Here is a 57,671-nt window from a genome sequence, read left to right on the forward strand (position 1 = left end):
GCGCGTCCAGCGCGCCCTGGAGCGAGCCGACCGGCACCAGCCGCAGCCCCGAGGGCAGTTGCGCGCCGGCGTCGTCGCACTGCTCCTCGGGAACGAGGAACCAGGTCGCCCCGTCCCGCCGGGCCGCCTGCGTCTTGAGCGGGACGCCGCCGACGGGACCCACCTTCCCGTCCGCGTCGATGGTGCCGGTACCGGCCACGGTCCGGCCGCCGGTCAGCCCGGAGCCGGCGCCGTCCCCGTCCAGCTTGTCGATGATGCCGAGCGCGAAGAACAACCCCGCGCTCGGGCCGCCGACATCTCCCAGCCGCAGCTTCACGTGCACCTTCTCCGGGGAGCGGTGCAGTTGGCGCAGCGCAGCGGTGACCGCCTTGTGCTGCGAGTCCTTCATCTCCGCCGAGATGCGCTTCTCCGCGTCCTCGGTGTCCCCGCCACCCGGGTAGACGGCGTCGCGGGGCATCACGGCCCGGTCGTCGCGAAACCAGGCCCGCAGCACGCCGGGCAGCCGCACGGTGGCCTCGGGCCGGGTCGCGGCGATGGTGACCGACAGCAGCCGCCCCTGGTCGCTCCCGTGCGTCTCGGCACCCTCGACGGTGATCACGGGCTTGCCGTCGCTGCGGCCGAGCACGTTCGCGGTCTCGCCGGGCTGCGCCAGCGAGAACGGCAGCGGAGCGGACAGCGCCACGACGAACAGCAGGACGACGGGCAGCGCGCACAGCGCGAGCGTGCGGCGGCGGGTACGGCGCGGGCCTTCGGTCCCCGGGGCGCGGGTGCTGGATGCGGACACCCCCGCAATCTACCGACCGGGGCGCGGGCCGGTACGCAGACCCCGTGCGGGATCCCCGTACCGGTCCGCGCCCGGACCCGCTCAGCGCAGCGCGGCGGCCGCCTCGTCGGCGGCCCGCACCACCCGGTGACCGACCTGCTCGGGCACCGACTCCGACAGCATCACCACGCCCACGCTGCCCTCGATCCCGTTCACGCCCAGCACCGGTGCCGCGGCGCCGCTGGCCCCCGCCTCCAGCTCCCCGTGGGTGAGCACGAAGCCAGGTCCGCGCTCGCTGTCGGCACCGCGCCCGGCGAGTATCGCGCGGCCCGCGGCACCCCGGTCGAGGGGATGGCGGAACCCCGTGCGGTATGCGACGTGGTAGTCCGTCCAGCTCGGTTCGACCACCGCGACGGCCAGGGCCTCGGTGCCGTCGACGAGGGTGAGGTGCGCGGTGGCGCCCACGTCCTCGGCCAACGAGCGCAGCGCCGGCAGCGCCGCCTCCCGGACCAGCGGATGGACCTGCCGCCCCAGGCGCAGCACCCCGAGCCCGACCCGCGCCCGGCCACCGAGGTCGCGGCGGACGAGGGCGTGCTGCTCCAGAGTGGCCAGCAGCCGGTAGACCACGGTCCGGTTGACGCCGAGCTTGTTGGACAGCTCGGTGACGGTGAGGCCGTGATCGGTGTCGGCCAGTAATTTGAGGACACGCAGACCTCGGTCGAGCGTCTGAGAGGTTTCCGCTGTCACGACGCCCCCTCCCTCGGGTGAGTGACGGCAGCCGCGAGGGCGGACGCGTTCGAGAGCCACCTACCCCGGCCCCCGGCCTGGGTCGGCACCCCGAGCGCAGCGCTGGAGGCCGCCGGTCGCGGTGGCACTGGAAAATGCTGTTGCCCGACGAGCTGGGCAAACTGAGTGTCAACGGGATAACCGGCCGCCCGTGGCACCTCGCCACGGGCTGTGTGTCCGGGAAATTTAGCGAGCAGCACCGCTCACCGGAAGAGTCTGTCCAGAATCCGGGCGCCGCCTGACCGCCTTCGCCGCAAACGTCCCGAAGGTACGGACTCGTATTCCTTTCGGAACGCCTTCTACCGCCCGGAGCGCCTTCCGGGCGAATTTCCGGGGAGTTTCCGGACGGTTGCCGAATGAATTCCTGCTTTCCGGCCGGATCACCGGACGGTCGACCGGCCGAACGGATTCTGCGGGGGCTCCGAAAACGGCGCACGCCGGCGCGCGACCGGAGGCCCCGGGCGCCGACATCCGGCATCGGGGTGTCCGAGCCCGGGCCGTCCGGACCGCCGGCCGCCCACACCCGGGGGCGCGCGGTGCCCTCCGCACCCGGCGGGCCGTCCGGGCCCGGTCAGCTCATCCGGGTGGCCCACTCCCGCACCTTGGCGATGCGGGCCTCGATCTGGTTCGCGGTCGCCTCCGCGCTGGGCGGCCCGCCGCACACCCGCCGCAGTTCGGTGTGGACGACCCCGTGCGGCTTCCCGCTCTGGTGCACGTAGGCGCCCACCAGGTTGTTCAGCGTGCGGCGCTTCTCCAGCAGTTCCTTGTGCGTGACCACGGGCCGCTTGTCGGCGGGCGTCTCCAGCAGGTCGGCCTCACTGTCCGGCCGCTTCCTGCTGTGCGCGATCTGCCGGGCCTGCCGCTTCTGCAGCAGCATCTGCACCTGGTCGGGCTCCAGCAGCCCCGGGATGCCGAGGTAGTCCTGCTCCTCCTCGCTGCCCGGATGGGCCTGCATGCCGAACTCGGCGCCGTCGTACATGACCCGGTCGAAGACCGCGTCCGACTCCAGCGCCTCGAAGGGCAACTGGTCCCCGTCGGCGCCCTCCTCGTCCTGCTCCCGCTCCGCCTCCTTGAGCAGGTCGGCCTCCTCGGCGTACGGATCGTCCTCGCCGCCCTTCTTCGGCTTGTCGAGGACGTGGTCCCGCTCGACCTCCATCTCGTTGGCGAAGGTCAGCAGGGTGGGGATCGTCGGCAGGAAGACCGACGCCGTCTCACCGCGCCGCCGCGAGCGGACGAAGCGGCCGACGGCCTGCGCGAAGAAGAGCGGAGTGGAGACGGTGGTCGCGTACACCCCGACGGCCAGCCTGGGCACGTCCACGCCCTCGGAGACCATCCGCACGGCGACCATCCAGCGGTCGGCAGGATTCTCCGAGGTCCGAAATTCCTCGATGCGCTGCGAGGCGCCGGTGTCGTCGGAGAGCACCACGGTCGGACCGGTACCGGTGATCTCGCGGAGCAGCTTGGCGTAGGCGCGGGCCGAGTCCTGGTCGGAGGCGATGACCAGGCCGCCCGCGTCGGGCACCGCCTTGCGCACCTCCGTCAGCCGATGGTCGGCCGCGCGCAGCACGGCGGGCATCCACTCGCCGCGCGGCGCCAGCGCCGTACGCCACGCCTGGGAGATGGCGTCCTTGGTCATCGGCTCGCCGAGCCGGGCCTCGATCTCGTCCCCGGCCTTGGTCCGCCAGCGCATGTTGCCGCTGTAGGAGAGGAAGATGACGGGCCGCACGACGCCGTTGGCGAGCGCATCGCCGTACCCGTAGGTGTAGTCCGCGACCGACCTGCGGATGCCCTCGCCGTCCTCGGCGTACTCCACGAACGGGATCGGGTTGGTGTCCGAGCGGAACGGCGTGCCGGTCAGCGCGAGCCGCCGGGTGGCGGGCTCGAACGCCTCCTGGCACGCCTCGCCCCAGGAGCGGCTGTCCCCGGCGTGGTGGATCTCGTCGAGGATGACGAGGGTCTTGCGCTGCTCGACACGGTTGCGGTGCAGCATCGGCCGCACTCCCACGCCCGCGTAGGTGATCGCGACCCCCTGATATTCCTTGCTCAGCGGGCCGGCGCTGTAGTCCGGATCCAGCTTGATTCCCACCCGTGCCGCCGCCTCGGCCCACTGCTTCTTCAGATGCTCGGTCGGCGCGACGACGGTCACCTGCTGCACGACGTGATGGTGCAGCAGCCACGAGGCCAGGGTGAGCGCGAACGTCGTCTTGCCGGCGCCCGGCGTCGCGACGGCCAGGAAGTCGCGCGGCTGCCGCTCCAGGTACGCGTCCATCGCCGCCTGCTGCCAGGCCCGCAACTTGCTGGCCGTGCCCCAGGGGGCGCGGCCGGGGAAGGCGGGCGACAGATGGTGGTTGTTGCTGGGGGTGGTGGGGGTGGTAGTCACGGTCTCCGGGGCGACGGGGATGACGGCGGGATCGGGCACGGCGGCGGCCTGCGCGGCGTAGCCGCGCCAACCCTACCGGGGCTGCCGGGCGTCCGGAGCGGCGCCGGGTGGCTGCGCCCGACGGCCCGCCGGATCACCGGGGCCGGGCCCGGGAGAAGTGGTCCGGCCTGCCGTTGTCCCAGTCGAGCGTGAGGCTGTGGCCCCCGTCGCCGAGCATCGCCCGGCCGGTCATCGCCCTGCCCCGGCAGCTGCCGCCCAGCCGCAGGCTGCGGCTGACGGTCCCGGAGCAGCGTGCCCCGACGCCCTGCACCGTGTAGGAGCCGCCGGTCACGGTGAAGGTGACGGCCCGGCCGCTGACGCGGTACGGGAAGTACCAGGTCCCCTGTACCGCGTCGATCCCCGCGCCGGATGCGGTACCGCGCTCCCGCGGGGTGCCGCTGCCGCCGGGCCGGGCGCCGCCGGTGGCGGTGGCGCCGGCGGGGGATGCGGGAGGGGACGCCGGGTCCGCCGGACGGCCGGACCCCGCCGCGGAGTCCTCGATTCCGGGGGACGCCCGGCCCGCGGAGGCCGTCCGGTCCGCGGGGGCGGCCGAGGCCGCGGCTGAGTGCGCGGAGGAGGCGGCCGGGCCCGAGGGGCCGGGCCGGGCGCCGGACGGGCCGGCACTCCTGTCGGCGCCGCCGGTCGGCCGGGCCCGGTCGGTGGCGCCGGGATTCTTCGCGTCCTCTCCGCCGGCGCAGCCGGACAGCGCGAACGCCAGGACCGCGGCCGCACCGGTGACGCGTGGGATTCTTCCCCGCACGAGCATTCCTGCATCCTCTCTGCTGGTCATCCGCGAACAAGGGCTTCCGCCCGGAACGGAATCCTTCCCGTGGAGAGCGCCGGGCCGGCCCTGACAGTGCCGTCGCATCCGGGCGGAATTCCGCGGAGTGCTCCGGATGGACGGCACGGCGGCGGCCGACCGGTGCTTGGTCCCGCTTGGCAGCCGACCGGGCCGCAGGGTGGTCTCCCGGTAGCCGCGAGGTGGCCGTCCGGTGCGACTTTCGACAACGAACCGGCTGTCGCGGGGCAACCCTTCACGCACCTCGCAGGTCTCACGGACGACTGACCAAAGCCCCGGTCCCGGTCCGCCCCCGCAGGCTCAACTCCATTTGCTCTCCCTGCCGCTGGAGTCCGGAGCACAACGACTCAGGAGGACGAGTGCGTCACCACGACCGTGCCACCCCCCGCACCACACCCGGTCGCGCAGCGACAGCGAGCGCCACCGCCGTGGCCGCCCGCGCCGTCGGCGTGACGGCGGCGCTGGCCGCCGGTCTCGTCTGCGCCACACCGTCGGTGGCGGCACCGGCGAAGAGCGCCGCGGCGCCCGCCGCCACCACGGCGGCCGACAGCGCCGCCGCGCCGAAGGCCGACTTCGACGGCGACGGGTACACGGAGACCGTCGCGGCGGCCCCCGCGGCAACCGTCTCCGGCAAGTCGTACGCGGGGTTCCTCACCGTGACCTACGGCTCGGCGAAGGGCGCGGACGTCTCGCGCCGCCAGCTCTTCAGCGCCAACTCCGCGGGCGTGCCCGGGAGCGCGGAGACCTACGGGGCCTTCGGCCGCAACACCGCGGCCCGCGACTTCGACGGGGACGGCGTCGCCGACCTGGCCGTCAGCGGCAACGAGGGCGTCGTCATCCTGTGGGGCGAGAAGGGCAAGGGCCTCACGAGCGCCACACAGGTCTCGGGGGTGAAGAGCGTCACCAGGCTCGTCGCGGGCGACTTCGACGGCGACGAGAAGCCCGACCTCGCCGTGGGCACCGGCGACTTCGACCAGGGGCTGACGGTGCTGTACGGCGGCTTCGGCCGGGACGGCGAGGCGGCCAGGAGCGACACCCGCGAGACCGGCCACCTGTTCGGGCCGACGTCGCTGACCGCGGGCGACGTCACCGGCGACGGCGTCGACGACCTGGTCACCACGCACGCCTTCGAGGAGATGTCCGAGAGCAGCGAGTTCTTCCAGGGCTCGGGCGACGGGCTGGCCACCTCCTCCGAGCACGTCACCGACGCCGAGACCGGCGTCATCGCCGACGTGGACAAGGACGGCTTCGGCGACCTGGTGATCCGCACCGTTCCGGGCGGCGTCGTGGAGGACCTGCCCCACGACCACGGCACGCTGAAGGTGCTCTACGGTTCGGCCGACGGTCCGGGCGCGCACCGCACGAGCACGCTGACCCAGAACAGCGCGGGGGTGCCGGGCGTCAACGAGGAGGGCGACGAGTTCGGCAAGGCCCTCGCGGCGGGCGACGTCAACGGCGACGGCTACGCCGACATCGCGGTCGGTGTGCCGGGCGAGGACATCGGCAGCGGCGCCTCGGGCAAGGATGCCGGGGCCGTCGTCCAGCTCCTCGGCGGCAGGGACGGGCTGACCGGTACGGGCGCGAAGAACTGGGACCAGGGCAGCGCGGGTGTGCCCGGCGTGGTCGAGGCCGGGGACCGCTTCGGCGCGGCCCTGACGATGACCGACACCGACCGGGACGGCCGGGACGACCTGGCCGTCGGCGCGCCCACCGAGGACGGCGGCAGCGACGCCGTGGACGCGGGCGCGGTGTGGGTGCTGCGAGGCACCACGGGCGGGCTCACGGCCGACGGCGTCGTCTCCTACGGGCCCAAGACCCTGGGTGCTCCGGAGGCGGGCTCCCGGCTGGGCGGCAGCTTCGCCCGCTGATCCGGCGGAGGGGCCGGCGGACCCGCCGGCCCCATGCGGGCGGCGCCGGTGCGGCGGTGGGGACCGCGGCACCGGCGCCGTCGCGTCGGGTGGCTCAACTCGCGTGTGGTGGTGGCGGGTTGGGCCCGGGACATCGGAGGCAAGGGCGCCACCGACGTCGTTGTCATGCATGAGTCACATGAGTACTGTGACGCCCCAGGCGCCTGAGCTCCATCCCCCCACAACAGGAGCACGTCATGCCCGCATACCCGCATGCCCGCAGGACGCGCACGCGCGTCACCGTCGCCCTCGGCACCGCCCTGGGCTGCGCCGCGCTGCTGTCCGGCGTCCAGCCCGCCACAGCCGGACCCAGCGGCCCCACCCCCTCGATGAACGCCTCCTTCACCTCGGCCGCCGAACAGTACGGGATACCCCGCGACGTACTGGCCGCCGTCGGCTACGGCGAGACCCACTTCGACGGCCACGACGGCACCCCCAGCCAGGCGCACGGCTTCGGTGTGATGCACCTGGTCAGCAACCCCGACCGGCACACACTCGAACGCGCGGCCGAGCTCACCGGGAAGTCGACCGCACGGCTGCGCACCGACACCGACGCCAACATCCGCGGCGGAGCGGCCGTGCTGCGCGGCTACGCCGACGCCCTCGGGCTCGACGCGGCGGAACGCGCCGACGCGGACGCCTGGTATCCGGTCGTCGCCCGCTACAGCGGCGCCCGCGGCACCGCCGCGCGGCTGTACGCCGACAACGTCTACCGGATCCTGCGACAGGGCGTCCGGGGCCGCACCCCGGACGGCGAGCGGGTGACCGTCGCGGCCCGCGACGTCCACCCCGCCAAGGGCGCCACCGGGTCGGGGCCCGCCACCCGGAGCGCCGACTACCCGGACGCCGCGTGGGTGCCGGCCGATCCGGCCAACTACGCCAAGGGGCGCAGCGCGGCGCTCGACACGATCATCATCCATGTGACCCAGGGCTCCTACGCGGGCACCATAAGCTGGTTCCAGAACCCCGAGGCCAAGGTCAGCGCCCACTACGTGGTGCGCTCCTCGGACGGCGCGGTCACCCAGACGGTGCGCGACGCGGACACCGCGTACCACGCCAGAAGCGCCAACTCCGCCGCGCTGGGCATCGAGCACGAGGGGTACGTCGACGACCCGTCCTGGTTCACCGACGCGATGTACCGCTCCTCCGCAGCGCTGACCCGCCATCTCGCGGACGCGCACGGCATCCCGCTCGACCGCGAGCACATCATCGGCCACAGCGAGGCCCCCGGCAACGACCACACCGACCCCGGGAAGCACTGGGACTGGGACCGGTACATGAAGCTGGTCAAGGGCTGACCCGACGACCGCGCGCAGACCGGCACCGGGGGCGGCCACCGGCCGACACCCGGCCGGTCACGTGCCGGGAACGTGACCGGCCACACGCAGGCCCACGGCCCGGGACCAGGACCGGCGACCGAGCCGCAGCTCCCACCACGGTAGGTGTCCTCCACCACGGGCGGCGCTTACCGTGGTGGGCATGTCAGCGACCGAGCCCGGCCCCGCGGCCGTACCGCCGGACGATCCCGCCACCCGGCCGCGGGAATCCGTGCTCAGCAGCGCCCACCGGCCGCTGACCTTCGGCATCGTCTCCGTCGTCCTCCTCATCGCCTTCGAGGCGACCGCCGTCGGTACCGCCATGCCGCTGGCGGCCGACGAACTGGACGGCATCCCGCTCTACGCGTACGCCTTCTCCGCCTTCTTCACCACATCCGTGGTGGGCATGGTCGCCTCCGGCCAGTGGTGCGACCACAGAGGCCCGCTGCCCCCGCTGACCACCGGCATCGCGCTCTTCGCCGGCGGGCTCCTGCTGTCCGGAACCGCCGGCAGCATGTGGCTGTTCATCCTCGGCCGCGCCGTGCAGGGCGTGGGCGGCGGACTGGTGATCGTGGCGCTGTACGTCACCGTCAGCCGCGCCTTCCCCGAGCATCTGCGGCCCACCGTGATGGCCGCGTTCGCCGCCTCCTGGGTGGTGCCCTCCGTGGTGGGGCCGCTGATCTCCGGCACGGTCGCCGAGCAACTGGGCTGGCGCTGGGTCTTCCTGGGCATCCCGGTGCTGGTGGCACTGCCGCTGCTGGTGATGCTGCCGCCGCTCAAGCGCCGGGCCTCCGGACCGCCCCCGGCCTCCGGTCCGTCCGGGGACGCGGGCGGCGACCGGCGCGAGGGCGGACGGCGGATCCGGCTGTCGGTCGCCGCCGCGCTCGGCGCCGGACTGCTGCAGTACGCCGGTCAGGACCTGCGCTGGAGCGCGCTGCCGCCCGCCGCGGCGGGGCTCGCCCTGCTGGCCCGGTCGCTGCGGGTGCTGCTCCCCCGCGGGACCCTGCGCGCGGCCCGCGGGCTGCCCTCCGTCGTACTGCTGCGCGGCATGGCGGCCGGTTCCTTCATCGTCGCGGAGAGCTTCGTGCCGCTGATGCTGGTGACCCAGCGCGGGCTGTCGGTCACCCTCGCCGGACTCACCCTCGCCGCCGGGGGCGCACTGTGGGCGCTGGGCTCCTTCGCCCAGTCACGGCCCCGGCTGGAGCCGCACCGCGAACGGCTCGTCGTCCTCGGCATGTCCCTGGTCACCTTCGCCGTCGGCTGCACACCACTGGTGCTGGTGAAGTCGGTACCCGTCTGGTGCCTCGCACTGGCCATGGGCATCGGCTGCTTCGGCATGGGGCTGACCATCTCCTCCCTCAGCGTCCTGCTGCTGCGGCTCTCGGCCCCGCAGGCGGCCGGACGCAACTCCGCCGCACTCCAGCTGAGCGACGGGCTCTCCAACGTGCTGCTGCTCGCGCTGACCGGCGCCCTGTTCGCCGCGCTGGGCGGCGGTTCGGTCACCGTCACCGGTGGTGCGGACGCCGCGGGTGCGGGCGCGGACTCCGCACAGCCGGCGGCGTTCGCGGCCGTGTACGCCGTCTCGGCCGTCGTCGCCCTCACGGGCGTCGCGGTGGCCCGACGGCTGCGGCCCGAACAGCGCGCCGGCCCGGACCCGGCAGAGCACCGTACGCCCGTTACGGAAGGGGCGCAGAAGTCCACCGAGGCGGCAGTGCCGACAGAGTGATCCAGAAGCCGAGAACCCCACCTGACACACCGACCCAAAATCCGCTTATGGTTCTGCCATGTTCGACTCGCGGCACATCAAGACCTTCCACGAAGTGGTGCGCGCGGGTTCCTACTCCGCTGCGGCCCGCGCACTGGGCTACACCCAGCCCGCGATCACCCAGCAGATGAAGGCACTGGAACGGTCCGTGGGCACCCCGCTGTTCGTGCGCGTCGGCCGCCGGATGCGGCTCACCGAAGCGGGAGAGGCACTGGCCCGGCACTCCGAGGTGATCCTGGAGACCATCAGCACCGCCCGGCAGCAGATGGAGTCCCTCACCCGGCTGCGGGCCGGCAAAGTCACCGTCTGCGCCTTCCCCAGCGCGGGCGCCACCCTGGTACCCGAGGCCCTCGCCGAACTCGCCGCCGCACACCCCGGCATACGCGTCGAGCTCCAGGAGGACGAACCGCCCGAATCGCTCCGCCGCGTCGTGCGCGGCGAATGCGACATCACCCTCGCCTTCACCTACCCCGGACTGCGCGAACAGGTACCCGAGGAACTGGTGGAGATCCCGCTGCTGGAGGACCAGCTCACCGTCCTGCTGCCCACCGGCCACCCCATGGCCCGGCGCCGCGCCGTGCAGTTGCGCGAGCTGGCCGACGAACGCTGGATCGCCGGCTGCCTGCGCTGCCGGGCCAACTTCCTGCACGAATGCGCCGAGCTGGGCTTCGCACCCGAGATCGCCTTCACCACCGACGACAACCTCGTGGTGCAGAGCCTGGTCGCCGAAGGACTCGGCGTCGCCATGGTGCCCGGACTGGTCCTCTCCTTCCTCGTCCACCGGAAGGTCACGGGCCGCGCCCTCGACCCCGCCTCGCGCCGCCAGGTCTCCGCCTACGTGCTGCGCGAGCACCTGGAGATACCCGCCACAGCACGGGTGCTGGCGGCGCTGCGCACGGTCGCGGAACGCCGCGTCGGCTGCTGACCGCCGCCACGCGGAGCCGCCGCGCGCCATGGCCGCGGCGCCTCCCCCCGCGAGGCCCGGCTGCCGGGAGCCGACCGGGCAGCCCTCCCCTCAGCGCAGCCGCCCTCCCATAAGCAGATACGAGGGAGGGGCCAAAGAACCGTCGTTGGACGTGATACGTGCCCGCCGCGACGCTGCCCGTATGACTGCGACGACGACCACCCCATCCGCCGCCCGGACCGCCGGGCGGCTGCACGCCCTCGTCGAGGACGTGCGCGAGGCCGTCGGCCGAGGGCTGCCGCCGGACGTGACCGCGTACCTGGTCGGCGAGAAGCTGGCACCGCACCTGGGCGCCGACGAGCTGCTGACCGACGCCCAGTGCGCACCCGACCCCGAGCGCTACCGCCAGCACATACTGCACGCGGAGAGCGACGGCAGCTTCTCCGTCGTCGCCCTGGTGTGGCTGCCCGGACAGGGCACCTCCATCCACGACCACGTCTCCTGGTGCGTGACCGGCGTACACCAGGGCGAGGAACACGAGCGCCGCTACCGGCTGCTGCCCGCCGAGGCCGCGGGCGGCAGCGCGCGCCTCGTCGCCACCGAGGACGTCGTCAACCCGCAAGGAGCCGTCTGCGGCTTCGCCCCGCCCGGCGACATCCACCGGGTGTGGAACGGCTGTGAGGGCCTGGCCGTCTCCCTGCACATCTACGGAGCGGACATCTCCCGGCTGGGCAGCAGCGTCCGCCGGGTGTACGACCTTCCGGCCGACGCCTGATGGCCCTCCTCGGCAGCCGCGCGCGGGAGACCCCACGCGCCGCGGACCGGCCCGCGGCAGCCGCCGCCACCGCGCCCGCACCGAAGCCGAGCCCCCTGCCCGGGCTCGCGCTCGCCGCGCTCGGCGTGGCTGCGGCATCCGCCGTGCACCTCCTGGTGCCCGCCGTTCCAATGCTGACGGCGGCGGTCGTGCTCGGCATCGCGGCCGCACACCTGCCGGGGCCGCGCACCCTGGTCCGCGGCGCCGCCCGCCCCGGACTGACCCTGGCCGGCAAGCGGCTGATGCGGCTGGGCATCGTGCTGCTCGGCCTCAGACTCGCGCTCGGCGACGTACTCGAACTGGGCTGGGCCACCGTGGCGATGGTCGCCTGCGTCGTCGTCGCCACCTTCTTCGGCACCGTGTGGCTCGGGCGCAGGCTCGAACTCCCCGGCGACCAGCCCGTACTCGTCGCGACCGGCTACTCGATCTGCGGAGCCTCCGCGATCGGCGCCGTCAGCGAGGTGCGGGGCAGCGAGGAGGAGGACGTCGCCACCTCGGTCGCACTGGTGACCCTGTGCGGCACCCTCGCCATCCTCGTACTGCCCCTCCTCCGCGGGTCCCTGGGGCTGGACGCCTCCCAGTTCGGACGCTGGGTCGGCGCCGGGGTCCACGACGTCGGCCAGGTCGTCGCCACCGCCCAGACCGGCGGCCCGCAAGCCCTGAACGAGGCCGTCCTCGTCAAACTCCTCCGCGTGCTGATGCTGGCCCCGCTCGTCGCGGCGATGGTCCTCGCCGTACGGGAACGCCACGGAGCTCGCCGGACGCCGGGGGGGACGCGCCCTCCGCAGGGCCGACGCCCACCCCTCGTGCCGCTCTTCGTGCTGGGCTTTCTCGGCATGGTGGCCCTGCGGACCACTGCGTGGCTGCCCGGCGCCGCACTCGAGTGCGCCGCCACCGCGCAGGAGATCCTGCTGGCCGCCGCGCTGTTCGGGCTCGGCAGTGCGGTGCATCTGCCGTCGCTGACCCGCACCGGAGCACGGGTCGCCGGGCTCGGACTCTGCGCCTGGATCGTCGTCGCGGGCGCGTCCTACGGCGGCGTCCTCCTCACCACCTGACCCCGTCGCGGGGGCGACTCCCTGCGCGGGGGCGTCTTCGCGAGGCACGTATCGGCGGGTCGACGATCCGATGACACGCTGTGCGGCCGCCTGGTGCAGCCGACCACCTGTCAGCTGAGCCGGTTCGTGGCGGACCACGCGTGCAGCTCCGACCACGAGGACGCACACGGGCAGGCTCGGCCACCGGCTCCTGGGGGGCGGAGCCCGCCGACAACGGCGCCGCACCAAGAAGGCAACCGACGGGGGCGCCCCCCGCGAGGGGGCGCCCGGGTCAGGAGGAGCTGACCGCGGCCTGCGGGCGGATCGGCATGCGGTTGACGGGCCGCCCCGTCGCGGCCCGCACCGCCGCGGCAACCGCGGAGGGCGTCGTCACGACCGGCGCGGACGACGCGGCCTTCGCCCCGAACGGCGCCACCACGTCCCGTTCCTCGATGAGCTTGACGATGCGGATGTCCGGCGCGTCCAGCGCCGTCGGCAGGGCGTAGGCGGTGAAGTCGGCGTGCCGGACGACGCCCTTGGCGACCCGCAGGTGCTCGGTGAGGGCGGTGCCGATGCCCTGGGTGATGCCGGCTTCGAGGCGGGCCCGTAGCTGGCGGGGGTTGAGGACGGCGCCGACGTCCTGGGCGAGGGCGATTTCGACGACGCGTACGGAGCCGAGTTCGATGTCGACGTCGACGACGGCGCGCACGGCGGCGAAGGCCATTCCGACGAAGGCGTCGCCCTGGCCCCATTCGTCGAGCGGCTCGGTGGGGTGGGGGCGGCACTGCGCGGTGGCCCAGAGTTCCTTGCCCTCCAGGGCTTCGGCGACTGTCGTGGAGAGCACGCCGTCGTAGGAGGTGATCTTGCCCTCCGAGATGGTGAGCAGTTCGGTGGACATGCCGAACTTCGCGGCGAGGGGCTGCAGGAGTTGGGTGCGGACCATTTTCGCGGCCCGTTCCACCGCGCCGCCGGATACCCAGGTGTGCCGGCCGCGGCCGCTGGCGCCGGAGGGCGGCTGGTCGGTGTCGACGGAGGCGACGTGCACCTCTTCGATGCCGAGGGTTTCCTGGACGATCTGCCGGGCGAGGGTGTCGAAGCCTTGGCCTGATTCGACGGCGGCGCACATCACGGTGGCGACGGGGCCGCTGACTTTGACGGTGGCGGTGGAGACCTCGTCGGTGCCCTCGGCGCCGAGCATGTGGACCATGCCGAGCGCGTAGCCCACGCCGCGCCGGACAGCCGAGGGGTCGCCGGCGCCTTCGGGGCCGCCGGGCAGCAGCCAGTCCGCTTCGGGCGCGTCCTTGGGCAGGGGGGGCAGCGGCGCCTCGTGGACGGCGGTGAGGAGTTCGGCGACGGGCGCCGGGCAGGTGACGGTCTGGCCGGTGGGCAGCAGGTCGCCGGTGGCCATGGCGTTGCGCCTGCGCACCTCGACGGGGTCGAGGCCGAGCCGTTCGGCGAGTTTGTCCATCTGGCCCTCGTATGCGGCGCACACCTGGAGTGCGCCTTCGCCGCGCACGTGACCGGAGGGCGGGTTGTTGGTGCGGACGACCCAGCCGTCGATCACCGCGTGCGGGACGACGTAGGGCCCGCAGGCGAAGGAGACGGCGGCGGCGAGCGCGTCGGAGGAGGTGTCCGCGTAGGCGCCGCCGTCCAGCAGGATCTGCGCCTCGACCTTGATCAGGTTGCCCGCGCTGTCCGCGTGGTGGCGGTAGCGCAGCAGGGTGGGGTGACGGTGGGCGTGCCCGAGGAAGGACTCCTCGCGGGTCAGCGCGATCTTGACGGGGCAGCCGGTACGCATCGCCAGTAGTCCCAGCGGGATCTGGAGCGCCGCGTCCTCGCGGTCGCCCATGGATCCGGGCACCCCGGTGACGACGATCTTGACTTGTTCGGGCGGGAGCCCGAAGCAGGCGGCTGCCAGGTCGCGATCGGTGTGCGGGTCGGTGGAGGCGGTGTAGATCTCCACACCGCCGTCCGGGCGCGGTACGGCGAGCGCGGCCTCGGCCCCGATCGGAGCCGGGTCCTGGCGGCCGATCCGGTAGAGGCCCTCGACGATGACGTCGCCGGTGGCCTCGGGGTCGCCGTAGCGCAGCGGGATGTGCCGCAGCAGATTGCCGTCCGGGTGCAGCGGTTCGGCCTCGAACGCCTTCTCCGGGTCGGTGACGGCTTCCTGCACCTCGTATTCGACGGCGATGGCCGCGGCGGCCAGCCGCGCCGTGTCCGGGTGGTCGGCGGCGACGGCGGCGATCGGCTCGCCGAAGTAGCGCACCACGTCCCGGGCGAAGGCGGGCTGGTCGGCGATCCTGCGGCCGTGCGCCGAGTCGCCGGGGACGTCCTCGTGGGTGATGACCGCCAGCACGCCCGGCATCTTGGCGGCTTCTTCGGTGTCGATGGAGACGATCCGCGCGTGCGGGTGCGGCGAGCGGTGCACCGCGGCCCACAGCAGCCCCTCGGCCCACAGGTCCGCGGCATAGGGGAAGGTGCCTTGGGCTTTGGCGTAGGAGTCGGTGGGGAGGACGGAGACGCCCAGGCCGTGCGGGTCGGGCTCACCGCGGGGGCCCGGCAGCGGGGCGGCGCCTCCGGCGCCGGGGTGCCCGTCAGCCGTTTCCGTCATGCCGCCGCCTTTCTGTGCAGGGTGCGTTCGCGGTGCACCCGGGGGTGGGGGACGCTGCAGCGGGGGCGGGGCGCATCAGGACGCGCCGCCGTCCCCGGAGTACCGGCTCTGGTGTGGGATGTGGGCGCCGTAGCCGCCTTCGTCCCACGTCCCGCCGTCGGGGGCGCCCGGGACCTCGGGCGGGCCCGGGTACCCGGGCGCTGCCGGGTCGGGCCCGTAGCCGGGCGCGCCGGCGTAGCCCTCGGTGCCGTAGCCCTCGGTACCGTAGCCGTCCGTGCCGTAGCCCTCGGCGGGGGGCGTCGGCTGTCCGTCGGGGCCGTGGCCGCCCTGCTGGTGGCCGCCCTGGCCGTAGCCGCCGTCGGCCCAGGTGTCCTGCTCGTAGCCGCCGGGCTGCTGCCCGTACCCGGCGGTGTCGTACCCGCCCTGCGGGTCGGGGCCGGGGGCGTGGTGCTGCCCGCCGGGGGCCGGGTGCGCCTCCGGCGCCTCGTACTCGGCCCGGGCCACGCGCTGTTCCACGACGGTGCGGACGGCGTCCACCACCCCGCGGTACCCGGAGCAGCGGCACAGGTTGCCGCTGATCGCCTTGCGGGTCTCCAGGTCGGTGGGCGCGTGGTTGCCCTCCAGCAGATCGTGCACGGTCATCGCGAGTCCGGGTACGCAGAACCCGCACTGCACGGAGCCGCTCTCGGCGAGCGCGCACTGCACATCCGAGGGGGTGCCGTCGACCGACAGGCCTTCGACGGTGCGGACCTCGCTCCCGGCGGCGGTGGCGGCGGGCACCAGGCAGGCGGCCACGAGCCGCCCGTCCACCTGCACCGAGCAGGCCCCGCACTCTCCTTGCGAGCAGCCGTCCTTGGCGCCGGCGAGGCCCAACCGCTCGCGCAGCACGTACAGCAGCGACTCACCGATCCAGGCACTGGCGACGGGGCGGTCGACCCCGTTGACCCGCAACTCGTACGAGACGTGCGGGTGCTCGTCCTCGGTCTCGACGGTCTCGGGGACCGGAGCCGCTTCCTCCGCGGCCGCGGGGGCGGTGGCTCCCTCCGGTGTCTCCGGGATGCCGTCCTCGGGCGGGCGGGCCGGTTCCAGGCCGCTGTCGGGCGCGGCGGCTGCGGAGCCGTCCGCCGGGTCGCCGCCGGGGGATTCCGGGGATGTGCCGGAGGGCTCGGCGGAAGGGGCTGCCGGCCCGGCGTCGGCGGCCTCCACCGGCGCGCCGGCCGGTTGCGGGGCGGCGGTCCGCTGCGCGGGCAGCGGGGCCGGGGCGGCGTCGGCCAGCGAGGTCACCTCGGCGTCCGCGTGGTGCTCCGGAGCGGCGGGCGGCGCGGGCGGTTCGGACGCGACGATCCCGGGGCCGGCGGCGGGCTGTCCGGCCGTTCCGTACTGCGCCTCGGGCTGCTGCGGGTGTTCCGTCGGGGCGGGTGCCGCGGTGTCGGGGTCTCCGGGGTGCCGCGGCTCGGCGTCGGCTGTCCCGGCGGGTCCGTCCGCGGTGGGGGCGCCGGGGAACCGGTACCCGGGCGCGGAAGCATCCGGCGCCCCCGGGAAGGGGCGGTCGGCGCCGCCCGGTTCGGGTGCGGGCGGCGGTCCGGGGACGTCCGGGTGCGGCGCCTGCCCGGGGGCGGGAGCCGCCGAGTCCCAGCGCGGGGCCGACGTCGGCGAGGAGGGCGTCCAGGCGGGCGCGGGCGCCTCCGGAGCTGCCGCGGACGCGGGGGCGGGGTCCGGAGCGGGCGCGCCGGGGGGCGGCGAACCGGGCGCGGTCGGCTCGGGGTTGCCGTCCGGCGCCGGGGCGGGTGCCACACCCGGGCCCAGCGGGCGGCGGCCGGTACGGGCCTCGTGTGAGCCGGCCAGCGCGGCGGCCGCACCCTGGCCGAGCCCCGCCGACCCGTCGGCAGCGGCCGGGTGCGGCGCCTCCTGCGGGTAGGGGCCGGGCCCGCCGAATGTGCCGGGGCCGGGTTCGGGCGCCGCGTACTGCGCGGGCTGCGCGTCGACGCCACCGGGCCCCTGCGGTCCGGGGTCCGCGGCGCCCGGCTCGCTTCCGGGTGCGAACGGCAGCACCCAGTGCCCCCCGGCGGCCGGATCGGCGCCGGGACCGGGGACTCCGCCGTCCGCGGGGTGGTGCGAGGGGTCGATGGGCGGCGGGGTGTAGCCGCCCTGCCCGGTGCCGGGCGCCGCCAGCGGTGCGGCTTCGGCCAGCTCGCCGAAGCCTCCGCTGGGCAGCTGCACGAAGGCGGTGGCGTCCGCGTCGTACTCGCCGCCGCCCCAACTCCTGGGCACGTGCTGCCCGTGCTCCGGCTGCTGGGCGTACGGGTCGGGTGCGGCGCCCTGCGCGGCCCAGGGATCGCCGCCGTACTGTGCGGCGCCGACCGCGCCGTTGCCGTACTCGTCCGTGTCCGTGTGCGCGTTCACATGTCCGTGCGGCTCCGCACCCGCGTGCGGTCCCGCGCCCCCGTTCCGGTGTCCGTTCCCGTTGCCCTGTGGTGCCTGTGGTGTGCCGCTCATGCGAGAGCCCTCCCGAGTCCCCGGCGGGCCAGTGTCGCCACGGTACGCCGCAAGTGCAGCGCCGCGGGCGGAAGCTGGGGGGCGGGCCCCGGGTTCTCCTCGGGGCCCGCCGGAAGCGGGTCGGGGATGCAGGCCATCGCGACGTACTCGCCGAAGGCGGTCAGCGCCTCGGGGGCCAGCGAGCGGTCGCCGTCCCAGTCGATGAGGGTGGCGATCCACTGCTCGGCCTCCAGCGGCCGCAGCGGCATCGGTGCGACGGCGCCGACCGCGCACCGCACGCCGCGCCGCATCGGGTCGAGGACGACGGCGACGGAGGCCAGGGCGCGGCTCGGCCCGGTGCGGCTGGTGGCCTTGAGGAAGGTCTGCGGGGCGTGCAGCAGCGGGACCTTCACATAGCCGACGACCTCGCTGGGCCGGAGGATGTCCATTCCGGCGAGCAGATGGCTGACCGGGAGTTCGCGGTGCGCCCCCTCCGGGCCGGCGATGGAGAGGGTGGCCTCCAGCGCGGCCAGCACGGGCAGCGCGTCCCCGGTGGGCGAGGCGCTCACGATGTTGCCGCCGAGCGTCCCCGCGTTCCGGATCTGCGGAGGTCCGGCGGCCCGGGCCGCGGCGGCGAGCGCGGGGATGAGCGCGGCGAAGTCGGGGCGTCCCATGCGCGCGTGGGTGAGTCCGGCGCCGAGCACGGCGTGCCCGTCCTGGTAGGACCAGCCACGGATCTCGCTGATCCGGCCGAGGCCGACCAGTGCGGCGGGGCGGAGGTGGCCGGAGTTGACGTCGGCCATCAGATCGGTGCCCCCGGCGACCGGTACGGCGGCGGGTACGGCGGAGAGCGCCGAGACGGCCTCGTCCAGGGTGGCGGGGAGCATGACGGCAGGGGGCACAGCCTGCGCGGCTCGTTCGCCGTCTGGTGCATGCCGTACGTGCGTGCTCACCTTGCTGCCCCTTCCCCGACATACCGGGCTCCCGGCTGCACTGCCGTACGGTACGTGCTCACAGCCCGGACGAGGCAACTCTGGCACATCTCGGCCCGCGCCTGACACGAGGGCCTGGGATGGGCCCTTTCGCACGGTTTGACCCGTGTCGGCTGTGAAATGTCGGGGAAAGGGACGTGTGGGGGGCCTGTTCACTCCAGGGGACGCCCCGGGATCCCGGGCCGCCGCTGCCAGGGCCGGGGCCCGGCAGCCGGGCGGTAGGCGACCCCGCAGGCGTCGAGGCGGGCGAGGTGCACGTCCGCCAGCCGCGTCGCGAAGTCCTCGTAGGGGTGGCCCGGTCCGGACCAGGCCAGCTCGGCGACGGCGGCGAGCCGCGGGAACATCTGGTAGTCCAGCCGCTGGATGCTCTCGGCGCACTCGGTCCACATGTTGGCCTGCACCCCCAGCACCCGTTCCGCACGCCCCTCCCGCGCCAGCTCGGCGGGCACCGGCTGCATCCCGTACACGTCGCGCAGCGTGGCCACGTACCCGAGCGGCACGGGCTCGTCCTCCCCCGGCGCCTGCCTCCGGTCGAGGTACAGCTCGTGCTCGGGGCACATCACCACATCGTGGCCGGCGCGCGCCGCGGCGACGCCCCCCTCGTACCCCCGCCAGGAGGAGACGACCGCTCCCGGAGTGAGCCCGTCCCGCAGTGTGCCGCCCTGGAGGATCTCGTCCCAGCCGATCATCCGACGGCCGCGTTCGGCGAGCCAGCGGTCGAAGTGCCGCACCATCCACGCCTGGAGGGCGTCCTCGTCGCGCAGCCCCTCGCGGGCGATGCGCTCCTGGGCGACGGCCGACTCCCGCCACTGGTCCTTCGGCGTCTCGTCCCCGCCGACGTGCACGAACGGGGACGGGAAGACCTCCAGCACCTCCTCCAGCACCTGTTCGTAGAAGCGCAGCACTTCGTCCGTGGGAGCCAGCAGGTGCGGGCTGACGCCCCAGTCGGTCCACACCTGCGCGCCGCCGTCGGCCGAGCCGAGTTCCGGGTACGCCGCGATGGCGGCCTGCGAGTGCCCGGGCAGTTCGATCTCGGGCACGACGGTGATGTGCCGCTCCGCCGCGTACGCGACGATCTCGCGCAGATCGTCCTGGGTGTAGTGGCCGCCGTGCGGGCGTTCGTCCCACAGCGGGGAGGCCCGGTGGCCGACCCGGGTGCGGGAGCGCCAGCCGCCGACCTCGGTCAGCCGCGGGTGGCGGCGGATCTCCATCCGCCAGCCCTGGTCGTCGGTCAGATGGAGGTGCAGGACGTTCAGCTTGTGCAGGGCGAGCAGATCGAGAGTGCGCAGTACGCCGTCCTTGGGCACGAAGTGCCGGGCCGTGTCGAGCAGCAGCCCGCGCCAGCCGAACCGCGGGGCGTCCTCGGCGGCGCCGGCCGGCACCTCCCAGGAGTCGGCGGTCGCGGCCCGGCGGAACGCCGCGGGCGGCAGCAGCTGGCGCAGTGTCTGCACCCCGCGGAACACCCCGGCGGCATCCCCGCCCGCCACCAGCACCCGGTCGGCGGTGACCTGCAGACGGTAGGACTCGGGGGCGCGCCCGGGGTCGATGCGCAACTCGACAGTGTTCTCCGGGTGCTCCGGGTGCTCCGGGTGCTCCGAGTGCTCCGGCTTCCCGGGGGCCTTTTGCGTCCCGGCCCCCTCGCGCCAGGGGAGCGCCGCGAGGCCGCGCAGCCATCGGGCGGCGCCCCGCGCCCCGGGGGCGGCGACGAGCGCGGTACCGCTCCCCCACACGAAGGGCGGGCCGTCGTCCTGCCACACCTCGCGCGCCCGCGGGACGAGCCCCGCCCAGCCAGTGGCCGACATGTTCGGTCCTCCTTATTTCACAGCCCCGCCGAGCCCGGAGACCAGGCGGCGGTGCACGCCGACGAAAAAGACGAGCACGGGCACGGTCATCACCGTGGAGGCGGCCATCACACCGCCCCAGTCGGGGGTTTCGGTGTCGAAGAAGACGAGCAGCGCCATCGGCAGGGTCGAGTTCTCCGTGGCGCTGATGATGAACGACTTGGCGAAGAGGAAGTCGTTCCAGGTGGAGATGAAGGAGAACACGCTCGTGGCGACCAGTCCGGGCAGGACGAGCGGGAAGAGTATCTGCCACAGAAAGCGCGTCCGGCCGGCTCCGTCGATGAACGCCTGCTCCTCCAGGGCCTCGGGAACGGCCTTCACGAATCCGCGCAGCATCCAGATGGCGAACGGCAGCGAGAAGGCCAGGTGCGGAAGGACGAGGGAGAGGAGGGTGTTGAGCGCCCCGATGTCCCGCATGAGGAAGAACAGCGGAATCGTCAGCGCTTCGACCGGCACCATTTGCGCGGTGAGGATGAGGATGAGCAGCGTGGTGCGCAGCCGGAGCCGGAAGCGGGCGACGGCGGTGGCGGCGAGGAAGGCGAGCAGGGCCGAGGCGACCACCACCGTGCCGCCCACCAGCAGGCTGTTGAGGAAATAGCGGCCGAAATCCTCCTGCGCGAAGACGCGGCGGAACGCGTCGAGGGACGGCGAGAGCGTCCAGGGAACGGGCCGGTCGGAGCGGATCTCCCCGGCCGGTTTGAACGCGGAGAGCACCATCCAGTAGAGGGGGAATGCGACCGCCGCGGCGATGAGCACGGCGGCCCCGTCGGCCACGGAACGCCACGGCCGCCGCACCCGGGGACGGGCGCCCGGTCTCGTGCTCATATCTCCTCCCCGTTCCTGCGGAGCAACTTCAGATAGACCAGCGTGACGGCGAGCAGAATCAGCAGCATGACGACGCCGATCGCCGAGCCGAGGCTGTACTCGGCCGAGGCGAAGGCCTTTTGGTAGGCGTAGACGTTCAGCACCAGGTTCTGCCCGGCGATACCGCCTCCGTCGGTCATCACATAGATCTGGGTGAAAACCTTGAAGTCCCAGATGACCGACTGGATGGTCACCACAATCAGTACCGGGCGCAGCATCGGCGCCAGCACGCTGCGCCAGGTCCGCCACACCCCGGCGCCGTCCAGTGCGGCGGCCTCCAGCACCTCGCCGGGCACGGCCCGGATACCCGCGTACGTCACCACCATCACCAGCGGAAACGAGCACCACACGACCTCCAGGAGGACGAGTGTGAACGCGCTGTACCGCCCGTACGTCCAGGAGTGGTCGCCCAGCCCCAGCAGCCGGTTGACGGGACCGAAGTCGGGGTCGAAGAGGAACACCCACACGGTGGAACCGGTGATCGCGGGGGTGGCCCAGGCGCCGAGGGCCGCGAGCATCAGCAGCAGCCGGGGCAGCGCCCGGATCCGGGTGAGCAGCACGGCCAGCCCGCAGCCGACCGCGACGGTGCCCAGTACGCAGCAGCCCGCGAACACCACCGTCGCCAGCAGCACGTCCCAGAACTGTGTGTCGCCCAGCAGTTCGGCGTAGTTCGCCAGCCCCTGGAAGCTGGTCGGCTCCCCGCCGCTGACCTGCGCCTGGGTGTACTCCAGTACGGAGATCAGCCCGAGCTGGTAGACGGGGTAGACGAGCAGCCCGGCCAGCACCACGAGCGCGGGGGCGAGGTAGAGCCAGGGCGTCCAGCCGGCGTGCCGGAGCGGCCGGCCGCGGCCGGGGGCGCGGTCCCGGGCGGGGGTACGGGCGGGCGCGCGGTCCCGGACGCTCACCGGTGGAATGCCTCGTCCATCTTCCCGGCCGCGTCGGCGGCGGCTTCGGGCACGTCCTGCTTGCCGCTGACGACCCGCTGGAACATCCCGGGCAGGATCTGCGAGGCGTCGATCCTGCCCCACGCCGGGCTGACGGGCACGAACTCGGTACCCGCCTCCAGGGTCGCCACGAACGGCTCGACGAACGGCTCCCGCGCGGCGACCTTCTTGCGGGTGTCGGCGAAGGTGGGCAGGAAGCCCATGGCGTCGAACAGCCGCTCCTGGGTGCGCTTGCCCGCCAACTGCTCCATCAGATCGACGGCGAGGCTGCGGTGCCGGGTGCTCTTGAGCACGCCGAGGTTGTTGCCGCCGGCGAAGGCGGGCGCGACGCTGCCCTGCTCGGTGCCGGGCAGCGGGACGACGGCATACTTCCCCGCGGCCGCGCCGTCCTCCATGGCCTGCCGGTTGAAGTCGCCGCCGATGGCCATGGCGGCCTTGCCGCCCGCGAACGCCTCCACCGTGTCGTTGCCGCCCATGGCGGCGCACTTGGCCGCGGGGCAGTTGCCGTCGCCGAAGAGGGAGGTGTAGGCGGCGATTCCCTTGCGCGCCTCGGGGGTGTCGACGGCCGCCTGGAACCTCCCCTCGCCGTCCTTCTCCGCCAACGCGCCGCCGTGCGCCCAGATGAAGGGCATGGCGCCGTAGGTGTAGGCGCCGCCGACGGCGATGCCGTACATGTCCTCGCGCTCGGCGTGGATCTTCTTCGCCGTGCGGGTCAGTTCGTCCAGCGTGCGGGGTGGCTTCAGGCCCAGGTCCTTGAAGACGTCGGTGCGGTAATAGAGGGCGCGGACCCCGACGAAGAGCGGCGCGCCGTACTGCTTGCCCTCCACGGTGACGGACTTCTCGGCGGTCGGGTCGAGGTCGTCGGCGGCGTCCCACTTCGCGAACTCGGCGCTGATGTCGGCCAGTCCGCCGTCGGCGACGTATCCGGCGGTGTCGGTGTTGCCGTACTCGATGACGTCCGGCGCCGAGTCGGGGTCGTTGAAGGCGCCTTTGATCTTCTCGGCCCGGCTGTCGACGGGGATGTACTGCACGTCGACCCGCACACCCTCGTGCTGCTTCTCGAACCGGTCGACCACCTTCCGGACGACTTTCTCCTTGGGCTTGTTGCCGACCTCGCGGAAGAGCCAGACGCGGACCGTGCCGCTCTTCTCGTCGCCGCCGCCCTCGCCGCCGGAGGTACCGGGTGCGCACCCGGCGAGGGCCGCGGCCGCCATCCCGAGTGCCATGAGTGGGGCGAGAAGACGTCGCCCGTTCCTGTGCTGTCCGCCCTTGCCGACCGTCATGACGAGACCCCCAAGCATGCTGTTGCAACATATGCAACGTGCGTTTCGCTCTGCACAACTTCGCGAGAGGCTACGGGCGGGCATACGCGGGGGGCAATAGGTCCGAACCAGCAAAGGCGGGAATCCCAGGGCTAAGTGGCGGCGGAGCGGATACCGAGAGGAGGCGGAGTCGCAAGCGGAGAACCGGACCCGGGATGGCACCCCTGGCACGGGGGTGACCGGATCGTTCCGCCACCGGCCCCGATCGTGCCTGTCACCGGCGCCCCGCCGCCGACCAGACTGTCGGCATGAACAGAGCACTGATCGTCATCGACGTCCAGGAATCCTTCCGGGCCCGCACCGACCTCTGGACGACCATCGCCGACCCGGACATCACCGAGCCGGTGAACCGGCTCGTCCGGCTCGCCCGCGCCACCGGGGACCAGGTGATCTGGGTACTGCACACCGAGCCCGGCAGCGGCAACGTCTTCGACCCCGAGCAGGGCCGGGTGCGGCTGATGTCCGAACTCGACCAGCCGTCCGCCGACGAACCCGTGCTGCGCAAGACCTCGCACAACGCGTTCACCACCACACCGCTGCAGCAACTGCTGACCGGCACGGGCGTCACCGAACTCGTCGTCTGCGGCATCCGCACCGAGCAGTGCGTCGAGACCACCACCCGGGTCGCGAGCGACCTCGGCTACCGGGTCTCCTTCCCCGTGGACGCCACCACCACCAACCCCGTCGGCGGCCTGAGCGCCGAGGCCGTCGTCGAACGGACGGTCGCGGTACTGCGCGACCGCTTCGCACGGATCACCACCGTCGCCGAACTGGAAGCCGAGCGGGAGGCGGAGCGGGAGGCCGAACTCGCGGCCGGACCGGACACCGGGGCGACGGCCGGGCCCGTGGAGGGGGACCCCGCACACCTGGCAACATCCTCCGCGTGACCCGCGTCGTCCTCCTCCTCGCCCCGGGCGTCCATCTGCTCGACCTCGCCGGCCCCGCCCAGGTCTTCAGCACCGCGGCCGGGCTCGGCAAGTCCTACCGGCTCGACTACGTCGGCGAGCGGGAGCTGATCCACAGCGCGCAGGGCCTGCCGCTGGGCGCCGAAACCGCATGGCCGCCAGACCTGGGACGGGACGATCTGCTCGTGGTGCCGGGCTGGCACTCCGCGCGCCGCGGCCCGCACCCCTTCGGTGACGGGACACTCGCCCGCATCGCCGCGCACCACGCCGGCGGCGGCACGGTGGCGAGCGTCTGCTCGGGGGCGCAGGCGCTGGGTGAGGCGGGGCTGCTGGACGGTCGGCGCTGCACCACGCACCACGAACTCCAGGACGAACTCGCCCGCCGATTCCCGCACGCCAAGGTGGTCCGCGACGTCCTGTTCACCACGGACGACCGGGTCGTCACCTCCGCCGGGATCGCCAGCGGCATCGACCTGTCCCTGCACCTGCTGTCCGTACGGCACGGCCCCGCGCTCGCCGCGCAGGTGGCGCGGAGCATGGTCGTCCACGCCCGCCGCAACGGCGACGAGCCGCAGGCCAGTGCCGTCCTGCGGTACCGCTCGCACCTCGACGACACCGTGCACCGCGTCCAGGACTTCATCGACACCCGGTACGCCGAACCCCTCACCCTGGACCGGCTGGCCGCCGACGCCGGGGTCAGCGCCCGCACCCTGACCCGCCTGTTCACCCGCGCCACCGGTGGCCTGACCCCGCTGCGCTACCAGCAGACCCTCCGCCTCGAACGCGCCGAGCACCTCCTCTCCCACGGAGCCACCACCGACACCGCCGCGCACGAGGTCGGCTTCACCGACCCGCGCATGCTCCGCCGCCTCCGCTCCCGGAACGCCGCGAACTGACCGTACCGGGAGTCCGGGCGGCCGGGAGTCCGGGCGGCCGGGCACGGCAGTCGTCGCCGACGCATCCGGGAACGTCCTCGCAGTGTGGCGGCCGGAACACGAAGGGCCCGCACAGGCCGCTATCCTGAAGATCCGACCGCGTGGCGGCCTGATGACCTGGTGACCTGGTGATCAGACCCAGCCGACGGACCCGACGACCCGACGGATCCGGCGACCGGGGGCAACACCCGGTGCACACCGTCGGTCGGACGAGCGCAGCAGCAAGCGTCCCTCCCGACCCACCAGCCCCGGAGGTCACCGCCCGATGGCCCAGCGGCCCCCGCGCCTTCCCACCGCACCGCCCAACCCGTACGGAGCGCACCCCGGGGCCGGTTGGGCACCGCCCCGCTCGGCGGGCGCGGGCAGGGGGAGGATCACGCGCGGCCGGGTGATCGCGGCAGCGGTGGGAAGCCTGCTGGCGTTCGTCTACGTGGTGGTACCAGCCGTCCGCTTGCTGTTCTGAGCCCTTCGGGGTATGTCCGCGGCGGATCGACGGGTACGGAATACGAAGCCGACGATCGGGAAGCGGGAGTGGCCGAAGGATCCGCTGCCCGGCACCGGACCGTGGCCCCGACCGTACCCGTGCAGGTCCCGACGACCGCTCATTACGGCCCGCGTTCGAGACCGCCCATTACGGCCCGCGTTCGAACTGTCGCTTTCGGATACGGTGTTCTTTCGATCGGAGACAGGTCCTGGGGGGGACGTTATGGGAGACGACGGCCGGCCGCTGCTGCCCGGCGACAGGCTCAAGGACGAGTTGGCGCACCGGGGTCAGTTGCAGGTGCCGAAGGAGACGGTCGACGGGCTGACCAAGGGCATCAAAGGTGCGCTGGAGGAACTCCGTGAGATCGGCACGGATGTGGACGCGGCGCAGGGCAGTGGTTTCGAGGAGATGTCGCTGACCAAGATGGAGGTCGGTGAGGACGCCCTGTGCCAGTCGTTCGAGGGGTTCTGCGAGCGGTGGGAGTGGGGGGTGCGCGGCCTGATGGCGGATGCGGACGGCATCGCCGAGCGGCTGGGACTGGCGGCGGGGATGTCCTGGGAGGAGGACCGCTACCGGTCCAGGGCCATCAAGGGCGGCGTCAACGCACTGAATCCGCTGGGTAATCCGTACGCCTCCGAGAAGGGGGTGGACGGGGCCGGATTCGTGGACATGGCTACCGGCCAGGTCGACGGCAAGCCCGGTCAGGGCGAGGGACAGCCCGGTCAGGGCGGCGACGGAGGCGTCGGCTGATGGGGCTCGGGGATCTCGTCGACAAGACGACCGACGCCGCCAAGGACGCCTACCACGACTTCACCCCCGACCCCGTCGAGGACAAGATCGAGGGTGCCGTCGAGAAGGGCGGCGAAGTCGTCGGCAAGGGCTCGGATCTGCTCGCCGACAAGCTGGACCAGATGGGCTGGAAGCCCGGAGCCAGGTTCGTCCGCGACGCGGGTGACGTTGTCACCAACAAGACCGGTGGTGATGTTCAGGAGCGGGAGCTGGGCGAGACGGAGGAGGCGAACAAGCTCGTCCACGGCTCGCCCGCCAAGCTGGAGTCCACGGCCGACCACCTGCGGGACTTCCACAAGGCGTTCACTCGGGTGGGCCGCGCCCTGCAGGGCCTGGACTCGGAGCACTTGAAGGGGGAGGCGGCCGACGCCTTCCGCCGGACGGTGGACGTCCAGCCGCGCCGGTGGTTCACGGCTGCCGACGCCTGCGAGAAGGCCAAAGGCGCGCTCGACGACTTCGCCGGCACCGTGCGCTGGGCACAGGGTGAGGCCAAGGATGCCATCAAGCTCTACAACGAGGGCGAGAAGGCCTCCCGGCAGCACAGCACGAAGGTCACCTTCTACAACGACGCGGTCGAGGCGTACAACGACACGCCGAAGGAAGACCGCGTGCCCGGCTCGCTGCCGGACAAGCCCCCGGCAACGGACCCGGGTGAGGCCAAGATGCAGGAGGCCCGCGAGAAGCTGAAGGAGGCCCGCCGCCAGCGGGACGAGGCGGCGCGGGCCGCCAACAAGCTGATGGAGGCGGCCCGGGATGCGGCTCCGGCCAAGCCCTCGTACGGAGCGCAGGTGCGCAGCGGAGTCAAGGGCGGGCTGCTGGCGGTGGAGCACCGTATCGGCGGCTTTCTGAACACGGGCTCCGAAGCGCTCAACTTCGCCAAGGGCATGAGCCCGATCAACCCGCACAACATCCTCAACCCCGACGACTACCAGACCAACCTCAACAGCACGGTGGCCGGGATGAAGACCCTGGCCACCCACCCGGACATCGCCCTCAAACAGGCCTACCGGGGCTTCCTCGACGATCCGGAGGCATTCTTCGGCGGCCTGGCCTTCGACGCCCTCACCGGAGGCGGCGGCAAAGCCGCGGGCGTGGCGGCAAAGGGCTCACGTCTGGCCCGGAAGGCGGAGCAAGCCGCCGAGCGTCCGGGGCGCACGTCCCTGAGGCAGGAGCCGGACAACCACAATCGTCCCGACGGCAGCCGGCCCTGCGGCGAGGATCCGGTCGACTTCGCCACCGGCCGGATGCTGCTGCCGCAGGCCGACCTGGCGCTGCCCGGCATCCTGCCCCTCGCCTTCCGCCGCCGGTTCGAGTCCTCCTACCGCGCCGGGCGGTGGTTCGGTCCGGCCTGGTCGAGCACGCTCGACCAGCGGCTGGAAGTCGACGCCGAGGGCGTCGTCTTCCACGGGGAGAGCAGCCTGCTGGTCGCCTATCCGCACCCGGAGCCGGGCGGTGAGCCGGTCCTTCCCGGCAGAGGCCCGCAGTGGCCGCTTCGGCTGCGCGCGGATGGCGATTACGTACTGACCGACCCGGAATCGGGCCTGGCGAGGTGTTTCACGCCTCCGGCCGACCTTGCCGACCGCGAAGGCGTGGCCCTGCTCGCCGAGATATCCGACCGGAACGGCAACCGGATCACGTTCGACTACGACGAGGCCGGCACCCCGCTCGCCCTGGTCCACTCCGGCGGCTACCACGTGCGCGTGGAGAGCGATGCGGAGCTGGGCCGCGTCACAGGGCTCCTGCTGGCCGGTGGAGCACAGGACGGCACCGACCAGCAGATCGTCCGCTTCGGCTACGACCGGCACGGCAACCTCACCGAGGTGACCGGCTCCACCGGTCGCCCGATGCGCTTCGGCTACGACGACGCCGGCCGCATCATCTCCTGGACCGACACCAACGACTCGCACTACGAGTACGCCTACGACGAGCACGACCGCTGCGTGTGGCAGTCCGGCACCGAAGGCCACATGCACGCGACCTTCGACTACAGCCCGGCCGATCCGAAGACGGGCCACCGCGTCACCAAAGTCACCACCTCCCTCGGGCAGACCACCTACCACCTGATCAACGCCCGCGACCAGGTCGTCGCCGTCACCGACCCCACGGGAGCCACCAGTCGCATCGAACGCGACACGCACCACCGCGTGCTCTCCCACACCGACGCACTGGGGCGTACCACCCGGCTGGAGCGGGACGGCGAAGGTCGCGTGGCACGGGTCATCCGTCCGGACAGCAGCGCGACCTCGATCACTTACACCGCTCTCGGCATCCCGGCCGAAGTCACGGAGCCGGACGGCGCGGTGTGGCGGCACGAGTACGACGAACGCGGCAACCGGACGCTCACCATCGACCCCGCAGGAGCGTCGACCGGTTATACGTACGACGAGTCCGGCCGTCTCACCTCGGTGACGGACGCCCTCGGGCAGGTGATGCGGGTGCGCTGCGACGCGGCGGGCCTGCCGGCCGAGATCACCGACCCGGCCGGAGCCGTGACGACGTACCGCCGGGACGCCTTCGGCCGCCCCACGACCGTCATCAACCCACTCGGTGACACCACCCACCTGTCCTGGACGGTCGAAGGCCACCTCAGCCGCCGCACCTCACCCGACGGCGCCACGGAACGCTGGGAGTGGGACGGCGAGGGCAACTGCCTCCGCCACGTGGACGCGGCAGGTGACGAGACGCGCTACGAGTACACCCACTTCGACCTGCTCATCGCCCGTACCGGCCCTGACGGCGTGCGCCACACCTTCACCCACGACACCCGGCTGCGGCTCCGCGAGGTGACCAACCCCCAGGGGCTCACCTGGACCTACGACTACGACGAAGCCGACCGCCTCGTCGCGGAGACCGATTTCGACGACCGCATCCAGCGCTACACACTCGACGCAGCAGGTCAGTTGACGTCGCGCACCACACCGCTCGGCGACACCATCGCCTACGAACGCGACGTGCTCGGCCGGATGACGGCCAAGGACGCGGCCGGCACCGTGACAACGTACGCGTACGACCCGGCCGGCCGCCTGGTCGAGGCCCGCAACCCGGACGTGGAGCTGCTACGCCAGTACGACCGGGCGGGCCGCCTCAAGACCGAGGTCGTGGGCGGCCGTGCGCTCGCCTACGCGTACGACGCGCTGGGCCGCCCGGTACGCCGCACCACCCCCACCGGCTCGGTGACCCGCTACGGCTACGACGCGGCGGGCAACCGCACAACGGTGACGGCCGACGGCCACACCCTGACGTCCTCCTACGACGCGGCAGGCCGCGAGCGGCAGCGAGACATCGACGGGAGGGCCTCCCTCTTCTGGACCTGGGACCCGGCAGGCCGCCTGACCGGCCAGGCCCTCACCGGCACGGCGGCGGAGCTGGACTGGCACCGCTCCTACACCTACCGCCCGGACGGCCATCTGATCGCGGTGGACGACTCCCGCGAGGGCACCAGCCGCTTCGCCCTCGACACGGCGGGCCGCGTCACGCGGGTCAGCGCCCGCGACTGGACGGAGACCTACGCCTACGACGAGGCGGGCAACCAGACGACGGCCGACTGGCCCGCCGCACACGCGAGCCCGGAAGCCCGCGGCCCCCGCACCTACACCGGCACCCGCATCCATACGGCGGGCCGCCTGCGCTACGAGCACGACGCCGGGGGCCGCGTCGTGTGCCGCCAGAAGAAGAACCTCTCCCGGCGGCCGGACACCTGGCGCTACGAGTGGGACGCGGAGGACCGCCTGACGCGGGTCACCACCCCGGACGGGGCGGTGTGGAACTATGCCTACGACCCGTTGGGCCGCCGCACCGCGAAGAGCTCCGATGCCGAGCGGGTGGACTTCACCTGGGACGGCCCCACCCTCGTGGAACAGACCACGACGGGCGAGGCACCCCACCCGGTGACCCTCACCTGGAACCACCAGGGCCTCCACCCCATCTCCCAGACGGAACGCATCACCGACGAGACGTCCCAGCGGAAAATAGACTCCCGCTTCTTCGCCATCGTCACCGACCTCATCGGCACCCCCACAGCGCTGCTCACCGAGTCCGGCACCACGGCCTGGCACACCCGCTCCACTCTCTGGGGCACCACCACCTGGAACACCGACGCCACCGCCTACACCCCCCTCCGCTTCCCCGGCCAGTACTTCGACCCCGAATCCGGCCTCCACTACAACTACTTCCGCCACTACGATCCGGAAACCGCCCGCTACCTCTCCCCCGACCCCCTCGGATTGGCACCGGCACCGAACCCGGTGACATATGTGGTCAACCCGCATGAGCTCGTGGATCCGCTGGGACTCTCCGGTTGCCCAGTAGGGTCTGCCAAGAGCGCGAAGGACCTCAGGAATACACCCGGACCGGCTACAGGAGGAAGCTCACTTCCCGATGTCTCCGGGCAATGGCTGAGGGGGTCGGACGGAAATGCCGGACGAATACCCGGTCAGGTGGCTCGAGAACTCCAAGGGAGAGATTTCACCAAATTCGATGACTTCCGTCGAGCCTTCTGGGAGGAAGTCTCACGGCACCCAGAGCTGGCTGAGCAGTTCGATAAATCTGGGCAGACCGCCATGGCGGGGGGAAAATCCCCCTTCACACCGGCGTCTCAGCACGATGGCCAAGGCAGATATATCTTGCACCATATGCACCCGATCCAGCATGGCGGGGGCGTGTATGATCTCGACAACATAGCCGTAGTAACACCGCGATACCACAAGGAAATTCTCAGCGGAAACTATCATTTCGGAAACGGTTAGAATCAAGAATTCTCACGACGGAGAGGGGTAGTGCCCGCAATGTCGAAAAAATCACGCGACGAGCTGATCAGAATCGTACAAAAACTCATCGCTGCGGATCTCCCTGAAGAAGAAGAGGATCACCTCGTCGAGGAATTGCAATCCAGTGTCTTGCACCCGCGTGTCACAGACCTGATCTATTATCACTCTCCGAAGTTGACGGCTGAAGAAGTGGTCGACAAGGCCCTGGCATATCGCCCGATTGAACTCTGACAAAGTCGTGCACAGCAGGCGGTGAGCGCCGATGCGAGGCACTCGCTGGTGTTCGTCGACCGTCTCCTGACCCACCTCACGCGCTTCCGTCACGCCAGCCCGCACGATGTGCCGGCCTGCTGGTTCGGCGTCGACCACTCCACCATCGCGCCCTTGGCCATCGGTGAGGTGCGACCTCTGCTTGCCGAGCGGGGCCGCACCGACAGCCGCGGAATGCGACTTCGAACCCGCGCCGAGGTCGTCGACCAACTCGGCGCCACCTTGACCCGGCATCATCGACGGCACCGATCACCGGAGGTTACCCACCCATGCTGCAGCGGTCCGCGCGTGCCCACACCGCTGCCCAATCCGCATGGTGTGTATCCGGAGACCAAGCGGGCGCCACCACCTTGGAAGGCAGGGAAGGCAGGGAAGGCAGTCTCACCACCACCTGTGCGGGGGGCTGCTGGTATTCGCCAACGTGGTGATGCCGGCCGTTCGACCGCCCCCGCTGAGCCGTCGGGCAGGGTAGACGGCGACAGAACGCGGCGACGGCGACAACTGAGTGCGAGGGGCGACAGATGTGGAAGCGGGGGGCGGCCGAAGAGGCCGCGGGGGCAGCGGGAACAGGCGGGGCAGCGGCGGGAGCGGGCGCGGCGGCGCCCGCGTGGCCGGAGGCTCCCAGTGTGGTGGAGCAGCGGTTGTACGAGGCCAAGTGCCGGCACGACTGGGCGGGCTATCTGGATGTGCTGGCGGGCCAGTACCTGTACCGGCTCGCTTCCCGGCCGTGGCTGGACGCCAACCCCGGGCACCTCCCGGCCCGGATGCAACCGGTCTGGCGCGCGGAGGTGCAGAGCTGGTGTGCGGCCGTGTACACGGAGGCCATGCTCCCGGCACCGGTCGAGGACCCGGTCTTCATCTCCGAGAGCCTCGGCGACTACGCCCGGGACTGGTCCGCTCAGGACCCGCAGTGGCTGGCCGTCAATCCCGGCTCGCCCTGCGAAGCGTACTTCCCGGCCAGCCGGTCGCTGTGCGCACTGTGGAAGCAGCACGCCGACCGGGTCGACCACGTCTGCGCGCACGGAACCCTCCGCACGCTGTGGCTGGGCGGCCCGCGCTCCGGACCTGTCGCCCGTGGACTCGCCTGCGGCGCCCTGCTGTCGGTGAACAACGGCGTCTACTGGAACTCCCTCGGCCACGGGAACGGCTACACCGACGAGCGGCGGGCGCTCGACCGCTGGTGGGGCGTCACCACACGGGAGAAGTGGCAGCAGTACCAGGAGGAGCTGCTGACCAACGAGATGAGCAGCCCGGTGTGGGAGTTCACCCTCGGCCTGCGGCACAGTCTGGCCCAGGACTTCGGCGGGCAGGTGGAGCCCGCGCACTGGCGGCAGGCGGCGGAACGGGTGCTGCGCAAGCGGATCGCCACAGCCACCATCGAGCTGACCCCGGACGGGGTGACCCGGACCGAGGGCCCCAGCGAGGAGGAGGTGGAGTGGCAGATCGACGGGGTGAAGCGGCTGATCGGCCGCATCACCCGGTACGAGTCACGGTTCCGCGCCGACGGACTGCTGCCCGAGGGGCGGTTCGTGCGCTCCGCCGCGGCATGGGACTACGGCCGCGCCGCCAACATGGCCCGCTTCGGTCTGGCGTCCCGCTTCTGCACACTGCCGGAGGCCGAGGACGCCGTCCTGCGCGCCGGCCGGGTCAGTGCGGTCGGCTACCGCTCCTGGGAGGACTTCTCCGCCGGGTACATCCTGGGCCGCTGCCTGCACTTCGACGAGGAGGAGTTCGGGTCGTGGTACGAGGACATGCTGACCGCCCACCGCGTCCTGACCACCGACCCCGAAAGCCCCTGGCTGACCGTCCCGTTCCGTGCGGGTGACGGCATTTAGTGCGGTGAGCGGGCAGGTTTGCCCGGGTTGAGAACGGTTCGTCGCCGGGACCGGTGAGGTCCGCACCCGCTCGCCGGAGGCATGTCGTACCGGCCCGGACCGCGCGGTTCTTCCCCGGTGAACCCGCCCTCGGCTATCGTCCGACCTGTGCCCGTGAACCTGAGCCTGGTCGTCGGATTCCTGACTCTGTCAGCGGTGCTGTCGGCGATCCCGGGGCCCTCCGTCCTGCTCGCGACCAGCCGTGCCATCACGCTGGGGCGTCGATCCGCCATGTGGATCGTGCTGGGGAACGCCCTGGGCGGACTTGTGCTGCTGGCGCTCGTACTCGCCGGTCTCGGAGCGATCGTCGCGACCTCGGCCAAACTCTTCATGGCGGTCAAGGTCGCGGGTGCCTGCTACCTCCTCTGGCTGGGAGTCGGTGCGCTGCGAGCCGCCCGGTCCGGCTCCGAGGACGGCCCCTCGGCCACGGCCGACGTCCCGGGCGGGACGTCGTGGGCGCGATCAGTGCGCCAGGGCTTCCTGGTCGGTGTCGCCAACCCGAAGAGCGTCGTGTCGCTGATGGCCGTCCTGCCCCAGTTCGTCGACCACTCGCTCGGACATCCTGTCGCCCAGATGCTGATCATCGGCCTCGCGGGAGGCGTCGCCCAGGCGCTCATCGAGACCACCTGGGTCTGTGCGGCCGGCTCCCTGCGGACCTGGTTCCTGGGGAGGAGACGCCGTATCCGGGCTCTGAAGGCCGGCGGCGGGGCTGCCATGATCGCGTTCGCCGGCAGGCTCGCGATCGAAAGACCGTAGGTCCGTTGACAGGTCCGTTCCCTGCCGGGGGCCGCCGGTCAGCCCGAACTCTCCTGGCACTCGGCCACCCGCGCAGGGCGCCGACCGGCCCCTGAGGCCGGGAGTGGCCGCGGCCTGCGGAACGGCATGACCGGGCCCGCCCCGCCATGCCGTTCCGCAGGGTCACCCGTCGGTGGCCGCTTCGGCGTCGTCCGCGGCGAGCCGCGAGTGGCGGATGCCGTAGAGGAAGTACACCGCGAGCCCGACGGCCATCCATCCGCCGAAGACGGCCCAGGTGGCGACCGGCAGGCTGGCCATCATCCAGACGCAGAACCCGAAGCCGAGCAGGGGCGTGAGCGGGAACAGCGCCACCCGGAACGTGCGGTTCATCGTGGGCCGGGTGCGCCGCAGGACGATGACGGCCACATTGACCAGGGCGAAGGCGAAGAGCGTTCCGATGCTGGTGGCGTCGGCCAGCTCCCCGAGCGGGATCGTCGCGGCCAGGATTCCGCAGAAGGCAGACACGAGGAGGGTGTTGGCGCGCGGCGTCCCGGTCCGCGCGTCCACCCGGGCGAACACCCGCGGCACCAGGCCGTCCCGGGACATGGCGAACAGGATGCGGGTCTGGCCGTAGAGGACGGCGAAGACGACGCTCGCGATGGCGACCACGGCACCGGCCGCCAGCACCACACTCCACAGGTCCGTACCGGTGACGTCCGCCATGATCCGCGCCAGGGCCGCATCGGGCCTCGGACCGCGAACCGGCGTACGCCGGAGCTGCGCGCGCCCCGGCCCGTGCGGGACGATGACCGCATGCGAACCCGACCCCTGCCGAGCGGGCCGCGGGTGCCGTCCGGCCACCCGACTCGATCGGTACGCCCGGTACTCGTCTACGACGGGGACTGCGCCTTCTGCACCACCGCGGTCCGCTTCGGCGAACGCCACGTGCGCCCCCGCTGTGCGAACGAACCGTGGCAGTCCGCCGACCTGGCCGCGCTCGGAGTCACCCGCGAGCGCGCGGAACACGAGGTGCTGTGGGTGACCCCGGCCGGCACCGTGTACGGCGGCGCCCAAGCAGTGGCGAAAGCACTGCTCAGCGCGGGCGGCGCCTGGGCTGTCGGCGGCGCCGTGCTGACCCTGCCGCCCTTCCGCTGGGTCGCCCACCTGGGCTACCGCCTCATCGCTGCCAACCGGCACCGCCTCCCGGGCGGAACGGCCGCGTGCGCCGTCCCCCGACCGCCGGGCAACGGACGCGGTGACGCGACTGACGTGTGACCCGGCCGGCTAGTTGATGGCTTGGATTTCCTGGACGGTGACGTCCTGCCGGCCCCCGAACTCGCCGTTCGGCAAGTCCTCGGCACCCGCACCGCCGCTGCCCTCCCACGACGCCGACCACGTCAGCGTCGAACGCAACGTATAACTCCCCCCGCCCCGAGTGGCTTGCAGATACGTCACCCCGCACGGCGGCGCCTTCTTCCCACTGCCCTTCACATAGCGGGTGCCGATGCTGCCGTCGTCCTCGACTCCGCATTCACCCGAACCCGGATGCAGCCTCGCACTGTCCGTGCCCGGATCCAGCCTCAGCGCCTCCGGCACCACCGTCGTCCGCGCCCAGATCTCCCGGCCCCCACCCAGATCCACCGACGCCCGCACCGACAACTTCCTGTACCGGCCCTCATCCAGCCACACCCACGTCGGCAGATTCACCGTCTGCCGGCCCGCAGGATTCATCTCCACCCGCGTATCCGGCACCCTGATCCGCGCATACGCCAGCTTCGAGAGGATCTGCGGACTGATCGCGTTCTCCACATCCGGCACCTCCCCGTTCTCCACCCAGAACGGCAACTCGGTGCAGGACTGGGCCTTCGCCGCATCCTTCTCATCCGGATTCGGCACCGCCGCCCAGAACTGCCCCTCCCCCTCCTTGTCCAGATTATAGTTGTCGTAATCCCCCGACTCGTACTTCTCCCGAATCGCCAGATCCGTATCCTGCTTCTGCCCACCATTATCCGGATCCCGGCCCGTCACCGAAAACGGCGAATCGTCAATCTTCTCCTTCAACTCCCCAGGAGAATACCTCGGCGCATACCAACACGGCGGCGGCGACCAATCCCCACCCGGAACCGAAAGATTCCCACCCCCACCTTTACTGCTGCCGCCCGCACCGCTGCCGGAATAGTTCACAGTTCGCGATCCCGCAGCGCTGGCCTGCGCATTGCCGTTCTCGAAATTGCCTCTTTCTTGGAAGGTTCCTCCGACGTCTCGTCTATCATTGTTGGCAAGCGCTGCCGGAGCAGCACCGACGAGCATGAGAACGCAGACGCCCGAGACGATCATCAGCCTTTGCACTGCTTCACCGCCTTCGGCTTGTACTGGAAGGTACGCGCCTTCCAGAGCTCCGACTCCTTCTCCATCACCATCGTGAATCGCATGTAGCTTGACGCATTTTCCTCCGTGCGCAGGATCTTTCCATTCTTGATCTTCTTGGCAAAGAAGTCTGACTGGTCCACACAGAAGGAAACTTCAGCCAGGTTCTCATCGACTACATCGCCGACTTCTTCCCGGTAATAGCGGTCCTGGCCGGTAACCGTGACCTCGTCCTTGACGTGCGCCTTGACCAGCAAGGCTGCGTATTCCTGGGCGCTCTCCAAGGGCACCACATGCTTTGCCAATACCGGATCCTTCGGATCCTGCTCCGCCACAGCGTGCACCTGAGCCCGCATATAGTCCGCTGCCCCGTCCAGCGCGGCGGCCTTGTCCGGGTCCGAGGGCTGGTCCCAGTCGAAGACGAGCTTCACATCGTCCGGCAACTCGATGTCGGACGTACGGAAATCACCCGCCACATCCTCCTTGCCCGGCGAACTCGACTCGGCACTCGGCGACTTCTTCCCCGCGTCCTCCGCACCGTCGATCTTGCCGCTCTTCCCGTCACCGCCGTCACCCCCACCGCACCCGGTAACGAGCAGCGCGACGGCCGCCGCGACAGCGGCCAGTGGAACAGCAGAACGGGTCGGACGCACAACAAACTCCCGGTAGCATCAGGTAACTGTCGTGCACCTGACGGTAGCAGCGCACCCCGCACCCCACCCAGCGACTTCGACAGCGGGAAGCGGAGCACAACGGTCCCGAATCAGGGGGAGAAGGCCGCGGCAAACAGCACTGCCGCCCCGCCCGTACCGGGTACGGGCGGGGCGGCAGTGTGAAACGCGCGCGACCGAAGCCGCGGTACGCGAGTGCGCGGGGGCGCTGAGCTCGGACGCGGGAGCGGGCTACTTCTTGTCGCCGCCCTTGCCGTCCTTGCCGTTCTTGTCCCCTCCGGCACCCATCGTCTCGTAGATCTCCTTGCACATCGGGCAGACCGGGTACTTCTTCGGGTCGCGACCCGGGACCCAGACCTTCCCGCAGAGCGCGACGACGGGTGTCCCCTCCATCGCGCTCGCCATGATCTTGTCCTTCTGGACATAGTGGGCGAATCGCTCGTGATCGCCGTCGCCGTGCGACGTCTGCGGGGTCGGTTCGACGAGTGTGCCGGTGCCCGCCCCGCGCTCGGGCTCAAGAGTGCTCATGCAGTCCAAGGGTACTCATGCGACCGGAACACGTCAGGCATGGGCGGGGACACGGTCACCCGTCGGGGCCCCGCGCGGAACCCGGTTCGGCGCGCCCGGCGGAGGACCGCGGGTGCGCCCCGGCACCGCCCGGGGGCGGCCGCCCCCGGCCGACCGGGGGCTCAGTTCAGGGACGGGTCGTCCGGATACGTCGCGACCAGCGCCAACTCGCTGCGCTGCCTGCGCAGGACGGACCGCCACAGCCGCTCGGGAGCCGGGGAGGAGACGTCGCCGGGCTCGGACTCGACGACGTACCAGGCGCCCTCGGACAGCTCCTTCTCCAGTTGCCCCGGACCCCATCCCGCGTACCCGGCGAAGATGCGCAGGGAGCCCAGTTCGGCGGCGAGCAGTTCGGGCGGGGCCTCCAGGTCGACGAGGCCGATGGCTCCGTGCACGCGGCGCCATCCGAGCGGCCCGTCCGCGTCGAGGACGGTGTCCGTCTCTGAGCCCGCGTCTCCGTACCCGGCATCGGCCTCCGCGTCCGCGCCGCCCTCGCCCACCGGCTCGGTCCCGCCCGCGGAACCCCGCTCCGGAGGCTGCCGGCGGTCACGGTCGCTGGCACCGGGATCGCCGGCCGCCCCGCCGTCTCCCGTGCCACACTCGGCGGTCGCCGCGCGCTCGGGCGTCGCGGGCTCCTGCCTCGCCTGCCGCTCGGCCGTACCGGCGTCCACCGTCGCGCCATTGCCGGTGGCGGGCGCGGCCTCCGCACTCGTGCTGTCCGCGGTGTCCGGTGCGTCCGGCTCCGGGGGGCGGCCGCCGGTCTGGTCCCGGGGTTCCGCCGCCGGCCCGTCGTTCCGGGTACGCCCTGCGCGTGGGCCGCCGGGCGCGGACTCGGCCGGGCCGCCCGGGGCGCCGTCGGCGCCGGGGGCCGGATCCCCGTCGGAGCGGTCGCCTCTGCCGGAGGGGACCACCGCGACACCCAGCGCCGCGTCCAGCGAGACGGGGCCGCCCTGGAAGACGACGCCGGGCTCGCCGGCGAGCGCAGCCCACGGCTCCAGGATGTCGCTGACGTCCACCGGGGTGGGTCGGTTGAGGACCACGCCCAGTGAGCCCTCCTCGTCGTGGTCGAGGAGGAGCACCACCGCGCGGTCGAAGTTCGGGTCGGCCAGCACCGGTGTGGCGACGAGCAGTCGTCCGGTGAGCGAGGACACCTCGGTCATACGCCAATGATCCCGCACGTGGGCCGTTTGCGGGACCCAATGGCCGGATCGGGGCCCCGAGGCCGGGACGGAGCGGGGCGCGGGGTGGAGTGCGGACCGGGCCGGGTGGGTACGGGTGGGGCACCCACTGTCGGCGGGCCGCCCGCCGGTGACCCACCGCGACCCCTCGGCCACCTTGCGGAGGTGCGCTCCGCGTCCCGCGGAGCACATGGACCCGCGGGAGGCACAGCACCTCAGGTCGCGGGGCTCATCAGAACGCTCAGGGCGCCGGGCGCCACACTCCGCACAGCACCTCGACGCGGGACAGCACCGCACCTCGACGCGGGACAGCACCGCACCTCGACGCGGGACAGCACCGCACCTCGACGCGGGACAGCACCGCACCTCGACGCGGGACAGCACCGCACCTCGACGCGGGACAGCACCTCGGCGCGGGACATCTCACGACGCATGCGCCCCACTACGCACCCGGTGCAGCTCGCATCTACGGCACCCGAGGTGACAGGTGGACGACCCTCCGTGTTATTGCGTACCTGTGACAGTCGTCGACCCCCCTCGGGCTTGGGTCGGCACCGGACGGGGCCATTACGCTTGCCTGTTGTCCCATCCCGTCTCGCGGAATCGCGGAGATCCATGACCGACAGCCCAGCCGACGTACTCCTCGTCCACGGTGGCGCCCCGCTCGAGGGCGAGATCCGTGTCCGGGGTGCGAAGAACCTCGTCCCCAAGGCCATGGTCGCCGCGCTGCTGGGCAGTGAACCGAGCCGACTGCGCAACGTGCCGGACATCCGCGATGTCCGGGTCGTACGCGGGCTGCTGCAGTTGCACGGCGTCACGGTCCGCACCGGGGACGAGTCCGGCGAGCTGGTGCTCGACCCCTCCCACGTGGAGAGCGCCAACGTCGCGGACATCGACGCGCACGCGGGCTCGTCACGGATCCCGATCCTGTTCTGCGGCCCGTTGCTGCACCGGCTCGGCCACGCCTTCATCCCGGGGCTGGGCGGCTGCGACATCGGCGGCCGTCCGGTGGACTTCCACTTCGACGTGCTGCGGCAGTTCGGCGCGACGATCGAGAAGCGGGCCGACGGGCAGTATCTGGAGGCCCCGCAGCGGCTCCGCGGCACCAAGATCCGGCTGCCGTACCCGTCGGTCGGCTCGACGGAGCAGGTGCTGCTGACGGCGGTGCTGGCGGAGGGCGTCACCGAGCTGTCCAACGCGGCCGTGGAGCCGGAGATCGAGGACCTGATCTGCGTGCTGCAGAAGATGGGCGCGATCATCTCGATGGACACGGACCGCACCATCCGGATCACGGGCGTCGACAAGCTCGGCGGCTACACCCATCGCGCGCTGCCGGACCGCCTGGAGGCGGCCTCCTGGGCGAGCGCCGCGCTGGCGACCGAGGGCAGCGTGTTCGTACGCGGCGCCGAGCAGAAGTCGATGATCGCGTTCCTGAACACCTTCCGGAAGGTGGGCGGCGCCTTCGAGATCGGTGACGAGGGCATCCGCTTCTGGCACCCGGGCGGCCCGCTGAACGCCATCGCGCTGGAGACGGACGTCCACCCCGGTTTCCAGACCGACTGGCAGCAGCCGCTGGTGGTGGCGCTGACGCAGGCGTCCGGGCTGTCGATCGTGCACGAGACGGTGTACGAGTCACGGCTCGGCTTCACCTCGGCGCTCAACCAGATGGGCGCGCACATCCAGCTCTACCGCGAGTGCCTGGGCGGGATGCCCTGCCGCTTCGGGCAGCGCAACTTCCTGCACTCGGCCGTGGTGTCCGGACCGACGAAGCTCCAGGGCAGCGATCTGATCATCCCGGACCTGCGCGGTGGCTTCTCGTATCTGATCGCGGCGCTGGCCGCGCAGGGGACCTCCCGGGTGCACGGGATCGACCTGATCAACCGCGGCTACGAGAACTTCATGCACAAGCTGGCGGATCTCGGCGCCAAGGTGGAGCGCCCTTAGCGGGAGCGGCCGTATCGGCAGCCACCGCAGCGCAGCGCAGCGGCGGCTCCGGGGCATCGGTACGGGCCCCAGACACCGGTAGGGGTCCCGGACGCCGGTAGGGGTCCCGGACGCCGGTAGGGGCCCCGGGCGCCGTGCGGGCCTGCCCGGCAAGGAACACCGCCCGGGCCCGTCGTCCCCCGTACGACAGGCCCGGGCGCGCAACCGGTGCCCCTGTTGTCGGCGGCCGGCCGCCGGCGGCAGCGGCCAGTCGTCAGCCACCGCCCGCCGGCCACCACCCGTCAGCGGGCGACCTCCTCCACCAGGACGGGGTTGTCGTGCGGGGTGAGGGTGCAGCGGGCGCCGGGGGTGAGGGTCTCCGCCTCCCAGCTCGGCAGGTCGGCCTTGGCCTCGGCTCCGGAATCGGTGGTCAGCAGGAGGCGGGTGACGCCGCCGAGGAAGGTGGCCACCCGGACGGTCGCCGGTTCGCCCTTCGCCTCGGTACCGGTGTGCACCTTCAGCCCCTCGGGGCGCAGCAGGACGTCCACCTCGCGGCCGGCGCCGGGGCACTTCCCGTGCACCGGGAGCCGCCGTCCGAGCACCTCGACGGCGCCGCTGTCGCCCATGACGCCGGGCAGCCGGTTCATCGTGCCGACGAACTCGGCGACGAACGGCGTCTCGGGCCGCTCGTAGAGCTCGTTCGGCGGGGCGCACTGCTCCAGGCGGCCGTCCCGCATCACCGCGACGCGGTCGGCCATCGACAGCGCCTCCTCCTGGTCGTGGGTGACGAAGACGGTGGTGATGCCCAGTTCGAGCTGGAGGCGGCGGATCTCCTCGCGCAGTTGCAGCCGCACCTTGGCGTCCAGGGCGGAGAGCGGTTCGTCCAGCAGCAGGATCCGGGGGCGGATGGCCAGGGCGCGGGCGAGTGCGACGCGCTGCTGCTGGCCGCCGGAGAGCTGGTGCGGGTAGTGCTTCTCGCGACCCGGCAGCCCGACCAGTTCCAGCAGTTCGGTGGCGCGCGCCGCCCGCTCGGCCTTGGGTGCCTTGCGGACGCGCAGCCCGTAGGCGACGTTCTCGGCGGCCGTCATGGTGGGGAAGAGGCTGTAGGACTGGAAGACCATGCCGATGTCCCGCCGGTTGGCGGGCACGGCGGTCACGTCCTCGCCGCCGATGAGCAGTTCGCCGCGGTCGGCGCTCTCGAATCCGGCGATGATGCGCAGTGCGGTGGTCTTGCCGCAGCCGGACGGGCCCAGCAGGGCCACCAGTTCGCCGGGGGCGATGTCCAGGTCGAGCCCGTCCAGCGCGGTGGTGGCGCCGAAGGAGCGCTGCAGTCCGCGTAGCCGCAGGCCGACGCCGCCGGGCCGGTCCTCGGGGGTGGCCGCCGTGCCGGGGGCGGTCACGGCGGTGGTCGCGGTGCTCGCTGTGGTGGTCATACGGTCGTCTTCCTCCGGTTGCCGGTCCGGTTCCGGTTGCGGGTGCGTCCGCCGGCGAGGTTGGTGAGCAGGAGCAGCAGGCCCCAGGTGATGAGCAGGCTGAGCATGGCGGCGGCGACGGAGAGCTGGGCCTCGTAGTCGCCGACGTGCACCATCCACACGGAGAACGGTTCGAAGCCGAGCACGCTCGCCACGGTGTACTCGCCCAGCACCATGGCCAGGCTGAGGACGGCGCCGCTGACGATGGCGGGCCGCAGGTTGGGGACCACGACCCGGCACAGTGTGCCCAGCCGCGAGGCGCCCAGGCTGCGGGAGGCTTCCACCAGCGTCTTGAGGTCGGTGCCGCGCAGTCCGCCGTCCAGCGAGCGGTAGAGGAACGGCAGCGACATGACGGTGTAGACGAGGACGAGGACCAGCGGGAAGCTCTTGTTGTGCAGTGCCTGGAAGGTGGCCCACAGCGGGGTGTCGGCCAGGTCCTGCTCCCAGGAGAGCACCGTGCTGACCCCGGCCACGAGGGCGACGGGCGGCATGATGAGCGGCACCATGCACAGCACTTCGACGACGCGGCGCAGCCTGGGCAGCCGCAGCGTGACGACGACCATGGTGGGCACCATCAGCAGCAGCCCGAGTGCGACCGTCGCCAGGCCGAGCCGGATCGACAGGCCGAGACTGGTGGCCATGCCCTCGTCCCGCAGGCCCCGGGCGTACGCGCCGAAGGTGATGCCCTTGCCGGGGTCGTCGACGGTGAACCAGAGGGAGGCGGCGACGGGGACGAGGAAGTAGAGCGCGGCCAGCAGCAGCACCAGGAAGCTGCCGTACGGGCGCTTGCGTACCCGGCGCATACGGGGGGTGGCGGTCAGCCCAGCCATCGGTTGCTCCGTCGTTGCAGCGGGATTTGTATTGCCATCACGAGCAGCGCGATCACCACCATGTTGAGGCTCATGGCGAGCGCGAGGTTCTCCTGCCCGACCAGGACGTTGCCGGACAGCGCGTTGGCGATCTGGATGGTGATCAGCGGTACCGAGCTGCCCGTCATCACGGCGGCGGTGGCGTGCGAGGCGAAGGCGGTGCCGAACATCAGTACGGCTCCGCCCAGCAGTGAGGGCATCAGTACCGGCAGCCCCACGTGGCGCCAGAACTGCGCCTTGGTCGCGCCGCAGGAGGCGGCGGCCTCCCGCCACTGCGTGCGGACGCCGTCCAGTGCGGGCAGCACGGTGACGACCATCAGCGGGACCATGAAGTACAGGTAGGCCAGCACCAGTCCGGTGAAGGTGTAGAGGCTGAACCCGGTGCTCTTCAGGTGCAGCAGCCGGGTCACGGTTCCGGTGGTGCCGAGGGTGGCGATGAAGGCGAAGGCGAGCGGTGCTCCGCTGAAGTTGGCGAAGACGCCGGACGCCGAGACGGCGGCCTTGCGCAGCGCCCCGTTCCGGGAGCTGAGCAGCGCCTGTCCGATGACGGTGCCCAGGACGGTGGCCAGCACCGCGCTGAGCAGGGAGAGCTTGACGCTGCCTGCCAGTCCGGTGGCGTAGGCGCCGGACAGCGAGCGGCGTACGTTCTCCAGGCTGTAGTGGTCGGCGCCGGTGGCCGGGTCGACGACGGTGAACGCGTTGTAGGCCAGGGTGCAGGCGGGCAGGCCGAAGCAGACGGCCATGAAGGCGAAGAACGGTACGACGGCGGGCCAGCGCCAGTGCCGGGCGCCGCCGCCCGCGCGGCGGCGCGCCGACGCGGGCGGGGTGGCGCCGGATCGCTGCCCGGTCGCGGGGGCGGCGGGGCCGGCCGGGTCGGCGGGGGTCGTCACAGCCATCAGCTGACCGCCGCGCCCCAGCCCTCGCTGATGGTCTTCTGCGCCTCGGCCTCCTGGGCGTGGGTGGGGAACTTCGGCGTGCCGTCGACCTCGGGGAGCTTGGCGGCGGCCTTCTTGTCGACGGTGCCGTCCTCGGTCATCTTCTCCAGCAGCGCGGGCCGCGAGTAGCCCCTGAGCCAGATGTTCTGGCCCTGGGGGCTGTAGAGGAACTCCAGCCACAGCCGGGCGGCTGCCGGGTGGGGCGCGTACTTGTTGACGCCCTGGTTGTAGTACTGCGAGTACTGGCCGTCGGTGGGCACGTTGACCTTCCAGTCCACGCCCTTGGACTTCAGCTCCTCGCCGTAGCCGAGGTTGAGGTAGTCCCAGTCGATGGAGATGGGCGTCTCGCCCTTCTGGATGGTGGCCTTGGTGGACTCGACGGGCACGTAGTTGCCGCTCTTCTTGAGCTTCTCGAAGAAGTCGAGGCCGGGCTGCACGTCGTCGAAGCCGCCGCCGTTGGCGAGCGAGGCGGCGATGACGGAGGAGAAGGCGGAGGAGGACTCGTTCGGGTTGCCGTTGAGGGCGACCTTGTTCTTGTACTGCGGCTTGAGCAGGTCCTTGAAGCTCTTGGGGCACTCCTTGACGGCCTTGGCGTCGCAGCCGAGGGAGATGTAGCCGCCGTAGTTGTTCATGAAGGAGCCGTCGGACTGCTTCTGGGAGTCGGGTATCGCGTCCCAGCCCTTGACCTTGTAGGGGGCCAGCAGCTTCTTGGCCTTGGCCTGCTGCATGAACGCGGTGCCCAGGTCGAGTGCGTCGACGGCGCGGTCCTGGCCCTTGCGCTTGGCCGCGGCGTTGAGGGCGCCCTGGCTGCTGCCGCCCGGGTCCTCGTTGTGGACCTCGATGCCGTACTTCTTCTCGAAGGTCTTGATCATCTGGCCGTAGTTGGACCAGGTCGGCGCGAGGGCGTAGACGTTCAGCTCGCCCTCCTTCTTCGCCGCCGCCACCAGCTTGTCCATACCGCCCAGGTCCGCGGCCGAGCGGGCCTTGCTCGCCTCGCTGTCCGAGCCCTGTGCCGGTGCCGAGCCGCAGCCGGTTGCCGCGGCGGAGAGGGTGACGACCGCTGCCGCGGCGGTCAACAGGCGGCTCCTACGGCTGAGATGGTCTGCCTTCACGTTTCCACTCCTGGGGTTCGTGCCCGTCACCTGTATGGACAAGCTCGATTCATTGAGCGTGGGAAAGCTAGCAGCACGCACCCCGTGGCGCCAAGCCGGACCACCTGGCAAACCCCCAGCTCAAAGCGTTATTTGCGAACAGGTTTAGCGCTCCGAGCTGCGGTTATACGCATCTGCCCTGCCCGCTTGATGTGCACACTGCTGCGCACAGATGGCATGATCTGGCGGAGTCCGCGCAGCCCGTGAGCGCAGCACGTCGAGGGAGTCGCCCATGTCCGAGTCCGCCCGCGGTGGCCGCCGCAGGACCGCCGGTCGCACGCCGTCGCAGCGCGGCGACCCGCGGCACGAGCGGATCGCCGACGAACTGCGCCGCGCCATCGCCGACGGGCACTATCCGGTCGGCGCGACCCTCCCCTCGGAGGCGGAACTCGCCACCGCGCACGGCGCCTCCCGCGGCACCGTGCGGCAGGCCGTCTCCGCACTGCTCGCCGAGGGCCTGATCGGCTCCCGGCAGGGCGCCCGCCGCGTGGTGCTGTCCACCACACCCAGCCAGACCTTCACCGAACTGCGCAGCTTCGCCCAGTGGGCCCGCGCCGGGGGCCGGACCGCGGGCGGACTGGTGGTGACCTCGGACTGGGACACCGCGCGCCCCGAAGAGGCCGGCCTGCTCCAGGTCCCGCACGGCGCTCCGGTGCTGCGCGTGCTCCGGATCCGCACCCTGGACGAGGAACCCGTACTGCTGGAGCGGACCGTCTACGCGGAGTGGATCGGCACCGCCGTCGACGCGCTGCCGGCCGACTGCGAGTCGGTCACCCAGCGGCTTTACGACGACAGCGGGCTCGTCTTCGCGCACGGCGAGCACCACATCGACGCAGTCGCCGCCGGAACCGCCGACGCGGAGCACCTGGGCGTGCGCCGGGGCAGCCCGCTGCTGCGGGTGCGCCGCACCACCACGACGGCCGACGGGCGCCCGGTGGAGACCTCCGACGACCGCTACCGCCCCGGCTCGGTCGTCTTCACCGTCCGCAACTCCACCCAGACCAACCCGCTGGCGCGCACCCGCGCGTGAGCCGCCCCGCCGGTGCGCACCCGCACGCCGGCGGCCTCCACCCACCGACGAAGTGCGAGCCCGCATTGCCCACTCCCCCGCCCTCGCCCGGCCTGCCACCGGGAGGCACCACCGCGCCCGCCTCCCCCCGCGCCCTGCCGGGAACCGGCCGGACGCCCGCCGCCCTGCTCTGCGACATGGACGGCACCCTCGTCGACACCGAACGCGACTGGCTGGCGACCCTCGCCCAGTTGCTGGCCGAGCACGGCGCCGACACCGGTGAGGCGGCCCTCGCCCCCTTCGCGGGCCTGCCGCTGGACGGCGCGGCCGCACTCGTGGCCCGGCGCACCGGCCTGGCCGCCGAGGCCGCGCAGGCCAGGCTGGACGCCACGTTCACAGCACGGGTGCGCGCCGGAGTGACGGTGCAGCCCGGCGCACTGGCGCTGCTGGACAGCGCCCGGGGAATGGGCGTCCCGGTGGCGCTCGTCACGGCGTCCGAACGGCCGATCGCCGACCTGGTGCTGACCACATTGGGGCCGCACCGCTTCACCTGCTCGGTCGCACACGGCGAGACCCCGCGCGGCAAACCGCACCCGGACCCCTACCTGGCCGCCGCCCGCCTCCTGAAAGTCCCCGCCACCGCGTGCCTGGCCCTGGAGGACACCCCCACCGGCGCCGCCTCCGCCCGCGCCGCGGGCTGCCGGGTGATCGCCGTCCCGACCGTGGACGGCATCGAGGAGACCCCCGGCACCCTGCTGCTGCCCTCCCTCCAGGACGTCGACCTGGGAGCGCTGCCGCTCGCCTTCGGGGAGGACAGCGACTGACTCCGGCCCGGTCCGGTACCGCAGCCGCCCGGAGCCCGGCGCCCGTCCCGGGACGGGAGGGGGCTACCTGTCCGGGGGGCGGCTCTCGGACACGCGCAACGGGAGGCGGCGGCGCTCGAGAGCCGCGAACCTCCGCGCCCGGGTGCGGACACACGAAGGGCGGCCCCCCGAGTGGGGGGCCGCCCTCTGCTTCAGTGTCTCAGGGCTTACTTGCCCTTCGCCGCTTCCTTGAGCTTGGAGCCCGCCGAAACCTTGACGCTGTGCCCGGCCGGGATCTGGATCGGGTCACCGGTCTGCGGGTTGCGCGCGGTGCGCGCCGCCCGGTGGGTGCGCTCGAAGGTGAGGAAGCCGGGGATGGTGACCTTCTCGTCGCCCTTGGCGACGACCTCGCCGACGGTCTCGGCGAACGCCGACAGGATCGCGTCGGCGTCCTTACGGGTCACCTCGGCACGCTCGGACAGAGCGGCCACCAGCTCACTGCGGTTCATAATTCGTACTCCCGTGTTCTTCTTGCCGATGAGGCGTGAGATCGAAGCCGATGCTGCCAGGGCCCTCCGACAGTCCCCGGACCCGGGTCCGCCTTCGGGCCCGCGCGCCCCGTGGGGGTATCCCCCTGGACAAGGTCCGTTTCGGGGTCTCCCCCTCGGACGAAGTCCTTGGGAATGCATCCTGCCCCTACCTGCGGCGGGAAAGCCAATCCGGCGTCATCCGGCGCCCTCGCGCGTACTGACGTGTCTTGGCCTCTGGCTGCCCGCAACACTAAGGGGCCCGCCCGAGTGAACCCCCGCCCGACGCGCCGGGGCCCCCGCGGCCGACACGGCGCCGCGCGGGCAGGAGACCCGGATGGGGGCCGCAGGCGGCGCCGTCCGGATGCTCCCGGGCGCGGAGGCCGGCAGCCGGGGGCGAGGGCCCGGGTACGCCTCCGGGGGCCGTCGCACGGCTTCCGGCAGGCCGGGCGGAGCCCTCAGCCGGCCTGCGCCGGCTCCTTGGCGGCCTTCGCCTCGCCCTCGCTCACCGCGGCGTCGCGGACCGCGCCGGCGACGGCGCCGGAGACCTTCTCGTTGAAGACGCTGGGGATGATGTAGTTCGGGTTCAGCTCGTCCTCGCCGACCACGTCGGCCAGCGCCCGCGCCGCGGCCAGCATCATCGCGTCGTCCACGGTGCGGGACTGCGCGTCCAGCAGGCCGCGGAAGACGCCGGGGAAGACCAGCACGTTGTTGATCTGGTTGGGGAAGTCCGACCGTCCGGTGGCCACCACGGCGGCCGACTCGCGGGCCGCCGCCGGGTCGACCTCCGGGTCCGGGTTGGCGAGCGCGAACACAATGGCGCCGTCGGCCATCCTGGCGATGTCGCTGCCGTCCAGGACGTTGGGCGCGGAGACGCCGATGAACACGTCCGCGCCGACCACGACCTCCTTGAGGGTGCCCGTGTGTCCCTCGGGGTTGGTGTTGTCGGCGACCCACCGCATCGGTGAGCCCTCCTCGGCGTCCGCGAGGTCCTCGCGGCCCGCGTGGACGACGCCGTGGATGTCCGCGACGACGGCGTGCTTGACGCCCGCCTCCAGCAGCAGCTTCAGGATCGCCGTACCGGCGGCGCCCGCCCCGGACATCACGACGCGGACGTCCTCGATCCGCTTGCCCACCACACGCAGCGCGTTGTAGAGCGCGGAGAGCACCACGATGGCGGTTCCGTGCTGGTCGTCGTGGAAGACGGGGATGTCGACGGCCTCCCGCAGCCGCGCCTCGATCTCGAAGCAGCGCGGCGCGGAGATGTCCTCCAGGTTGATCCCGGCGAAGCCGGGCGCCAGCGCCTTGACGACCTCCACAATCGTGTCGGTGTCCTGGGTGTCCAGGCAGATCGGCCAGGCGTCGATCCCGGCGAACCGCTTGAAGAGGGCCGCCTTGCCCTCCATCACCGGGAGCGCCGCCTGCGGGCCGATGTTGCCCAGGCCCAGCACGGCGGAGCCGTCGGTGACGACGGCGACGCTGTTGCGCTTGATCGTCAGACGCCGCGCGTCCTCGGGGTGCTCGGCGATCTGCGTGCAGACCCGGGCCACACCCGGGGTGTAGATCATCGACAGGTCGTCGCGGTTGCGAATGGGGTGCTTGGCGGACATCTCGATCTTGCCGCCGAGGTGCATCAGGAAGGTACGGTCCGAGACCTTGCCGATGGCGACGCCCTCGACGGTGCGCAGCTCGGCCACGATCTCGTCGGCGTGCGCGGTGGAACTGGCCGCGATCGTCACGTCGATCCGCAGCCGCTCGTGGCCCGAGGCCGTCACGTCGAGGCCGGTGACCGAGCCTCCGGAGGACTCCACGACCGTGGTGAGCTGACTGACCGCCGTCCCGCCTGCGGGGACCTCCAGGCGGACCGTCATCGAGTAGGAGACGCTTGGCGCCATTGCCGACTTCCTCTGCTTTCCCTTGTCACGTTGTGCGTGTGCGCGCGGGGGCCGCATTTCTTACGGCCTGCGGCGCGCCACGTCAACAGATCGTCCCACCTACCCCCCGGTACGTGGTAACGCATCCCTTGTTTCGGAAAGCGTATTCCACCATACGAGAGATTGTCATCCGCGCGGCCGGAGGCGGGCCGCGCGACTCCCCGGAAGAGAACCGGAAGAGAAACGGCCCCAATTCCTCTGAAACGGACCGAAACCGACTTAGTATCGGCCCGCACACTGCCTCTGCATCACAGGAGACCCGGAAACATGGCTCAGGGCACGGTCAAGTGGTTCAACGCCGAGAAGGGCTACGGCTTCATCGCACAGGAAGGCGGCGGACCGGACGTCTTCGTGCACTACAGCTCGATCGACAGTGAGGGGTACCGCAGCCTGGAGGACGCACAGCGCGTCGAGTTCGAGATCACCCAGGGCCGCAAAGGCCCGCAGGCCGACGGCGTCCGCGTGGTCGGCTGACCACGCGGGTCGACCCTGCTGTCGACCGCTGCCGGCTGCTGCCGCCGGCCGCGCCGCCCCGAGGGCGTCCGCACAGCGAAGAGGGCTCCCGTCCGGGCGACGGGAGCCCTCTTCGATTCACGTCCAGTGACACCGACCCGCCAGCTCGCCTCGCGGCAAGTGGGCGCTCTGAGCGCCTATGGTTGGGCCCGGGGGCATGGATCGGGCCGGTGCCACACCCAGGCTAACAAACGACCCGCCACCGCGATTCCCCTTGCACGCACCGGTTTCCGGAGCCCTTCCGCACCCCGTACCGGCCCCGCGGGCCTCAGTCCCGCAGCAGGTCCGGGACCCCCGCCTCGTCGGGGAGGTCCGCCTCCGCACTGAGCACCAGCAGCCGCTGCGTCGCCCTGGTGAGCGCCACGTACAGCACGCGCAGCCCGGCGGGCGACTCGTCCGCGATCTCCGCCGGTGAGACGACGAGCGCGGCGTCGTACTCCAGCCCCTTCGCCTCGAGACTGCCGAGCGCGACGACCCGCTCGCCCAGTCCCGCGAGCCACTCGCGCGCCTCCTCCCGCCGCCGCATCGCGACCACGACCCCGACCGTGCCCTCGACCTCCGCCAGCAGCCGGGCTGCCCTCTCCCGCACCGCCGCGCCCAGACCGTCCCCCGGGCCGTCGGCCGCGCCGTCGCCCACGGCCCTGCCCGCCAGGCCCCCCGCGACATCCCCCGCCCCACTGCCCACGACGGCGAACTCGGGGGCCACACCGGTGGACCGGACCGCGCGCGGCGGCGCCGTCCCGGGCATGGCCAGCGCCAGCACCCGGTCGGCGAGGACGGCCAGCTCGGCGGGATTGCGGTAGTTGACGGTCAGTTCGAAGCGGCGCCGGGGCCGCTTGCCGAGCACCTCGTCCCGGGCCGCGGCCGCCTCGTCCGGATCGGTCCAGGAGGACTGGGCCGGGTCTCCGACGATCGTCCAGGTGGCGTGCCGACCGCGGCGGCCCACCATCCGCCACTGCATGGGAGTGAGATCCTGCGCCTCGTCCACGATGACGTGCGCGTACTCGGTGCGCTCCGACGGCAGCCGGTCGGCCGCGCGCTCGCGCCGCCGGCCCCCGTCCCGGTCGGCCGCGGTGGTCAGCTCCTCCAACCCGGTGAGCTGATCCACCGGATCCACCTCGCGCTTCCTGGGGCGGGCGGGTGCGCCCAGCAGCGTGCGCAACTCGTCCAGCAGCGCGATGTCGTGCACCGACAGCGGCCCCTCACCCTGCGAGGTGAGCCGCGCGGCGAGGGCACGCGCCAGCGTCCGCGTCTCGGCCGGCCGCAGCACGCGCCGCGCCCAACGGCCCAGCCGCGCCTCGTCCGCCATGGCCGCCAGCACCTCGCGAGGCCCCAGCTCCGGCCACCAGGCATCGAGGAAGTCGGTGAACACATCCTCGGAGGCGATGTCCTCGTCGAAGCCCTGCCGAGCCTCCGCGGCCAGCTCGGGGTCCTCGTGCCGCCGCTGCCCCCCGGACTTCTCCCACAGCGCGTCCAGCAGCAGCTTCCGCGCGCGGGGCCGCATGAGGTTGACCGGCGCGGTGCCGCCGAGGACCTGCCGGCGCACGGCGGCCAGCTCCCCCGCGTCCAGTTCCAGGCGGCCGCCGAAGGCGACGACCCGCAGCCGCTCCGGCACCGGCGCACGCAGCCCCAGGTCGAGCGCCCCGCGAGCCGCCTTGCGCAGCACCTTCACCATGCGAGCCGACCCCTTGACGCGGGCGACCCGCTGTTCGTCGTACGTCGTCGCCTCCGCGCCCGCCGTCTCCTCGGCCAGCGAGCCCAGCGCCCGGATCGCGACCTGACCCTCCTCGCCGAGCGAAGGCAGCACGCCCTCCGTGTACGAGACCAGCAGCGGGGTCGGGGACACGATCAGGATGCCGCCCGCGTAGCGGCGCCGGTCCTGATACAGCAGGTAGGCGGCACGGTGCAGGGCCACCGCCGTCTTACCGGTGCCCGGGCCGCCCGCCACCTCGGTGACCGACGCCGCGGGCGCCCGGATGACCTCGTCCTGCTCGGCCTGGATGGAGGAGACGATGTCCCGCATCGCGTGGCTGCGGGCCTGCCCCAGCGCGGCCATCAGCGCCCCGTCGCCGATCACTGCCAGCGGCGCGCCGTCCAGCCGGGCGGTGAGCTCGGGGCGCAGCAGATCGTCCTCGACGCCGAGCACCCGCCGGCCCTTGCTGCGGATGACGCGTCGGCGCACCACCCTGCCCGGCGCCACGGGGGTGGACCGGTAGAAGGGTCCGGCCGCGGGCGCCCGCCAGTCGATGACCAGCGGCGAGTAGTCGGCGTCCAGCACCCCGAGCCGCCCGATGTGCAGGGTCTCCGCGATGTCGGCCCGCTGCGCGCCGTCCACCGCGCGCACGACCCCCTCGGCGGGTTCCACGGAGGTGTAGGCACCGTCCGGGCCCCGTTCCCCGGTCCTGCCCTCCAACAGATCGATCCGCCCGAAGAGGAAGTCCTCGAACTCGCTGTTGAGCCGGTTGAGATGGATCCCCGCGCGGAAGACCTGCGCGTCCCGCTCGGCCAGGGCACCCGGCGTGCCCACCTGGGCGCGCCGGGCGGCGTCGTCCATCAGGAACTCGGCCTCATGGATCTTCTCTTCCAGCCTCCGGTACACCCGGTCGAGGTGCTGTTGCTCCGCGTCGACCTCGCGGTCACGTACGGTCTCCGGCTCCGCTCTGTGCTGCGCGTTCACCGCGGCGGCCCCCTTCTGCTCTCCTTAGGGCAGCCGTCAACCGTACGCGACTCCGCACCGCACGGCGCGACGACCGGTCGCAGCGCCCGGGTCGTCCATGCAGCAGAAGGGGCACGGGTGCCGCTCGTAACTGCGGTACTGCTCAAGCTGAACAGACCTCACGGCACTTCGCCCATTTCCAAAATTCCCATAGCAGCTCATCTCGCCCGGCAAATTCTTGCTTCACCAGGCGAGCAACACCACAACAAGGAGGAGAACCACGGCCACGGAAGCAGAGGATAGCCGAGTGCAAATCGTCGGAAAGTGGCCATTCGGCACGTTCGACATAGAAGCGGAACGAGCGTCAAGTGCACCCTGACGCCCGATTTTACGGCCGTCACCCGCCCCTGTTCTGTATGCAGCCCGTACTCTCCCTAGGCTTCTCCCCAACTTCTAAGATAAAAACCTCAGAGAAGATTCCTTTTGCGTCGCTTTCCCGTGATACATCACCGGCATCGAAAGTATATTTAACCTCTTTCGATGCTGCACCCACTCCAGTGACGGCTCTTCATTTTGGATTTTGCAAGAGAAGTGAGAATCTCATCGAATACCTTCGAGAATTCCTTCCCGCTCCTCTTGTACTCATCGATATGGAGGTCAAGGTACGAACCGTGCGACCACAGCCCGAGGTACATATCGCCCTGGTCGCATCTAACAAGCTTCGCGTTTCTCCAGGTCGCGGACCCCTTCTGTTTCCCTGCAGCAGAAACGACATCTTGATGCGAACTCACGGAGAGACTCAGACTGGGGCCCGCTTCCCCCTCCAGATAGAGGTCACACGTCCATGCCGTACTGGCTACGGGCTTCGTCACCCGCTCGAGGCCGGGCCTCGACCGCCCAGGGAAAGCACCCGATGGAAGAACGAAATCTGAAGTTTCACAAGCATTCTTCACATCAGTCCTGCCGCGCTCCGTTTCCGTCAAAGCAATCGATTTCGATTCTTTCTTGCCGAGTACTCCCCCTGCTTCGCACCCCTCGCTCTCCAAAGCCCTCTGAGCGGCCCGATAAGTGAGTCGCATCAAAGCATCAGGGCGAGCTTTCCCATCTATCACGGTAGCGGTGAAAAAAGGAACGAAGTCAGTCTCTGTAAGGATCCTCTTCCAGCAGCTACTCGGCACCAACAACCAAGCTTGGTGAGGCGTAGCGCCACCGGCCAAACCCTCCCGTGTATAGGAAGCCCTCTCCCCATTCTGCCAGACATGCGATTGAAAGGGACTGATTCCTGACATGAATTCAGTCGAAATCTCGACGCTTGGCTGAGGGGAGTCGATGAACTTACTCGTCCGTTTCACGCTGCATTCAAACGAACTGAAGGGCTTCTCTCTACTACTCTGCTGCCGCAGTCTGCCACTGCCGTTCAAGACATCGTTGACTTGGGAGGAAGACAGCGTGTCACCGCAGTATCGGTCCCGTCCGAAGATATCCGTGTTCCACCAAGTAAGCAGACCGGCCACAACTGCCATGCTCACGCCTACGGAAAGCAGTGAGTACCATATTACTCTTCGCCGCACCAATGACTTCCGCCGTTCAAGAGATTCCCCTTAAGAGTCCACTCGGAGAGCGCCGAAGGTGGCCCTCCTCCCCTTCACGTAGCTTTGCCCCGCCTCTCTCTGTGCGGTGTCCACCCACTCTTCACTGCGCTCTCCAGCCTTGCCGCTCCTCTCCAAGAAATGATCCAGTGCATCCTCCGTATTCTGATTTTCGCTCGAAATAGCATCTCTCGTGAAGTAAGAGTTTTCACTCTCTGCAGCTTTAAGCCACTCATGCCAGTAGGAGTCCACTGACCGTTGAGCCACATCGCCGACTATCGGAAAAGCATTCGCCAAGCTGCCCACGAGATGATAACCATAAACGCGCTGATCACCGTTCTTCTCAGAAGTTGCATCATACTCGCTCAGGTCGAGGTCAGCTCCGATAGCAGTAATGGCACCAAAGGTCTCTCCTACTTTTGCCGCACGGTTTCCTACATCACTTGTGGTATCCGCGAGTTGTTCGGCCATGTAGCGCCCGCTGGCTCCATGCAGCAACAGGTAATTGTCACTGTCCTCTGACACTCCACGCATCACGCGGAGAAGACTTGCGCGGCCATTCTGAATCTGAGATTCGTTTCCCAGCAAGAGAGGGTCAGGATCCCCTGAGCGCCCTCCAGGACTATCCGCAGAAATTGTGTCGACGATGTCAGGAATATACGACGACAAAGCTCGGGCGAGTGGGGTTCGCATTTTACTGAAACTTTCCTGCTTCAGGAGCTTATCGGCCTCTCCGATACGGTTGTCTTCAGGGTCCCCGTCGCCGTCCGGATGCCCGTAGTCAAGCCAGTTGACGGTGTCATGCATGATCCGAGCCTCGGTAGGTGTGTGCCTCCCGAAGATCTCGCCCGGTGAACCTGGTTCGCGGCCTGTGGTCCCAGCCTCGATGACGAGGCCCAGTCCCTCTCGTGCGTCTTTGCTCTCCTTGTCCGGGTCATGTCCTCCGATTGCGCCGTCACCCATGTCGACGTGCTTCCAGTCCCGGTCGTGCAGCAGGTACTGCAGATTGTCGTTCTCGGCCGGATCGAGATACTCCGCAGAAACGTCGGGCTGATCGGACATGATCTTTAGGAGGCCGTCGTAGGGGTCGTCTGCGAAGTGTGCGTACTTCTTCCCGTGGAAATCACCGCGCAGATCCCAGACATCCGAGTGACCACCTTGGCTCTTTTCTTCGGCGTCACGCACTGCGTCGGCGGTATCGGTCAGAAACTGTTTATCGTATTCGTCTCCGTCAGCCCTCTGCATGAGTGACACCAGGCTCTGATAGCCGCGAATCTTCTGCCCGGGCCCCCCGCCGTCGACGTTTTCGGCAACCTTGAGGTCGAACTTGCTCAGCCCCGCCTTGCGCATCTCTTCCTGGAACTTCTTGTAGAACGTTGTCTCCGGGTTCTTCGTGGCAGATGCGAGGTTCTTGGCAAGACCTTGGTCCAGCGAGACGTAGGTCTTCCGGTGCTCCTTGTCATCGCTGTAGGCCAGGTCGTCGAGACGGTTGTGTGCCTTGATGAGTCCTTCGGGTCCGCCCAGGGAGTTGATCAAGGTGCGGCTGAACTCGGGGTCGTCGCCGAGTCCGCGGGTCAGCATGGCGGCCTCGCGCAGCTCCTCGGGAGACGGCGTCTGGCCCTCGTTCAGACTTTTGTATGTCTTGGCCGCGCGGTTGGCGCCGGCCTTCACGGCGTCGTCGCCCACGCTTCCGTTGAAGCCGTCGGGCAGGCCCTCGTCCGGTTCCTTGGGGTCCGCCATGAATGCGGCCTTCATGGCTCCGTCAGCAGCCTGGGCTTCTTTGACGGCCTTCTTGATCGAGTCCGTCCATTCTGCTTCGACTTTCGCCTTGGCTTCCGAGTTCTCCCGGTACCTGTCGGCGACCTTCTTTCCCTTCTTGGCCTCGACCTTGTCGAGGTTCATCGTGCAGTGGCCGTGTGAATTCACGTCCATGCCCGCGGCTTGGGCGTCGTCCCTGGCCTTCTCCACGGCCTTCTTGTGGGACTCGAAGGTCGCGTGGGCGAGTCGGAAGAGGGCGCCCACGCCTCGGGCTTCTTCCTCGGCCTGGTCGTACTCCTCAGCCGTCTTCCCGCCCCACTTGCCGAACATCTTCGCGCCCTCGCCCTGCCAGCTGTCCGCGTCCACGGCGGCACGGACGTGGTCCCTGTAGTGGCCGCCCAGGGTTCCGAACCTCTTGCCCATCCCTTCCCAGGACTTGGCGGCGGTCTCCAGGTCGCTGAAGTCCGCGTTCACGATGTCGTCGTACGAGATCGCCATGTCGCTTCCGCCCCTCAGAGGTTGTCGAGACTGCTTCCGGGCCGCTTGTCGAGCCCTGGCTGGAGCCGGGGCGTCGCGGAACCGAAGGCGTCACGGGTGGCGATGTCCATGCCGCTGAGGATCGTGTTGACGTCCATCAGTGCCTCGCGCTCGTGGGAGAGGCTCCGGGTGAGGTGCTTGTGGTGCGTGCGCCAGGTCGTGAGCCGGTGGCGGATTCCGGTCCACACCTCCCAGCCGTGGAGCTTCCCGCGCCCGGTCGGGCTCTCCGGATTGCCGGTGAGAGTCTCGGTGTCCCCGTCGGCTTTCGAGCCCGCCTTGTGCGTCTCCGGGCCCAGAGTCTCCGCGAGATAGCGCGCCGCGGCCTTCTTCTTCGACTCGGAATGGACCAGATCGGTATTCTGCGGCAGGTGACCGCCCGGCTTCATTCCCGGGCTGGGATTCTGGTCCGATGCTGCGTTGCCCCCCATGGCCCCGCTCCCCCTCCTTGTGCATGCGGACGGCCTGCGGCCTGTCCGGGCACGGCGGGGCACCCTCCTGGCTCAGGGTCTGTTGTGCGGAGGGGCCGGATCGTCGTGCGGCCGTCCGGTAAACGTTCCCCAAAGGTAACAGTCAGTGTTACAGAACGCTATCGGCGCATGCGGAGAGTGAAGGATGTCCGGATAGCCGCCTCTTGCCCTGCTCTCGCGGTGACCGGCCCTTGCTTCCGGGCGGTGCCGCCCCACCGCTCGCGTTCCGGGCCGGAAGGACAGCCCGCGCAGCGGTCAGCGGTGGACGTGGGACGCGATGGTGCGGGCGCACTCCGCGGAGGGGGTGTGGGTGGTGTCGACCTCAAGGTCGTAGCGCACGCCCTGGTGCACCAGCTCTGCCTGTGAGGCGGCCATCCCGCTGACGCGGTCGCCGCGGGACTGTTCCCGTGCCGCGGCGACCGCGCTCTCGC

General features: G+C 71.3%; 41 protein-coding genes and 4 pseudogenes (2 of these 45 running past the window's edge). 18 read left to right on the plus strand and 27 right to left on the minus strand.

Annotation, left to right across the window (positions count from 1 at the left end):
* From P2424_RS11050 to P2424_RS11065, 4 genes are all read right to left on the minus strand, one after another.
* Positions 1 to 784, minus strand: the 5' portion of a protein-coding gene (locus P2424_RS11050; RefSeq protein ID WP_276475586.1) for a S16 family serine protease. It extends 41 nt beyond the left edge of the window; 784 of the gene's 825 nt are visible here — the first part of the coding sequence; it begins with the start codon at positions 782 to 784; its stop codon lies off the left edge, out of view.
* Between the two features lie 81 nt (positions 785 to 865).
* A complete protein-coding gene (locus P2424_RS11055; RefSeq protein WP_276475587.1) occupies positions 866 to 1,510 on the minus strand; it encodes a helix-turn-helix domain-containing protein in 645 nt (214 codons plus the stop codon).
* Between the two features lie 610 nt (positions 1,511 to 2,120).
* Positions 2,121 to 3,929: a DEAD/DEAH box helicase gene (locus tag P2424_RS11060; RefSeq protein ID WP_276475588.1), complete on the minus strand. Its 1,809-nt coding sequence runs from the start codon at positions 3,927 to 3,929 to the stop codon at positions 2,121 to 2,123.
* Between the two features lie 133 nt (positions 3,930 to 4,062).
* Complete coding sequence (locus P2424_RS11065; RefSeq protein WP_276475589.1) at positions 4,063 to 4,728, minus strand: hypothetical protein; 666 nt, start codon at positions 4,726 to 4,728, stop codon at positions 4,063 to 4,065.
* Positions 4,729 to 5,126: 398 nt separating this feature from the next.
* Here P2424_RS11065 and P2424_RS11070 point away from each other — a divergent pair, with 398 nt between their 5' ends.
* From P2424_RS11070 to P2424_RS11095, 6 genes and pseudogenes are all read left to right on the plus strand, one after another.
* The gene (locus P2424_RS11070; RefSeq protein ID WP_276475590.1) at positions 5,127 to 6,635 is read left to right on the plus strand and encodes an FG-GAP and VCBS repeat-containing protein; all 1,509 of its coding nucleotides are present in this window, start codon (positions 5,127 to 5,129) and stop codon (positions 6,633 to 6,635) included.
* Between the two features lie 236 nt (positions 6,636 to 6,871).
* Positions 6,872 to 7,969 (plus strand): annotated as a pseudogene (locus tag P2424_RS11075) (N-acetylmuramoyl-L-alanine amidase); the annotation flags it as partial.
* Positions 7,970 to 8,153: 184 nt separating this feature from the next.
* Positions 8,154 to 9,716, plus strand: a complete 1,563-nt coding sequence (locus P2424_RS11080) for an MFS transporter (protein ID WP_276475591.1) — start codon at positions 8,154 to 8,156, stop codon at positions 9,714 to 9,716.
* A gap of 58 nt (positions 9,717 to 9,774) precedes the next feature.
* Complete coding sequence (locus tag P2424_RS11085; RefSeq protein WP_276475592.1) at positions 9,775 to 10,680, plus strand: LysR family transcriptional regulator; 906 nt, start codon at positions 9,775 to 9,777, stop codon at positions 10,678 to 10,680.
* Between the two features lie 181 nt (positions 10,681 to 10,861).
* Positions 10,862 to 11,434, plus strand: coding sequence for a cysteine dioxygenase family protein (locus tag P2424_RS11090; protein ID WP_276475593.1), 573 nt, complete (start codon positions 10,862 to 10,864; stop codon positions 11,432 to 11,434).
* Positions 11,434 to 12,528: a putative sulfate exporter family transporter gene (locus P2424_RS11095; RefSeq protein WP_276475594.1), complete on the plus strand. Its 1,095-nt coding sequence runs from the start codon at positions 11,434 to 11,436 to the stop codon at positions 12,526 to 12,528. Before P2424_RS11090 ends, P2424_RS11095 begins: the two co-directional genes overlap by 1 nt.
* 271 nt (positions 12,529 to 12,799) lie before the next feature.
* Here the strand turns inward: P2424_RS11095 and P2424_RS11100 are convergent, their stop codons facing one another.
* The 7 genes from P2424_RS11100 to P2424_RS11130 all read right to left on the minus strand — a co-directional run bounded on the left by P2424_RS11100 (position 12,800) and on the right by P2424_RS11130 (position 23,448).
* Positions 12,800 to 15,118 carry a molybdopterin cofactor-binding domain-containing protein gene (locus tag P2424_RS11100; protein WP_276475595.1) on the minus strand — a complete coding sequence of 773 codons (2,319 nt, stop codon included), beginning with the start codon at positions 15,116 to 15,118 and terminating at the stop codon, positions 12,800 to 12,802.
* A 75-nt stretch (positions 15,119 to 15,193) separates the two neighbouring features.
* Positions 15,194 to 17,614, minus strand: coding sequence for a 2Fe-2S iron-sulfur cluster-binding protein (locus P2424_RS11105; RefSeq protein ID WP_276475596.1), 2,421 nt, complete (start codon positions 17,612 to 17,614; stop codon positions 15,194 to 15,196).
* Positions 17,611 to 18,480: an FAD binding domain-containing protein gene (locus P2424_RS11110; RefSeq protein ID WP_276475597.1), complete on the minus strand. Its 870-nt coding sequence runs from the start codon at positions 18,478 to 18,480 to the stop codon at positions 17,611 to 17,613. Before P2424_RS11110 ends, P2424_RS11105 begins: the two co-directional genes overlap by 4 nt.
* Positions 18,481 to 18,737: 257 nt before the next feature.
* Positions 18,738 to 20,387 carry a beta-N-acetylhexosaminidase gene (locus tag P2424_RS11115; protein ID WP_276475598.1) on the minus strand — a complete coding sequence of 550 codons (1,650 nt, stop codon included), beginning with the start codon at positions 20,385 to 20,387 and terminating at the stop codon, positions 18,738 to 18,740.
* Between the two features lie 12 nt (positions 20,388 to 20,399).
* On the minus strand, positions 20,400 to 21,251 hold the full coding sequence (locus P2424_RS11120) for a carbohydrate ABC transporter permease (protein WP_276475599.1): 852 nt from the start codon (positions 21,249 to 21,251) through the stop codon (positions 20,400 to 20,402).
* Positions 21,248 to 22,078, minus strand: a complete 831-nt coding sequence (locus P2424_RS11125) for a sugar ABC transporter permease (RefSeq protein ID WP_276478926.1) — start codon at positions 22,076 to 22,078, stop codon at positions 21,248 to 21,250. Before P2424_RS11125 ends, P2424_RS11120 begins: the two co-directional genes overlap by 4 nt.
* A gap of 113 nt (positions 22,079 to 22,191) precedes the next feature.
* Positions 22,192 to 23,448 (minus strand): extracellular solute-binding protein, encoded by a 1,257-nt coding sequence (locus P2424_RS11130; protein WP_276478927.1) that lies wholly within the window; start codon positions 23,446 to 23,448, stop codon positions 22,192 to 22,194.
* Positions 23,449 to 23,804: 356 nt separating this feature from the next.
* Here P2424_RS11130 and P2424_RS11135 point away from each other — a divergent pair, with 356 nt between their 5' ends.
* The 7 genes from P2424_RS11135 to P2424_RS11165 all read left to right on the plus strand — a co-directional run bounded on the left by P2424_RS11135 (position 23,805) and on the right by P2424_RS11165 (position 34,335).
* Positions 23,805 to 24,443, plus strand: a complete 639-nt coding sequence (locus P2424_RS11135) for an isochorismatase family protein (RefSeq protein WP_276475600.1) — start codon at positions 23,805 to 23,807, stop codon at positions 24,441 to 24,443.
* On the plus strand, positions 24,440 to 25,357 hold the full coding sequence (locus P2424_RS11140) for a DJ-1/PfpI family protein (RefSeq protein WP_276475601.1): 918 nt from the start codon (positions 24,440 to 24,442) through the stop codon (positions 25,355 to 25,357). Before P2424_RS11135 ends, P2424_RS11140 begins: the two co-directional genes overlap by 4 nt.
* A 745-nt stretch (positions 25,358 to 26,102) precedes the next feature.
* A complete protein-coding gene (locus P2424_RS11145; protein WP_276475602.1) occupies positions 26,103 to 26,630 on the plus strand; it encodes a hypothetical protein in 528 nt (175 codons plus the stop codon).
* Complete coding sequence (locus P2424_RS11150; protein WP_276475603.1) at positions 26,630 to 31,414, plus strand: putative T7SS-secreted protein; 4,785 nt, start codon at positions 26,630 to 26,632, stop codon at positions 31,412 to 31,414. Before P2424_RS11145 ends, P2424_RS11150 begins: the two co-directional genes overlap by 1 nt.
* Positions 31,415 to 31,453: 39 nt before the next feature.
* Complete coding sequence (locus tag P2424_RS11155) at positions 31,454 to 31,666, plus strand: bacteriocin immunity protein (protein WP_276478928.1); 213 nt, start codon at positions 31,454 to 31,456, stop codon at positions 31,664 to 31,666.
* 665 nt (positions 31,667 to 32,331) lie between these two features.
* Positions 32,332 to 33,540, plus strand: a complete 1,209-nt coding sequence (locus P2424_RS11160; protein WP_346660078.1) for a DUF1266 domain-containing protein — start codon at positions 32,332 to 32,334, stop codon at positions 33,538 to 33,540.
* 147 nt (positions 33,541 to 33,687) lie between these two features.
* Positions 33,688 to 34,335, plus strand: coding sequence for a LysE family translocator (locus P2424_RS11165; protein ID WP_276475605.1), 648 nt, complete (start codon positions 33,688 to 33,690; stop codon positions 34,333 to 34,335).
* A 162-nt stretch (positions 34,336 to 34,497) separates the two neighbouring features.
* Here P2424_RS11165 and P2424_RS11170 read toward each other — a convergent pair.
* Positions 34,498 to 35,058: pseudogene (locus P2424_RS11170) on the minus strand (amino acid permease); the annotation flags it as partial.
* Positions 35,059 to 35,127: 69 nt separating this feature from the next.
* On the opposite strand from P2424_RS11170, the gene P2424_RS11175 reads away from it, so the two are divergent.
* Positions 35,128 to 35,589 carry a DUF393 domain-containing protein gene (locus tag P2424_RS11175; RefSeq protein WP_276475606.1) on the plus strand — a complete coding sequence of 154 codons (462 nt, stop codon included), beginning with the start codon at positions 35,128 to 35,130 and terminating at the stop codon, positions 35,587 to 35,589.
* A 9-nt stretch (positions 35,590 to 35,598) separates the two neighbouring features.
* Here the strand turns inward: P2424_RS11175 and P2424_RS11180 are convergent, their stop codons facing one another.
* The 5 genes and pseudogenes from P2424_RS11180 to P2424_RS11200 form a co-directional block, all read right to left on the minus strand.
* Positions 35,599 to 36,375, minus strand: coding sequence for a hypothetical protein (locus P2424_RS11180; RefSeq protein ID WP_276475607.1), 777 nt, complete (start codon positions 36,373 to 36,375; stop codon positions 35,599 to 35,601).
* 275 nt (positions 36,376 to 36,650) lie between these two features.
* A complete protein-coding gene (locus tag P2424_RS11185; RefSeq protein WP_276475608.1) occupies positions 36,651 to 37,334 on the minus strand; it encodes a hypothetical protein in 684 nt (227 codons plus the stop codon).
* 249 nt (positions 37,335 to 37,583) lie between these two features.
* Positions 37,584 to 37,880, minus strand: coding sequence for a DUF3039 domain-containing protein (locus tag P2424_RS11190; RefSeq protein WP_019357562.1), 297 nt, complete (start codon positions 37,878 to 37,880; stop codon positions 37,584 to 37,586).
* A 161-nt stretch (positions 37,881 to 38,041) separates the two neighbouring features.
* Positions 38,042 to 38,335, minus strand: a pseudogene (locus P2424_RS11195) (YqgE/AlgH family protein); the annotation flags it as partial.
* 486 nt (positions 38,336 to 38,821) lie between these two features.
* A pseudogene (locus tag P2424_RS11200) lies at positions 38,822 to 39,079 on the minus strand (YqgE/AlgH family protein); the annotation flags it as partial.
* Positions 39,080 to 39,712: 633 nt separating this feature from the next.
* On the opposite strand from P2424_RS11200, the gene murA reads away from it, so the two are divergent.
* Positions 39,713 to 41,041 carry a UDP-N-acetylglucosamine 1-carboxyvinyltransferase gene (murA, locus tag P2424_RS11205; protein ID WP_276475609.1) on the plus strand — a complete coding sequence of 443 codons (1,329 nt, stop codon included), beginning with the start codon at positions 39,713 to 39,715 and terminating at the stop codon, positions 41,039 to 41,041.
* 281 nt (positions 41,042 to 41,322) lie between these two features.
* Here the strand turns inward: murA and P2424_RS11210 are convergent, their stop codons facing one another.
* The 4 genes from P2424_RS11210 to P2424_RS11225 are packed head-to-tail and all read right to left on the minus strand — an operon-like array spanning position 41,323 to position 45,408.
* Positions 41,323 to 42,453 carry an ABC transporter ATP-binding protein gene (locus tag P2424_RS11210; RefSeq protein ID WP_276475610.1) on the minus strand — a complete coding sequence of 377 codons (1,131 nt, stop codon included), beginning with the start codon at positions 42,451 to 42,453 and terminating at the stop codon, positions 41,323 to 41,325.
* Positions 42,450 to 43,295 carry an ABC transporter permease subunit gene (locus P2424_RS11215; RefSeq protein WP_276478929.1) on the minus strand — a complete coding sequence of 282 codons (846 nt, stop codon included), beginning with the start codon at positions 43,293 to 43,295 and terminating at the stop codon, positions 42,450 to 42,452. Before P2424_RS11215 ends, P2424_RS11210 begins: the two co-directional genes overlap by 4 nt.
* Positions 43,296 to 43,309: 14 nt before the next feature.
* The gene (locus P2424_RS11220; RefSeq protein WP_276475611.1) at positions 43,310 to 44,257 is read right to left on the minus strand and encodes an ABC transporter permease subunit; all 948 of its coding nucleotides are present in this window, start codon (positions 44,255 to 44,257) and stop codon (positions 43,310 to 43,312) included.
* Positions 44,257 to 45,408: an extracellular solute-binding protein gene (locus P2424_RS11225; protein ID WP_276475612.1), complete on the minus strand. Its 1,152-nt coding sequence runs from the start codon at positions 45,406 to 45,408 to the stop codon at positions 44,257 to 44,259. Before P2424_RS11225 ends, P2424_RS11220 begins: the two co-directional genes overlap by 1 nt.
* Before the next feature lie 271 nt (positions 45,409 to 45,679).
* On the opposite strand from P2424_RS11225, the gene P2424_RS11230 reads away from it, so the two are divergent.
* Both P2424_RS11230 and P2424_RS11235 read left to right on the plus strand, forming a co-directional pair.
* A complete protein-coding gene (locus tag P2424_RS11230; protein WP_276475613.1) occupies positions 45,680 to 46,477 on the plus strand; it encodes a GntR family transcriptional regulator in 798 nt (265 codons plus the stop codon).
* Positions 46,478 to 46,542: 65 nt separating this feature from the next.
* Positions 46,543 to 47,280: an HAD family phosphatase gene (locus P2424_RS11235; RefSeq protein ID WP_276475614.1), complete on the plus strand. Its 738-nt coding sequence runs from the start codon at positions 46,543 to 46,545 to the stop codon at positions 47,278 to 47,280.
* A gap of 206 nt (positions 47,281 to 47,486) precedes the next feature.
* On the opposite strand, the gene P2424_RS11240 is transcribed toward P2424_RS11235, so the two are convergent.
* Positions 47,487 to 47,768: an HU family DNA-binding protein gene (locus tag P2424_RS11240; protein ID WP_276475615.1), complete on the minus strand. Its 282-nt coding sequence runs from the start codon at positions 47,766 to 47,768 to the stop codon at positions 47,487 to 47,489.
* A 476-nt stretch (positions 47,769 to 48,244) separates the two neighbouring features.
* Positions 48,245 to 49,681 (minus strand): NAD-dependent malic enzyme, encoded by a 1,437-nt coding sequence (locus P2424_RS11245; protein WP_276475616.1) that lies wholly within the window; start codon positions 49,679 to 49,681, stop codon positions 48,245 to 48,247.
* A 306-nt stretch (positions 49,682 to 49,987) separates the two neighbouring features.
* On the opposite strand from P2424_RS11245, the gene P2424_RS11250 reads away from it, so the two are divergent.
* Positions 49,988 to 50,194: a cold-shock protein gene (locus tag P2424_RS11250; protein WP_019354305.1), complete on the plus strand. Its 207-nt coding sequence runs from the start codon at positions 49,988 to 49,990 to the stop codon at positions 50,192 to 50,194.
* Between the two features lie 307 nt (positions 50,195 to 50,501).
* Here the strand turns inward: P2424_RS11250 and P2424_RS11255 are convergent, their stop codons facing one another.
* From P2424_RS11255 to cpt, 4 genes are all read right to left on the minus strand, one after another.
* Positions 50,502 to 52,910, minus strand: coding sequence for a UvrD-helicase domain-containing protein (locus tag P2424_RS11255; protein WP_276475617.1), 2,409 nt, complete (start codon positions 52,908 to 52,910; stop codon positions 50,502 to 50,504).
* Between the two features lie 1,580 nt (positions 52,911 to 54,490).
* Positions 54,491 to 56,734: a hypothetical protein gene (locus P2424_RS11260; protein ID WP_276475618.1), complete on the minus strand. Its 2,244-nt coding sequence runs from the start codon at positions 56,732 to 56,734 to the stop codon at positions 54,491 to 54,493.
* A gap of 14 nt (positions 56,735 to 56,748) precedes the next feature.
* Positions 56,749 to 57,201 carry a hypothetical protein gene (locus tag P2424_RS11265; protein ID WP_276475619.1) on the minus strand — a complete coding sequence of 151 codons (453 nt, stop codon included), beginning with the start codon at positions 57,199 to 57,201 and terminating at the stop codon, positions 56,749 to 56,751.
* A 294-nt stretch (positions 57,202 to 57,495) separates the two neighbouring features.
* On the minus strand, positions 57,496 to 57,671 hold the 3' end of the coding sequence (gene cpt, locus P2424_RS11270) for a chloramphenicol phosphotransferase CPT (RefSeq protein WP_276475620.1). The gene runs 361 nt beyond the window's last position; the window shows 176 of its 537 coding nt (coding positions 362-537); the start codon falls outside the window, past its right edge; it ends in the stop codon at positions 57,496 to 57,498.

This window comes from Streptomyces sp. WMMB303 (genome assembly GCF_029351045.1).
In the GTDB taxonomy this organism is placed as follows: Bacteria; Actinomycetota; Actinomycetes; order Streptomycetales; family Streptomycetaceae; genus Streptomyces.

Excerpts from the sequence above, each read along its gene's own strand:
- P2424_RS11250 (WP_019354305.1), top strand. The coding sequence starts at position 49,988 with ATGGCTCAGGGCACGGTCAAGTGGTTCAACGCCGAGAAGGGCTACGGC.
- P2424_RS11130 (WP_276478927.1), bottom strand. The coding sequence starts at position 23,448 with ATGGCGGCCGCGGCCCTCGCCGGGTGCGCACCCGGTACCTCCGGCGGC.
- P2424_RS11215 (WP_276478929.1), bottom strand. The coding sequence starts at position 43,295 with ATGCGCCGGGTACGCAAGCGCCCGTACGGCAGCTTCCTGGTGCTGCTG.
- P2424_RS11110 (WP_276475597.1), bottom strand. The coding sequence starts at position 18,480 with ATGCTCCCCGCCACCCTGGACGAGGCCGTCTCGGCGCTCTCCGCCGTA.
- P2424_RS11120 (WP_276475599.1), bottom strand. The coding sequence starts at position 21,251 with ATGAGCACGAGACCGGGCGCCCGTCCCCGGGTGCGGCGGCCGTGGCGT.
- P2424_RS11150 (WP_276475603.1), top strand. The coding sequence starts at position 26,630 with ATGGGGCTCGGGGATCTCGTCGACAAGACGACCGACGCCGCCAAGGAC.
- P2424_RS11105 (WP_276475596.1), bottom strand. The coding sequence starts at position 17,614 with ATGAGCGGCACACCACAGGCACCACAGGGCAACGGGAACGGACACCGG.
- P2424_RS11095 (WP_276475594.1), top strand. The coding sequence starts at position 11,434 with ATGGCCCTCCTCGGCAGCCGCGCGCGGGAGACCCCACGCGCCGCGGAC.
- P2424_RS11135 (WP_276475600.1), top strand. The coding sequence starts at position 23,805 with ATGAACAGAGCACTGATCGTCATCGACGTCCAGGAATCCTTCCGGGCC.
- P2424_RS11260 (WP_276475618.1), bottom strand. The coding sequence starts at position 56,734 with ATGGCGATCTCGTACGACGACATCGTGAACGCGGACTTCAGCGACCTG.
- P2424_RS11210 (WP_276475610.1), bottom strand. The coding sequence starts at position 42,453 with ATGACCACCACAGCGAGCACCGCGACCACCGCCGTGACCGCCCCCGGC.
- P2424_RS11115 (WP_276475598.1), bottom strand. The coding sequence starts at position 20,387 with ATGTCGGCCACTGGCTGGGCGGGGCTCGTCCCGCGGGCGCGCGAGGTG.
- P2424_RS11265 (WP_276475619.1), bottom strand. The coding sequence starts at position 57,201 with ATGGGGGGCAACGCAGCATCGGACCAGAATCCCAGCCCGGGAATGAAG.
- P2424_RS11240 (WP_276475615.1), bottom strand. The coding sequence starts at position 47,768 with ATGAACCGCAGTGAGCTGGTGGCCGCTCTGTCCGAGCGTGCCGAGGTG.
- P2424_RS11190 (WP_019357562.1), bottom strand. The coding sequence starts at position 37,880 with ATGAGCACTCTTGAGCCCGAGCGCGGGGCGGGCACCGGCACACTCGTC.
- P2424_RS11100 (WP_276475595.1), bottom strand. The coding sequence starts at position 15,118 with ATGACGGAAACGGCTGACGGGCACCCCGGCGCCGGAGGCGCCGCCCCG.
- P2424_RS11230 (WP_276475613.1), top strand. The coding sequence starts at position 45,680 with ATGTCCGAGTCCGCCCGCGGTGGCCGCCGCAGGACCGCCGGTCGCACG.
- P2424_RS11245 (WP_276475616.1), bottom strand. The coding sequence starts at position 49,681 with ATGGCGCCAAGCGTCTCCTACTCGATGACGGTCCGCCTGGAGGTCCCC.
- P2424_RS11145 (WP_276475602.1), top strand. The coding sequence starts at position 26,103 with ATGGGAGACGACGGCCGGCCGCTGCTGCCCGGCGACAGGCTCAAGGAC.
- P2424_RS11220 (WP_276475611.1), bottom strand. The coding sequence starts at position 44,257 with ATGGCTGTGACGACCCCCGCCGACCCGGCCGGCCCCGCCGCCCCCGCG.
- P2424_RS11175 (WP_276475606.1), top strand. The coding sequence starts at position 35,128 with ATGCGAACCCGACCCCTGCCGAGCGGGCCGCGGGTGCCGTCCGGCCAC.
- P2424_RS11155 (WP_276478928.1), top strand. The coding sequence starts at position 31,454 with ATGTCGAAAAAATCACGCGACGAGCTGATCAGAATCGTACAAAAACTC.
- P2424_RS11085 (WP_276475592.1), top strand. The coding sequence starts at position 9,775 with ATGTTCGACTCGCGGCACATCAAGACCTTCCACGAAGTGGTGCGCGCG.
- P2424_RS11090 (WP_276475593.1), top strand. The coding sequence starts at position 10,862 with ATGACTGCGACGACGACCACCCCATCCGCCGCCCGGACCGCCGGGCGG.
- murA (WP_276475609.1), top strand. The coding sequence starts at position 39,713 with ATGACCGACAGCCCAGCCGACGTACTCCTCGTCCACGGTGGCGCCCCG.
- P2424_RS11080 (WP_276475591.1), top strand. The coding sequence starts at position 8,154 with ATGTCAGCGACCGAGCCCGGCCCCGCGGCCGTACCGCCGGACGATCCC.